Origin of the sequence: Citrobacter sp. Cb031, from assembly GCF_030336725.1 — a bacterium.
In the GTDB taxonomy this organism is placed as follows: Bacteria; Pseudomonadota; Gammaproteobacteria; order Enterobacterales; family Enterobacteriaceae; genus Citrobacter; species Citrobacter braakii.
Map to the genome: position 1 here is coordinate 1 of NZ_JAOWDA010000021.1, position 54,773 is coordinate 54,773.

Consider the following 54,773-nt stretch of genomic DNA (forward strand, 5'->3'; position numbering starts at 1 on the left):
GGCTGGTCCGGCTGAAAATTGCCGACGTGTTTCCGTAAGGCCGGGAGAACCCGCAGGGATGCGGGTTCAGGGCGCGTTTTACAGGGAAGTTTCCTCGCGCCCGGCCCGGTAGCCTGGAGGAATAAACGGAGGGGACCACGAAGTGGCAATTTTCCCGCCGGGAGCCGGGATTGTTAAAGGTACGGCGATAGTACCCTTAACACGTTCACAGGGAGGATCGTTTCAGAGAAGTGACAAACATAAGGTGAACGTAGCAATATACCGGAGGCAACAGATTCATTACCTCCGTATGTGCCACTCATCCTCGTTAACTGACAAGCATGACTCCGGTAACGGGGCCTTTTTTATGGAGCCAGAGGGAAGCATGAAACGAATCGTACTGACATGTGCAGCGCTGCTGTTGAGCGGCCAGGCGCTGGCGGATGACTGCGCCAACGCGAACACTCAGATTGAGATGAACACCTGTGCGGCAGAGCAGTTTAAGGCGGCCGACACCAAACTTAATGACACTTATCAGAATGCGCTTAAGCGCGCCGCCCCGACCCAGCGCGATTTACTGAAAAAAGCGCAAATCTCATGGATAACCCTGCGCGATGCGGACTGCGCGTTAATCAGTTCCGGCACCGAAGGCGGTAGCGTCCAGGCGATGATTTCCAGCCAGTGTCTGACGGATAAAACCAACGAGCGTGAAGCGTTTCTCGCCTCACTCTTACAGTGCGAAGAGGGCGATTTAAGCTGTCCGTTACCGCCAGCCAGTTAACGCACGCGGATCCCTTCAATAATCATCCGCTGCACGCTCTCCACCGTTTGGTTAAAAAAGGCTTCATCACGCAGCGTTGCGCCCGTTACCGCCTCTACCTGTGGGGCAAAGTCGGCGTAGTGCTGGGTTGAAGCCCAAATCATAAAAATCAGATGATGCGGATCGACCGGAGCCAGTTTCCCACTTTTGATCCAACCGGCAATCAGCGCCGATTTCTCATCAATTAGCGTTTTGAGATCGCCCGTTAATTCAGCCATCAATAAAGGCGCACCTGCCAGCATCTCCATACAAAACAGTCGTGAAGCCTGAGGGTAATCGCGCGACACTTCCAGCTTAAGGCGAATGTATTCTTTAATGGCCACCAGCGGCGCAAAGTCTTCGCGAAAAGCCTTCAACGGAGCCAGCCAGACGTCGAGGATTTGCCGCAAAACGGCAATATAGAGCACCTCTTTTGACGGGTAGTAATAAAGCAGATTCGTTTTTGACACACCCGCCTGCTCAGCGACCTGTTCGAGACGCGTGCCGTGGATCCCATATTGGGAGAAGATATTTAATGCCGCGGTTAATATGGCCTGGCGTTTTGCACTGACGGCCTGCGAGCGCTTACCTGTTTTTTTCTCTGCGCGTTGGACCATGCGCCCTCTCCTTCTTGTGAGGGCGTCAGCATACCAAATCACGCGGTGAATGGTTAAATTAAAGCGACTCCGGCGGTGCCTCTTGCACTACCCCTTTTTTCTTTTTGAACTTCAGTTCGCTGACCAGCACGCCAACAATAATGAATGCTGCGCCGAGCAAAGCCAGTAGCGGTAAGCGTTCCCCCGCCAGGCGACCAAAGATCCCCGCCCACACCGGCTCACCGGTATAAATGACCGTCGCGCGCGTCGGCGAAACGCTGCGCTGTGCCCAGTTCATGGTAACCTGAATAATCGCACTGAAAATCCCCAACCCCAGCGCCACCACCAGCAATCCCGTAGACATCGGTGGTACGGTCTCTCCGGCCGGTCCCATCGCAATAAACGCCACTATCGAAGCGGTTGCCAGTTGTACCACCGTTACCCGCCGCACATCCACTTTTCCCGCCCACGCGCTAATCAGGATAATTTCTGCCGCAATCGCCACCGCGCCGGCGAGTGTGATCCACTCTCCTTCACCTAAAGCCAGCAAATTGCCTCCTGGTCCGGCGAGAAAAATCAACCCGATAAAGGCCAGCACAATGCCGACACACGGCATCAGGCCGGGCATACGCCCCAGACACAGCCATTGTAAAAGCGGGACCAACGGCACATACATCGCGGTAATAAACGCCGATTTACTGCTGGGAATAAACTGTAGCCCCCAGGTTTGCAGACTATAGCCCAACGCAATTCCGATACCGATCGCAACGCCTGCTTTGACTTCCAGCCACGTCAGTTTATGCAATGTGCGTAGTGACAAAAGCGCGACCGCCAGCGCAGCGGTGGCAAAACGCACGCCGACAAAGAAAAAAGGTCCGCTCAGGGTAACGGCATATTGCACTGCCAAAAACGTGCCACCCCAGAACATAGTGATCACAATGAGGATCGCTTCCTGAGGTTTAACAGAGAAGGAATAACGAGAAAGTAATGACATGAGACACCCGATTAACTGAATGTCGTTAGTCTGCGTTGCGTTTTGTTACAGTTCAACCTTGCAGACAAAAAAAACCGCCGGAAGAAACCGGCGGCGGTGGGTGGCTACGTAACGTCTGACTCTGATCCTCAGCCGTCACGGCATATCTGACAGCTAGCCTGGCAATTACGATTTGTTGTTGCCGTGGCTATTTTTGCCCCCTTTTTTGCCTGCCTCTGAAGCGCGTTGCGGGTCATTCTTAAAATTGCCCCCGCTGTGCTGGCCACCTTTTCGACCTGCTTCTGATGCTCTTTCGCGATCTTCCGCAAAGTTGCCGGAACCGCCTCGATGGTTTGCCATTACTGACCTCCGTCATTGATTAGACATCATATTGCATAGGTACTGAGGAGTGATACCTCACGCAGCGTTACGGGCGATACCCTGAAAATAACTGCGTGGGATTAAGCATAGTGAAGCGTGGCCTGAGCAGCCGCTAACTGTAATATCCTGCAACAGGATTGGTGGTGATAGAGAAATAATCACAGCGAGAAATCAATAAGTCTTTCTTATGACTACCAAATTCCACCCGGTTAAATATGTATCATTTTGCAACAAGAGAAGTTGTTATAAAAATTGTTATAAATCAAAGAAGTGATTGTGAAATTTGCACTCCTGACAGTACGTCATATCTTTAAAGGTAGGTAGCGAGTCGCTACGGACACGGTTAACTCGAGGAGTAGTGTAAAATGGCAAAAGTTCTGGTGCTTTATTATTCCATGTACGGACACATTGAAACTATGGCCCATGCAGTCGCAGAAGGCGCAAATAAGGTAGATGGCGCGGAAGTAATTATTAAGCGTGTACCAGAGACCATGCAGCCGGAGATTTTCCTCAAAGCTGGTGGCAAAACACAAAACGCACCAGTCGCAACCCCGCAAGAACTGGCAGATTACGATGCCATTATTTTTGGTACCCCCACACGCTTTGGCAATATGTCCGGTCAGATGCGCACCTTCCTCGACCAGACTGGCGGGCTGTGGGCTTCAGGCGGCCTGTACGGCAAACTCGCCAGCGTATTCAGCTCGACAGGAACCGGCGGCGGTCAGGAACAAACCATTACATCAACCTGGACTACGCTTGCCCACCATGGAATGGTGATTGTGCCTATCGGTTACGCGGCGCAAGAGCTGTTTGATGTTTCTCAAGTTCGCGGTGGTACCCCTTATGGCGCAACCACCATCGCCGGAGGCGACGGCTCTCGCCAGCCAAGTCAGGAAGAATTATCTATCGCCCGCTATCAGGGTGAATATGTCGCAGGTCTGGCAGTAAAACTCAACGGCTAATCTTCAACAGGAGGATTCGAATGCCAACTCAAGAAGCGAAAGCCCATCGCGTCGGCGAATGGGCAAGTCTGCGCAATACATCGCCGGAAATAGCCGAAGCCATTTTTGAAGTCGCGCATTATGACGAGAAACTGGCGGAAAAAATTTGGGAAGAAGGTAGCGACGAGGTGCTCATCAAAGCCTTTAAGAAAACAGACAAAGATTCGCTCTTTTGGGGTGAACAGACTATCGAACGCAAAAACGTCTAGCGCTCAGACTCCCCCGCGAACACGGGGGAGTTTTTCTTTTACTTAGCCGCCTCATTCAACACGCTGTCGAACTTATCTATCGGGCAAAAGCCATCCGCATCTATCGGACACCCTTTCAGCTCCAGCGTTACGCGCTGCGCCGGGGATTTCAGAGTCAAAACGTCTGCATTACGCAACTGCTGTGAGCTCTGATACACGTACTCGATTTTCATCAGATCACGATTCGCGTTGCTGTCATGCCAGCGCTGGAAGACAATCTTCCCGCCAATCGGCGTACGCTCGTTCTGATCGTGAAGCTGGTACGGTTTGAAATCCAGCGCGGTGAGCAGCGATGCGATGTTTGAGTCATGCCCCACCAGCACGGTTATTTTTGGCGCTTTTACGCGTTCAGTAACCAGCGCATTATCAATATACTTCACCAGCGGTTTGGCGACGTTCTGCGCCACTTCCGGGGAGGTGAACAGGCTGTCCTGATAGCCATTTTTCAGCTTCGACAGAACCTTCCACTGTTGATCGGATTTAATCTCGCCCCAGGCGACCTTATCCATCGGGAAGCCTTCGTAATATTGCAGCGTGAAGGCATCAACCAGCGAATTCCCGACCTTCAGCGGCCCCGAAACCCCAGGCTCCTGCTGGTATTTCGCGCTAAACGTATCTTTGGCATCGGTCAGGGAACACTGCTGTTTTTCTTTGCAGGACGGAGAGTCTTTGTAGTCGGTCATTTGCTCAAGCAACTGATAGCTGTCGTTGAGCTGCATTTGGCTACGCTCTTTCTCCATTGCCTGAACCGCCTGCTGGCTGAAGGCGGCGGAATCATCGGTGATCACCGGGTTAAAGGTGGGATCCATGGTGCCCATTTTTTCCTGATGATGGACCGGGACGTCGCAACCCGGGAAAGCACCGGTGACAAAGAACTGCGCCGTCGCGACCGTACGCTGCAGGCTGTTAGCATAGGTATAGACCGTACCCGGCGCCGGACATTCGCCCGATTTCACCATCCCCTGCTCTGCCAGCCACTCTCGCATATAGTGGCCCATATAGATTTCCAGCACGCCGCCTTTGGTGGTGAGTTGTCCGCCGGGGACATCCCATTCTGGCCATTGTTTGGGGGTGGACTGCTCAAGAACACTGCCATTATTGGCTAAAGGTGCACGTAAGTTATGCCGACTCATCATCAATACTTGCTGAAGCTGATAGCCTTCCGGCGCGGTCTGCGCCTGCGCGGCGGTTGACATTAATACAGCCCCTGCCACGGCTGCGGCGATTAACGATTTATTCATCCCTACGACCTCTTGTTGTTATCAATCACAACAGAGTGTGACAGAAATATGACATATTTCCCGGAACGCTTTCGCAAAACGCACCATCTACGGTGTCGTTTTAATACCGAACTCGGTTTCTAATTTGCGAATGCCAAGCGGGGTGAAGGTGACGCGGCGACCACTCAGCTCCGTTTTTATCCATCGTTTTTCAATCAGCCAGCGTAGCAGCGATGCGCCAAGCACGCCGCCGGGATGGTAACGTCGTTCACTCCAGTCCAGACAACCGCAGGTTAATTTCCGCCGCGATGCGCTCGCAGCCAGGACAATCCCCATTTGTGCCAGTTTTTCCTGCCCAAGAGAGGTCAGCGTTTCACCATCCGGCGTTAACCACTGACGGGAAACCAGCGTATCGAACAGCCTCACCGCCACCTCGCCAGCGAGATGATCGTAGCAGGTTCGGGCATGTCGTAAGCCTGGCGGCGTCGTGATTTTTCGTGGCGTAGATGTAGCCCACGCCACGCCCATCAGGCGCTCCAGCAGTTCAGCGATATCGGAGCCTGCAAGGCGAAAATAACGATGCCTGCCCTGCGCGAGCGCCACAACAAAACGTTGTTCGCACAGACGCGCCAGATGCGCACTGGCGGTCGACGCTGACACATCCGCCACTGCGCTGAGTTCGGTCGCGGTCCAGGCGCGGCCATCCATCAGGGCGCACAACATTCGCGAGCGCGATTTATCGGCCATCGCCGCCGCGGTGAGCGCCATTCGTGACTCCAGAGCGCCCTCTTCCTCACTTAACATCACTGATGCCATAGCGACCTCTTTGACACTGAATGTCTGAATTAACGATGCCATGAATGCGTTCTAAAGTCACCGCACAGGTCACACCGCACGCAGCATCATCTCAATACCCAACCCGACCAAACAAAACAGAAAACAGCGTTTAAACACGAGCGGAGAAATAACCCGTCGTACACGGGTTCCTAACCACTGACCAATCAGCGCAGGAACAATGGCCAAAGCCGATAAGCTCAACGACTGTACGGGCAGCGCGTTGTGCCACCACAGACCAAGCGCCAAAGCCAATGTCGAAAACGTAAAAGAGATCCCGAGCGCCTGAACCAGTTCATCTTTCTCAAAACCCAATGACTGGATCCAGGGCACGGCGGGCATCACAAATACACCGGTTCCGCCAGTCAATAAGCCAGTAACAAATCCTATGATGAGGGAGTACGGTTTTTCATGCTGCGGAGCCACTGCAATTTTCTTTCCGGCCAGCGTCCAGATAGCGTAAGCCACCAGCGCCACGCCGAGCGCAAACTGGGTACGGGTGGTATCGCCGCCGGTAATCCAGGCGCTGGCAAGCAGTGTCGCCACCACCACCGTCAATAACATTGGCCACAGTCGTTTGACTAATTGACGCGTATTTCCGCCACCGCCAAACTGAAACAGATTGCTAATCAGCGAAGGCAACAACAGCATGGCCGCCGCCGCAACCGGCGAAATAAGCGATCCGAGGATCCCCATAGCCACGGTGGGCAATCCCATACCAGTGACGCCTTTTACCATCCCGGCGAGGACAAACGTGGCGGCAATCATCATCACCAGAGCGGGCCCAAACGCTAACGAACTCGTCATGCTGCACTTTCCTGAAAAAGAGAAGATGACCCATTCTGGACGTTAATCGCAATGCTCGCTTCGCCAGGCAACGAAATATGTCTTCCCGCTTACGGGTCATAATATAAAAATGCCGGGTTTCCCCGGCACATTATCAGAACGTTTTTGCCCACCACAGCCGCAGCTTCATGCCCCAGTAGCTGGTCCAGCCGCTGGTTGTTGACACCACCCGACCTTGTGACACTACCACCAGCGTGGGCGTGACGCTAATCGCCCAACTGCGGGAGATTGCCCCGTTCGCATCATTGATGACCGGAAAGTCCACGCCTTTACGCGACAGCCAACGAGACACCTCAGCTTCACTGCCGGAGCGTAACGCAATGGTCATCACGTTTTCCCCTTCCGAACGCAGCCTGGCGACTTCCGGCGTTGTGAAGCGGCAAACGCCGCACCAGCTCGCCCAGAAATAAAGCAGCACCGGCTCGTCTTTGCTGAGCGCCGCCAGCGTGACGGTTTCACCATCCAGCGTTTGCAAAGGCGTGCTGTCAAAAGAGCCAGGGAGCTGCGGCGCGCGCCAGACATCCATCAGCAGCATCGCCCCTGCCAACAGCGCCAGTAAGATCAGCCCTTCGCGCAGCCAGCGGCGCAGTTTACTGAGCATTGGCCGCCGCCAGCTTTTCTTTGACCACTTCCTCAAGGGTTTCCCACGGCACCGCACCGGGAATAAGCTCATCACCAATAATCGTTGCGGGGGTGCCCTGCACGCCCACCAGTCGCGCCAATTGCAGGTTAGTGCTTAGCGTTTCAGCACTTTGGGCATCCAACGTCACCGGACTGGCTCCCGATTTTTCCTGCGCCTGTTTGATACTGACATCGGTATGGTAACCCTTTTTCTGCATCAGTTTTTCATGTAGCGCCAGAAACTGCTGCGGATGCTCAAGCCAGGTAGTCAGCACGGTCCGCGCCGCCAGTTCCGAACTTTCCCCTTTAAACGGCAGCGGTTTAATCACTACCGCCACGTCAGGATATTTCTGCACAATTTTTTCCAGCATGGGATCCAGTTGCTTGCAGTACGGGCAGTTGTAATCGGTGAAGTTTATCAGGGTCAGTTTCGCCTGCTTAGCGCCAATCCGCGGGCTGTTGGGATCGTTAAACAGAGCCTCCTGGATTAATGCTTCAATTTGCTTTTCCTGTTCCGGGGTAAACGGTGCAGGCTCTTTCGCTACGCTGACGGCAGAAAACAGGGTTAACAGCAGAACAATCATTATTTTCATGGGGTTACTCCTTTGGCATCGGTCAACGTTTGCAATACCGCATCGCGGGTCAACAACGTTGGTAACGCCTGGCCTTCCGGCAGACCGGGGCCATAAATTTGGTTATACGGCACAGCAACCTGGCCGCGTTTTTTCAGAAATTCGGTGATGGCTTCAGAAGGGAGCGTCCAGTCGCCGCGCAGCGCCACTACATCCGGCTGTTGCAACGCGGCCTGTACGTCATCTTTATGCAACACGTTGTATTTGTTCACCTTACAAGTGATGCACCAGTCGGCAGTGACGTCAATGAACACACGCTTATGTTGCGCCAGCGCATCCTCAATCGCCTGCTCGCTAAGCGGTTGCCAGTTCACGCTTTCTTTAGCGCTAGCGTGTCCGGCCAGCCCTAAATGCGGGAGCAGCAACGTCGCAAGCCAGATAGCCGAACCCAGCATCATGACACCGAGAAGACGCCGCAAAATATTCATCCAGCGTCCCGGACGCGGCAAACGCAGCGCCAGACCGGGACGCAGAGCCACCAGCAGCCACGGCAAGCTCATCCCCAGGCCGAGTGCGATAAACAGTCCCCACAACGTTGGCAGCGAAGCGGTCAATGCCACCGCTACCGCCGTTCCGAGAAACGGGGCGCTGCACGGCGTGGCGAGCAGGGTCGCAAATGCGCCTTGCCAGAAATGTCCCGACAAGCCGTTACCACCGCGAGTCGCCAGCGTGGTGGTCATCGCCGAAGGCAGGCGGAATTCAAACCACCCGAACAGGCTGGCGCTGAACGTCAGCATCACCACGACCATGACGCCAATGAACCACGGGTTCTGAAACTGGATCCCCCAGCCCAGCGCCTGATTGGTTAAACGTAGCACTGTCATCAATAGCGCCAGGGCCATAAAGGAGACCAGGATCCCGGCTACCGATGCGAGGAATTGACGGCGGATCTGGCGACGGCTTTTTTCCTCAACCAGCAAAATAGAGCCCAGTTTCATGCCGAGAACCGGTAACACACAGGGCATCAGGTTGAGGATCAAACCGCCCAGCAGCGCCATTAGCACCACCTGCCACAATGGGAGTGAGGCGTTCTCAATAACCGGGGCTTCGCCAATCGCAAGACGACTTTCCTGGGCAACACCGTTATCTGCCAGCACCAGCGTGACCGACTTACCGCGTAAATCCGGTGCGCCTTCCCCCCAACCGTCATGAACGGGTACCGTGGCGCGTAACGTCTCACCTGCGACGTGAATTTGCGGCATGCCAAAATCAGCATCATCAACGGCGTCCAGATACAGCCCAGGCGCAGTCCAGCCTCCCGCGCGGTGAGCCTCGACGACCAGCTCGCCGGCCCGTGCGCCAGCGCGCAAAGTATCGGTCAGGCCGCTGGCAAGCGGGATCTGCCCCATTGCCTGCGCATAGTCATGCGCAAAAGTCGGGTCCTGGGTCGTGGAGGTCACGGAAAAAGGAAAATCCGTCAACAGGCAAACGTTGCTACAGGTGGATAGCGTCAAAACACCGCTAAGCGTGGCGGGCGATCTGCCGCGCACAACCATCGGGAACGTCACATTATCGTGATAGCCCTGGGTCGTGATATTAGCGACCTCAAAGCGTGCAGGGGTTGGCCAGAACCAGTCGACCGCAGGTATTTCCCCTTGCCAGGCGATAGATGGCGCGACGCCTCCCTCGCCCGGCGAACGCCAGTAGGTTTTCCAGCCGTCCTCCAGTTTAACATCCAGCAACAGACGAGTTTCGCCGCCTGAGGACGTATCAGCGCGTAACCGTACGCTGGCGTGATCGTTATCGGGTGAACGCAGCCAGCCGGGTTCAGCCGCCCAGGATACGGGCAGCCATAGCAATAACAGACAGAACAGCGCCTGCCTGAAAACAGTCATCATATATTTTCTCCGTGAATAATTATCTAACAGTCAGCAACGGCTGTTCTGTCATTCACGGAAGACGCAAAATCGCAGATGTACCCTTAGCGTGGGCGGCGAGATGGCTCGCGGTGGGAAAAAAGGCAGACGAAACGCCCGCACTGGCGCCAGCAGCGACAGCAGCAGACACAGCACCAGAATAGCGCCTTCGAACAGTACCGGGGGCGCCGCCAGTAATGACTTCGCGCTCAGTTCACAAGGGGTAACGGACGAGGCCTCATCGGTCTGCGCTTGTGCGCTTACGACCACGCTTGTGGCAACGGTGTCCATCTGCAACGCGTGCAGACCCGCCATGCGTTGTGCGGTGCAAACCATCACCACAACACATGCCAGACAGAGGAACCACCATCCCATCCGTTGACGTTTCGCCATTATACCCTCACTGATTGATGCGAGTTATCTTAACCACTCACCAGGTTTTGGCAACCTTTGCGCTGTAAAGTTATGTCCTGTCATCAGCAGGATATACCGCGATTTCAATCAGATTGAGATCGGGATCTCTGACATAAACCGAGCGAATCGGTCCCATCGCACCGGTTCGTGCAACCGGTCCCTCAACAATATCTACCCCGTGCGTTTGAAACGTGGCTATCACCTCTTCCAGCGCACGCGTGGTGATAAAACACAAATCCAGCGCCCCCGGCGTTGGCGCGTAAGCTTTGGGTTCAAACTCTTTTCCCCGAATGTGGAGGTTAATTTTCTGATTGCCAAAGACGAAGGCTTTCCGCCCTTGCGCGAAGGTTTCCAGCCTCATCCCTAAAAGTTCGACATAAAAACGAACGCATGCCTCTTCATTATTGGAGGTCAATACCAGATGATCCAGGTGGTCAATCATAGCGATATCCATTTTGGTTGCTCATCTCAGACACTTACCCTATTCATTCACACGCTACAAGAAAAAGAGAATCTTACGGCTGCGTTGACAGAACATAGCGCAAGGCGTTGCGGCTCACGTTTTATAAATCAAATGATTATTAATCATATTTCCGTTTTTATTTATTACAATATAACATTGCCAAAGTAATTGCGAAAATATCACGGAAGTGATCATTCACTATTTACGAAGAGTACCAAAGGATATTCGCAGAACAGTACATAAATACAGTCCCGCTACGTATTGATGCGTAAATGAAAGTAAGGGTCAGCGCATTTTTAGGTGATTATCGTATTATAGCCCGACGCAATGAAGATCGTATTCATTCGCAGAAAATTTGTTTATTGAATGTTATTTAGAGTATATGGAAATGAAAAAATATTTATTACCCCTGATTGGGTTACTTTTTACCGTTAGCGCTCAGGCAGCACCATTTACCGACGGCAAAGAGTTTATCTCACTGGAAAAACCCGTCGCTTCAGCCCCGGCAGCGCTGAAGTTTTTCTCATTCTATTGTCCTTCCTGCTATCAGTACGATGAAGTTTTTGAAATCACTGATAACGTGAAAAAAGTTTTGCCTGCTGACGTCAAACTCACCGAATACCACGTCGACTTTTTAGGCCCTCTGGGGCAAGACATGACGCACGCCTGGTCCGTCGCCATGCTGTTGAACGTGCAAGATAAAGTCAAACCGTTGCTTTTTGATGCCGTGCAGAAAAAACAAACCATTAAATCGGCGGACGATATTCGTAACGTATTTATCAGCGCGGGCGTCAGTGCCAGTGATTATGATGCCGCATGGAATAGTTTTGCCGTAAAATCACTAACCGCCAAACAGCAAGAAATGGCTAAAGCCGTAGATTTAACCGGGGTGCCCGCCATTTTTATCAACGGTAAATATATGATCAATCCGAAAGGACTGAAATCTGATGACCTTAACGCGTTCGTACAAAACTATGCTGATACGGTCCGCTTCCTGATCACTAAATCCTGATGTTTAGCTAATCTCACTATTCGCACCACACAACAGACGCCATAACGTTAAAAAGCGCTGTTGGTGGTGCAATGCCCGCATCGTTTATAGCAATATCCTCCCTTCCCGGTTGGCATTCTCCGTTATCAGGATTACCCTAAACTTAGCGGTGATACCTGTTGTCAGGGTTCACCTTCTGCAAGTGTTGATTTACACGAGAGAACGCTATGGAATTAAAGGATTATTACGCCATTATGGGCGTGAAACCGACAGACGATCTCAAGACAATCAAGACCGCCTATCGTCGACTCGCCCGTAAATATCATCCTGATGTCAGCAAAGAGACTGACGCGGAGGCCCGGTTTAAAGAGGTTGCTGAAGCCTGGGAAGTCCTGAGTGATGAACAGCGACGCGCCGAGTACGACCAGTTGTGGCAGCACCGCAACGACCCACAGTTCAACCGTCAATTCCAACAAGGAGAGAATCAACGCTATAACGCCGAAGATTTCGACGATATCTTCTCCTCCATTTTTGGTCAGCATGCGCAACAGTCTCGCCAGCGTCATGCCAGCCGCGGGCACGATATTGAAATTGAAGTCGCCGTATTCCTCGAAGAAACGCTTACTGAGCATAGCCGCACGATCAGTTACACCCTGCCGGTTTACAATGCGTTCGGCATGGTCGAACGTGAAATTCCTAAAACGTTGAATGTGAAAATTCCGGCTGGCGTCGGTAACGGTCAGCGTATTCGTCTGAAAGGCCAGGGCACCCCCGGTGAAAACGGCGGGCCAAACGGTGATTTGTGGCTGGTGATTCATATCGCGCCACATCCGCTGTTCGATATCGTTAATCAGGATCTGGAAGTGGTCGTTCCCCTGGCGCCGTGGGAAGCCGCGCTGGGCGCGAAAGTAACCGTTCCGACGTTAAAAGAGAGCATCCTGCTGACCATTCCTGCGGGCAGCCAGGCCGGGCAGCGGTTACGCATTAAGGGCAAAGGTCTGGTAAGTAAAAAACATACCGGCGATTTGTATGCGGTGATCAAAATCGTCATGCCTCCGAAACCTGACGACGCCAGCGCCGCCCTGTGGCAGCAGCTGGCGGATGCACAAAAGACCTTTGATCCGCGCAAAGAGTGGGGGAAAGCATAATGGCTAACGTCACCGTCACCTTTACCATTACCGAGTTTTGTCTGTACACCGGTGTGTCAGAAGAAGAGCTACATGAGATTGTCGGCTTAGGGGTGATAGAACCTCATGAAGACGAGACTTTTGACGATCATGCGCTGAACGTCATGCGTCGCGCGATACGCCTGCGTCAGGAGCTGGAACTTGACTGGCCGGGAATTGCCGTTGCGCTGACATTGCTGGAAGAGAACGCTCAACTGCGGCAGGAAAACCGCCTGCTGCGCCAGCGATTGTCTCGCTTTATCAGCCATCCTTAGTGTGTCAAGGCCAGCATGGTGCTGGCCCTTTTATTATCCGCAACCCGCTCTTAATGACATTGCGCAGCAGATGGCATACAGTCAGCGATAAGAATTATCTCAAACAATAAGACGTTGAGCCATGCAGCTTAAGCCCCTCACAAAAGGTCGTTTTCACAATATCTGGCAGCAAGATGATGCCTTAATTGAGAAGATATTCCAGGAGTTGCTCTCTGAAACACAGATTATCCAGGAAGATGACTATCTTTACCGCCAGGGACAGGTAGTCGATCGACTTATCATGGTGCAGTCAGGAAGAATTTCTCTGCGTTATAGCGCGGAGAATGGTCGCCGTTTTCAACTGGGTGCAATGGAATGTGATGAGCAACTGTTTGGCGAAATGGAGTTTTTTACCGGGTATCGTTGCCAGCTTGATATCGTAGCCGAAGAACCGCTGACCGTGGCGGTATGCAACTGTGACCGTCTGGAGGAAGCGCTGAACCAGCACCCCAGACTGGCGATATTTTTCGCCAGCGCAATGGCCGTTGATTATCAGGATATGCTGGAAATCTTCCTGCACCGGATGCTCTACCCTATCGTACATAACGTAGCGTATGACCTGTATCGCCAGCATCAGGACAAGCAGCCAATGGATGGTTTTCATAAAAAATACCAGGAAGCTGAGCGATTCGGCACCACCGACCGGGTCTATCGGCGGGCGGTGAAAGCGCTGACGGATGCCGGACTGGTAACGCGCACGAAGCAAGGACTGGAAATTAAGGATCTGGATGGGCTGCGTAAATTTCTCGGCAATGACATCATTGACTGACACACCAACCCTGGCAAACGGAGCATTGGTGTGTCATTTCAGCGCAATCAGAACTTATAGGTGAGGTTGAAATAGTGACCCAGTCCGGTGGTACGCCCTGCTCCACCGTGGTTTTCCATCAATGCCATGTTGCGGAAATATTTTAAGCCATAACCTACTGCATAATGCTCTGAATGCCAGTAGATGCCGTTATACCATTCAATCGCGTTATTGCTATATAACGGCTGGTTAGCAATCTTGTTCGCGGCGAACTGGTAGTCAAAGTAACCCTGATAGTTCAAATAACTGCCGTTGGCGAATGTATAGAACGGCGTCGACCAGTTGGTCGAGAACATGTAACCATCCCACTTGCCTTCGTTATCCGCACCGTAATTTTCACGTACATAGTGCGCATAAATGTTCATTCCCACCAGACCAAACCACGGCACTTTAACATCCGTGCCGAGACCAACGTAATGCTCGAATAATTCCCGGTCGCCAATGTTATTTACCGTTGCGATATAGAATTCGTTAAATGGCCCAACGGATAAATCTTTATTAAAAATGGCGTCGAGGGAAAAACGTGGAGATATCTTGGCAAAGAAGTTATCCCCCCCGTGACGATCGTCCTGCTCGCGATCCAAAATATCAAAGAAATCCACATAACCATACAGATCGATAATCCCGGATCGTGCGCCAAACTCCAGCTCAAGATAGGTGTCATTACGAATACCATAAGGCACTTTCGCATCCACACTTTGCATTAAGTTCATCTGCATCCAGTTAAAATCATTTTTGCGGATGTTGCCATCGGCATAATCAGCCGCAAGCGCTTGCGTACAGCACATCGCAATTACCGCACCCAGAACTGTTTTTTTCATCATTGATTTATTTTTCTTCAACATTTTCAATTCCTTTGAGCAAAGTTGAGTGTCGCCCCACCAGTTAAATGGCGTGACGGCGGGCTATCTAATTAAAGAGGTAAGCGTTATTACTGTGTTTAATTACGTTTGAGTTTTAATGTACCCATCAACATAATAAAGATAATTAAATACAACACCGGTATTGCATACATAATTTTCTGCAATCCCATAGTTTTTTCCATTAGCGCACTGATCGCCGGACTAAACATGGCGCCAGCACTACCGCTAATTAAAATATAAGAAACGTTCTGGCTACTCGCGCGCTTCACGAAAGAAACCCCGTAGGCAATAAAGGAGTTATACAGCGCTGCGCAGACAAACCCGTAACTATAGGCCAGATAATCAAGCCCGGAGATATTTTCCTTCGTGACAATGATGGTAGTAATAACGCAAGCTAACAAAATAATGCTAAGCAGAAAATAATGTATCTTTACGCGGGAAACAATAACGGTTGAGACTAACGCGCCGACCAGCGCAGCACCCCAGTATTGCGTAATAATATTACCTGCTTCTTCGAAGGGAATACCAAATTTGTTCTTCACAAATAATGGTGCCCAGGTCAGGAAGGTATACAGCGCCAACATACCTAAGAACAGGCCAATGCCTCCGCTGATAATCCCTGGATTCCACTCGGATTTCACCGGGTCTGCGCTATCCGCTGCAGGGGCCGCTTCACAGGCGGTAAAGCGGGTGAGAGCCACAACGCCCAGCGTGAGTAAGGCCACTATGCCTACGCTCAGATAGCTGTAACTCCACGACATATTGTGCGTCAGGGCGAAGGTGGTAATCAGCGGGAAAACTACGCCCGCGACGTTAAAGGTGGCGTCCTGCACCACCAGCATCGTACTTTGAATGCGATCCTGCCAAACCGAAACCACGATCGTTCCCGCCACGCACAGACCAATCCCGCCGCAGAAACCCACCAGGGTCATGGCGACCATCACCGGCCATAAGCCAGAGCTTAAGTGCATTGCCAGAGCGCAGAGGAACACTATCGAATAGATAATGAGCGTCATACGCTTAACGCCGATTTTCTCAATCAGGAAAAAGGCGGCGATGGTCCCGGCTAACGCCCCACCGTTAAGCAGCGAAAATATCGAGGCGACGGTATTCACATCGGCACTGTAGCGTACTGCAATCGGTTCAATCAGCATGCCAAACTGACTGGCAAATCCTGCCATAATAAAATTTGCCAGAAAACTAATCAGCGTAAGTGCTATTTTATTCTTCATATAATGCCATCTCTGATTGGTTCATTTAAATGCTGATGCTAAGCCGTAACAGCTGTATTTAGCGCCAGCTCTATCATATTTTTAAAGGTTAACTGTCGTTCTTCCGCCGTTGTTTCTTCTCCTGTCAGGCAATGATCGGATACGGTTAATATAGCCAACGCTTCAATATTAAACTGATGCGCTAAAGCGTATAACCCTGCCACTTCCATATCCACACCCAGCACACCAAACTTTTCCAGTGCAGGTATTAAATTTTCGTCAGGATCGTAATAAAGATCGCCACTGAAGACATTGCCGACTTTAACGTCAATACCTGCCTTCTGCGCCAATGCCCACGCCTGCTGCAATAATGGGAAATGGGCAGATGTCGCCATCGCGTAGCCCGCGCTACGTTTTAAATTTGTGACGGAATCCGTTCCGGCGGCGATGGCAAGAATAATATCTCGCATTTTGACATGATGTTGTGTTGCCCCCAGACTGCCGACACGAATAATTCGCTGTGCACCGAAGTCATGTACCAGTTCATGAGCATAAAGCGTCATTGACGGAATACCCATGCCATGTCCCATCACCGAAACAGGTTGCCCAAAATAAAGACCGGTATAGCCCAGCATATTGCGTACATTGGTGACTTCGCGGTAATCCATTAGATAATTTTCGGCAATAAACTTAGCGCGAAGCGGATCGCCCGGCATAATAACGGTTGGCGCAAAATCACCCGCTTTGGCATTAATATGTGCAGTCATAACAATTCCTGAATTATGGGTATTGAAGATATGCAGGGATTGTAACCAGCGGATTGCAGAGGATTGAGGACAAAAGTCCTGCTCAGAGGATCGGCCTCTCATTTCTGAGAGTTAGTGTTGCGGGCAGATGGAAAAGCAGAAAACGGCGTCCCCGCCGCGCAGGCAGGGAAAACGCGCAGGACTATCAGGATTTATCGTTCTGTCTGAACAATAGAGCGGTGTAACGAGTATTCACTTTCCCGCTACGCTTACCATCTGGCCCGAAATAGCGATCGTTTCTACACAGACGCTCGGTGCCAGTCTGGTTAGTCCGGTCGTTGCTGCGTATGCTGACAATGGCAAAACGCTCATCGCTAGCAAGATGCTAACTTTTGTCATCGTGTTGTCCTTATCTCATTTTGCTTTCGCCGGATAACAGTCCCAACAATGACATATTAAACTAAAGAGTTGTAAATATTTCGGTAAGATTAAATTTTTTATATGCTTTTTCTTTTATAGTGCCATTCGATATCAACGTGCTCATTTCAGTGACAAAATTTATAATATCATCACACTTGCTGTTATCAGGTAAATCGGTGTAATTATAGTTCCACCATTTTATTTTTAACAACTGTTCAATAATATCTGACTCAAATCTGTATTTGATAATTTTCGCAGGAACCCCTGCGACAATAGCATATGGAGGCACATCTTTAGTAACAACGGAATTTGCTGCAACAACAGCACCATCATCAATTGAAATACCACCTTTTAAAACGACATCATTGCCAATCCAGACATCATTGCCAATCGTTGTATTTTTAGGCTTTGTAATAAATGGTTTCAACACCCAGTTTTGTCCGAACTCGTTGGCAGCATATTTATCAAACTCGCCATTATAAGTAAGCATATGAGTTGTAAAACGATTCATAGGATGGTTTCCTCCCATGATTTTTACGTTTGATGCAATACTACAAAATCTTCCGATATTTACATTACCCGGAAAATAACAGGTTGGAAATGAAAACGCACCAACGCTAGAAAAACTTTTTACTGGCATTGTGGAATATTGTTCAGCAATAACATCAGCTTCAATTCTAATTTTGTCACCTTTCGAGAACAGTAACAAATTTCTTTCTTTATAAACTTTCTTACCTCTATGATTCAAAAAGATATCGTTATCCATGCAAAATTCATAGTGCTTCCGAGTCCATCTAAAAACAAAAATTTCATTTGTGTCTTCTGAAAAATTATAGAGTCTGGTTTTCATACTGTTATTGTCTGCTTTTATTTGAAAATCTACGATTAGATTAAAGATACTCTAAACCCTAACCTTAATCAACTATTACAGTATGAAATAATACATATTGTAAATCACCTTGTTGTGACATTTCCTCTTACCACTCATAATTTAGTTTCTATAATATTCTGCTTAGAGAATGAATACAGATATGTTTTGAGACGTCGTTTTCAAAAACAAAATGTCAGATGCTTTTCTATAAGGGCACTTCAGGTAATGAAGAAAAAAATGCAGCCCCAGTTGCAAATGCCTGGCAGCCCAATAAGATGCAATTCTTTTTTCTATCCCAAGAAGACGCTGAAAACCTTAGTTCTCGCGACAGCCTGACCTTCTGCGCGAAGAATTTTGTTAAGTGTTTCTGCCTGATTTCACTCTGTGGTGGCCGCCCAAACACCCATTTATAACCCGTAATGAGAATAGCTCCGTATGCAATTGCGAGTCTGTCTCTTACTGCTCAATATTGTTTTTAAAGTGGTCTTATTGTTATTATCATTTTCCGTTCTAAATTTGAGTTATGCTGCCATGATCCCATTTAGGTTTAGTGAGATGACTCCCGCCGATATTCCTGCTGTTCAGTCGTTTCTTGTTGAGCATCTTAATTTATACTTCAATGCCGGTAGAGCCATGCCTTCTGCCGAAGAAGATCTCTTTGATCTCGCACAACAGTATATCTTGCAGGAAAGGAATTTATTACTTTGCGCGTGGAGTGAAAACCAGGAATTAATCGCTACACTGGGGGTATGTCAATATGATGATCGTATTACTGAACTACGTGGTCGCTATAACTTGTCTGAAACGGCGGAAATTTGTCGTTGCTACGTAGGTGAGCGCTACCGCAGACAGGGGATCGGAAGTCAGTTGTTTGCTTTAGCTGAGGTATTCTGTCAGCAACATCAATATAAGACTTTGTATCTTCACACACATCATTTTTTACCCGGAGGGTATTATTTCTGGTTGCGTAACAATTTTAACGTGATTATGGATATGCAGGATGAATGGCAATTGGTACATATGGAGAGTACACAAAAAAAGAGTCAAGCGCTGATATGCGGAACTTTTGATGGTGATCAATATGTTTCATACACAGAATTTTCAGCATGCGTGTAATTTGATCAATATCAACCAATTCTCATTTAGCTTCCTGTTGTTATTTTCATTTACAACATCGCAGTAACCAACAAAACCATAACTCACTGTATTAAATGAGTATTTTTTCTACACCACTACCTTTTATCTCTTGCCCTCTATGGTTGACCTTGTTAACAATTGCCGCTAGAGTCGCTTTCGACAGCATTTCATTACATTTTTGTATATGAATAGGAATATGGTGAGAATTATTCAATTCAATTCCATAACTGCCCCCGCAACTGTAGGCGGATGCAGAATATCCCTGTGTGGCTCATAAACCACAGGTCACTGTAAAGTTCATCTTTATGGGAAGGCCGATATTCTGATTACCGTGAGTCAGGAGACCTGCTGTCAAAGGTATATGCCATTGAGTGGACGGGATGGTCCATGGGATGAATTATTTGACGCAAGCGGTAGTGTATTTATGAATAAGATTTTGGCTGAGTAAAGCTTATTTGCATTTTTTGCATATCTTCATTCTTAAATTTCACGATTCAATGTCATCTATCTTCATGTCTCCTCCCGATATATGGAATGAAATAAGCCATGACCAGACCTTAAGATTCTGGCATCAACGGGACGATGATAATGCACGCTAATTCTACCTTTTACTTCTCTAAAAAAACGCTTCTGGCTATTTTTGGCACGACTGCTCTCCTGCTTACTTCCGGTTTTTCCGAGGCAGCAAAAACCGAATATCCTCTGACGATTAAAAACTGTGGCCGCGATATTACCTTCAATCAGGCACCAACGCGCGTGGCGACGGTGGGTCAGAACAGTACCGAGATTCTCTATTCACTGGGGCTGGCCGATCGCGTCGTGGGTACTTCGCTGTGGTTTGGCCCGGTACTGGAGGCTTATAAAACAGCAAATGAAAAAGTCGCCGTTATCGCGCAAAATATTCCAAGTTTTGAAGGGATCGTGGCGAAAAAACCGGATCTGATCGCCAGTCAGTTTGAGTGGCAAATCGGCCCTGCTGGCACGGTTGCCTCTTACGAACAGTTTAGTGAACTGAAAATTCCCGTTTACACCGCGCCAGCTGACTGTGCGAAAGATAACGAAGATGGTGGTGACGGTGTCCGTAAGGGCATGTTTGATATTGCCATGGTGTATCAGGAAGTCGCCGATCTGGCGAAAATCTTCGATGTTCAGGATAAAGGCGAGGCGCTGATTGCCAGCCTTAAAGCACGTGAAGCCGCAGCGAAAAACAAAATTACCGGAATGAATGAGAATGTTTCCGCCGTGTTCTGGTTCTCAAGCGCCGACCTCCAGCTTGACCCTTACGTTGCCGGGAAGTTTGGTCCGGCGGCATGGATCGCCCAAACGCTGGGAGTGAAGAATGTGATTGATTCTGCTGAAGAGTGGCCAACGGTGGGTTGGGAAACCATCGCAAAAGCGAATCCTTCACTCATTGTGCTCGGTGAAATGAGCCGTCGCCGCTTCCCGGCGGATGACTGGAAGGTCAAGATGGAATACCTCAAGTCCGATCCTGTCGCCAAACTGGTTCCTGCCGTCAAGGAAAACCATCTACCGGTCATTGACGTACAGACCATGAATGCCGGGATCAGAACTATTGATGGTGTGGAAAAACTGGCTGATGCCCTTGTTGAATATGGCTTAGCACATCCGCAGGCTGCTCATTAATCTACGTTTTGCGCTATATCCTCACACGGTATAGCGCATCTCCGTTACTCAGGAACGCAGATAATCATGAGTGATTCACGCAGGATGCGTCGCGCTGTTGGTCAGCTTGCGGTGAGAGTCAGTGGACATGCCGTTTGGGTCAGTGCGCTAATGTGTGGCGTACTGCTGGCGGGGATTTCCATCGGCGAAACGCTTATCCCCTGGCAGCATGTTCTCAGCACGCTGGCAAATCATCTTTTTGATACACACTATCCTGTCGATGCGCTGGATGCAGGGATCGTCTGGAACTACCGCCTGACCCGAGCGCTGGTCTCGGCCAGTTGCGGCGCGTGCCTGGCTGTTTCCGGCGTAGTGTTACAGTCGCTGCTACGCAATGCGCTCGCCGAACCCTATCTACTGGGGATTTCTGCCGGAGCGTCCACCGGAGCGGTGCTGATTGCTCTCACTGGACTTGGGGCTGGCATCATCAGTATGTCATTGGGCGCTTTCATTGGTGCGCTGACGGCATTTCTGTTCGTTGCGCTATTGGCGATGGCCGCTGGCGGTAGACAAGGTGGGGGGGTGACAACCCAAATCATCCTTGCCGGGATCGCCAGCTCCCAGCTTTTCAATGCGATTACATCGCTTATCATCACCCGCTCAGCAAACGCCGAGCAAGCACGCGGTATTATGTTCTGGCTGTTGGGCAATTTGAGCGGTGTACGCTGGCCCGATGTAGTCTTAGCCATTCCTACCGCTCTGGTCGGTATCGCGCTGTGCTTCTGTTATGCCCGCCATCTTGATGCTTTCTCCTTTGGTGCGGAGTCTGCGGCATCGCTGGGCATTCCGGTAAAACGTACCCGTGCAGTACTGATTGCCGCCGTCACCGGCATGACGGCGATTATGGTCTCCATTGTGGGTGCGATCGGCTTTGTCGGTCTGGTGATCCCTCATGCTGCTCGTCTGCTGGTCGGCAACCAGCATCATCGACTGCTGCCGGTTAGTGCGCTTACCGGAGCTATTTTCCTCATTATCGCTGATGTTATTTCCCGCACGTTACTACCCGGTCAGGTACTCCCAATAGGCGTGATCACGGCTCTGGTTGGCGCTCCTGCGTTTTCAATCATTTTGATTAGAGGAAACCAGAACAAATGACGGTGAATCTTGTACAGCCACTCGTTGCCTCTGCGCAAGTCGTTATTGAAGCCTGTAATTTGTACTGGAAGGTAAAAGGTAAGACGATTGTTGAAGATATTTCACTCAGCGTAACGCCCGGCGAGTTTGTCGGCATCATCGGTCCCAACGGCTCGGGCAAAACGTCACTGATTTCACTGCTGGCCGGTTTGCTGAAGCCAACTTCCGGGCGTATCGCCCTGCAGCAAAAGGCGCTCCAGCATTATTCGCGGCGTCACCTTGCGCAGCGGGTGGCGTTGGTCGAACAACAGGCAGAAACCAGCGAGCGTCTTACCGCTTTACAAGCCGTTTCTCTGGGGCGCACGCCCTGGCTTAGCCTGCTCTCGCCCTGGTCCGCCAAAGATGACGATATCGTGCAAACTATGCTGGAGAAGGTCGATCTCCGTGAATTACAGCACCGATGCTGGCATACCTTTTCCGGGGGAGAAAAACAGCGCCTGCATATCGCCCGGGCGCTGGCGCAGCAGCCGCAGTTGTTACTGATGGATGAACCCACCAACCATCTCGACATTCAACATCAGATTGGCCTGCTTAGTCTGGTTAAACGTGAAAAGCTCACGGTCATTGCCGCTCTGCACGACCTCAATCATGCCGCGATGTTCTGCGATCGCATCATCGTCATGACATCCGGGCATATGGAGATGCAGGGGACTCCTTGCGCCGTGTTTACCCGTGAAAACCTCCATGCCTGGTTTGGTATCGACGCCATTGTTGAACATGAAACAGGCGCTGAAAACTGTTTTATCCGTTATCAAAGACCTGATGAATTTTAAGGAAGAATCGATGAAATATCTCAAACAGAGTCTGAAAGTTTTATGTTTACTCGCCCTCGCCTCTTCAACCTTCGCACAAACTCACGACGTTTTGATGAAAAATCGTGGGTCTGCGGGACCAATGGTCTATGAGCCGGATTATCTGGAGATCCAGCCCGGGGATACGGTGAAGTTTATCCGTAAACATAAGAGCCACAACGCGGCTTCAATCGCTGAATTGTCTCCGGCTAACTATCCCGGTTTTATGGGAAAAATAGATGAAGAGATCGAAGTAACTTATGACAATGCCGGATTTTACGGCATCAAATGTACACCACATTACGCTCAGGGCATGGTGATGCTGATAAAGGTTGGAGATGCCAAGTTACCAGCAAGCTATCGGGCATTCAAAGCGCCGGGTATTGCTGATAAGCGCTTTCAGGAAATTTACGCGCGTATCGACAAACGTTAATCCGCGATACTCAGGGAGAAATACGAGGTGACAGAGAATAAACTTGCAGATGGCGAAATCCAGGAACAGCGCCGGGAATGCCTGTGTAAACTGACAAAATTCGTCGGTGCGGCAGGCGTCGCTGCTGCCGTCTGGCCGCTGGTTTCGGCCCTGGGCCCGGATGAGAAGACTCTTGCGGAAAATGAACCGATTGATGTCTCTCTTGCGGGGGTTGCTGCTGGACAAACCGTCAGACGCGTATGGCAGGGAAAGCTGATTCTTATTCACCATCGCACCCAGGATGAGATTATTACTGCCAGAAGTGCCGACTGGCATACGCTTATCGACCCACAACCGGACAGCGAGAGGGTCTCAGCAGCTCATCCTCAATGGCTGGTGGTTCAAGGGTATTGTCCACATGCCGGGTGCGTACCCAACGCCCGACCTGGAGGCGTGGGTTGGATCTGTCCGTGCCACGGCTCAGAGTTTGATACCTCCGGGCGCGTGACGCGCGGCCCCGCGACGACCAACCTGGCAATCCCGGACTACGTTATTCATTCGGATGGTCAGGCCGTGCGTATCGGCACGAAGGAAGCCTGAAATGAGGAGTGAGCGCGTCTATTCGCTTCGCTGGCGTATCCCGTTTCCTCGCTCGATTGCCGGACTCTGGGTATTCGCAATCGGCGCCATCCTGCTGGTTATACTCGGTGTGCAGATCCTTACGGGTATCGTGCTGGCAATGTTTTACGTGCCGACGGCCGAGCTGGCATTTGACTCCATTATTCATATTATGCGTGCGGTTCGCCATGGAGAACTGTTACGCAACATGCATGCTATTGGCGCGTCGCTCTTTTTCTTTGCCTGTTATCTGCATATTTTTCGTGGCATGTACTACAGCGTTTACCGCAAGCCCTGGACGACAATGTGGATGATTAGCGTTACGCTGTATATCCTGCTGATGATGACCGCATTTCTTGGTTATAGCCTTATCTGGGGGCAAAAAAGCTACTGGGCGGCCACGGTAATTACCCGCTTTGCCCAGGCCATTCCGCTGGTGGGTGATACCCTTTACGCATATTTAGTCGGCAGCCATACTCCGGGAACGCCGATGCTTGGCCGCTTTTTTGTTCTCCACTTTATTCTTCCCTTTGTGATTGTCGGAGCAACGGTTTTTCATATTCGCACCGTACAGTCGGCGTTTGCGCAGGCGATGAAAAAGAGGTTTAGCGAGAAAGAGTCCAGGAGCCTGCTGTTCGATTACAAAATTACCGATCTTGATGTCATCAAAATCATCCTTTTTTTGATGATCTTCGCCTGGTTCTTATTCTTCGCGCCGCACTATCTGAGCAGCGCCGATAATTTTATTCCTGCGGATCCAACAGTTACACCCGCGATTGTTGCGCCGGAATGGTATTTTCTTCCCTTCTTCTCCATTTTGCGTTGCTTCCCAAATGAATTCGTTGGCTTAGCCGCAATGTGCAGCTCGGTACTGATTTTCTATTTCCTTCCCTGGCTTGATACTTCCCGGGCTCGTTTTCGCCATTACAGCAAACTGGTTAAATGCGGATTCTGGCTGTGGGTCATTAATGCCTGCTTTTTAGGCTGGTTAGGATCGAAAGCGCTGGTTGGCCCCGATCTTATTGACGGTTTCCGTAACGAAGAGGGCTGGATCCGTGCCGCATCGCAGCTTTCGACTCTGATTTGGTTTGCCTGGTTTTTAATCGTATTACCTTGCCGTCGTTTTCTGGAAAAACAGGACTGATGATGAAACAACTATTGAAAATCAGCATTCTGTCCTTTTCTCTGTTGGGACTGGGTTCCTCCTATGCGCAGGAAGCCACGCCTGAACGGCAGGAATGGAGCTTCAGCGGCATCAATGGCCAGTATGATAAAGCGCAGCTTCGGCGTGGCCTGCAGGTTTATGAAGAGAAGTGTCGCGCTTGTCACGGCATAAAGCACCTTAGCTTTCGGTCGTTGACCAGGCCCGGCGGTCCGGAACTCACGGCTGAAGAAGCAAGAAGTATCGCCAGCGGCTATCAGTTTCCTGAGCTTCAGGATGACGGCCAGATTGGCGAGCGAGACGGGACGCTAAATGACAGCTTCATCTCGCCGTATCTAAACGAGCAGGAAGCACGATACCTTAACAATGGCGCTTCTCCCGTTGACCTGAGCTATATCGTGCGTGCCCGCTCATACGATCGCGGATTCCCGCAATTTCTGTTGGATGCTTTTCTGCCCTACACGGACCAGGGAGCAGATTACGTCTACGCACTGCTAACCGGTTATCAACCTGCCGATCCCGAACTGAAGGCTAATCGCTATTTTCCCGGTGGCGTGATTAACATGCCGAAACCGCTGACCAGCGGAGAGATTCAATGGCGCCCAGCGTCGCTACAAGCTGAAACGGAGGAGCAATATGCCAGGGATGTTACCGCCTTTCTGGCATGGGCGGCCGACCCAACGCTCGCAGAACGAAGACAGCATGGATATTACGTTATGGGCTACCTGGCCTTTATGCTGGGGCTGCTATGGATATTACGACGAATGAAAAGACGTTCGCTCATGTAGGCATTGCCAGATATGAAGATGATTCAGTTCGTCAGCTTTCCGCCGGGCAGCAGCGCTGAGTTGCACTTGCGCGACTAAGGCTGGAGAAAGATGGCATGACATAAACTGCACAAAACGAAAAAACCCCGAGCTATTAAATAGCTCGGGGTTTATGTTTGGCGGAAGCGTAGAGATTCGAACTCTAGAACCCTTTCGGGTCGCCGGTTTTCAAGACCGATGACAATTTCAATAAAATCAATGATATGATATTTGTTCTTAGTAAATTGTACGAACTTTGCACCCAGAAAAAACAACATGTTAGGCACAACCTTGAAGATAGTATACCAACACTTTCAAAGAAATCTGCCTTCCATGGCTATCAATTCCGGTTCATCATAATCACCATCATCAGGTGGTGTTCCCGGCATTGGCGGCCGGGGATGTATTAGTGCCACTGCCCCCCCCTTTTTCTTAATCCCCTCACCAGCATTCCCAGTAAATCTTTTCCATCCTGACTGCGTAATAAATCCGGCTGCACAGTAATATTTTCAGCCACAAATTTTAAATCATCGCCGGGCAGAGATTCTTCAAGAACGGCAATAATTGCCTGCATGGGTTGCGGCGCCTCTGGTTGGCGCTCCTGAATGTACCTGTCGACTTCAGTTCGGATACTCTGCACAAAATGATCGTTTTTCTGAGACTGCATGGCTTTTCGCCCCATATCCTGTGAGGCCTTAAAAACACGGTTGGTTACTTCATCCAGCGTTTCATTTGCTTTGACGGCGTTAACCAGTTTGTTGCTTAATTCAGTCCATGCGTTTCGTATTCAACAACTACGTTTGCTGATAAGGTAGTTGCTACCTCTGATGCAGCGGTGCTTAATTTGCCAAATGAGGCACTGACTTTTTTTACGGAATTATCTGTTTTGCCAAAACCCGACTGCTTTTTTTTGTTCGCGCTATCAACCTCTTTTTGTGCGATCAATAAAGGGGCTGTCTGGGCATTTACTGTGTAATAAATGCCTCCCAGGTCTTCTGACATGATTTCCTCCGGGCAATAAAAAACCCCGCCGGAGCGAGGTTTTAGTTATTTAAAATTATTATCTATTTAGCGTTAAAACACCCTGGCAGGGTTTTATCCAGTATCAGGTTGCCTTCAACCGTAAACCCCTGAACACCAAATAAAAATGCGTACATATAGTGTTCGACAACAACATTAGTTAATCCCACAGCGCAACGATCTTTCTCAATAGCCTTGTCCGCTGCTTCCTTAACATTTGGCATACCGAGAGGGAAAATAACTATCGCGGAACTATCCTCCCCGGTAACACGATTACCGGTGACAAATTGTCCTCCGTTCATATTGTAATTTTTAGTGCTTGCCACCGTCAGATCAGCAACGCGCTGACTGCACCCCGATAAAAATAACACTCCCAAAATACACATCGCCACTCGTTTCATTTTACAACTCCATGCCTGGAAAAATCGCACCGTATCACTACGCGCGAACAGTGCCAGAGCGAATCCGTGATTTTAACAACTTTAGGAATTTATAAAAATTAACTGAAATTATTCATTAGAAGTAAACATTCACTGCAATAGATGATCTTAATAACAGTGATTTTTATCACGATGAGTTATTTACGGATACTAATCTATTAGTCTCTTCGTTTAAAAGTGCTGTTGGCGCGGAATACATTCGGTACCGGCGGTGAGTTTGTTGTGACGACAAACAAAGGCAGTCGTGTGATCCCGAAAACGTTAAATAACTGGTGGACGATGCGAAACGAACTGCAGAGCAGAAAGCCAGCGTTCCGTTCGACCGCAAAGTGAAGGTGACGCCGACGTTGGACGCTCCATTCATTGAAAAACAACACCGTTGCATTTAGATCAAATTTAGACTAAATTAAGACTCCCATAACTGATAAAGGACAGTGCGATGCGAATTGAGACTATTAGCTTCGTTAAGAAAAACGCAGCTTCTCTCAATTTATCTGAGCCGATCCTAGTAACACAAAATGGCACTCCCGCGTACGTTATCGAGTCTTATGAACAAGTGCAGGAGCGGGAAAATGCTATTGCTCTTCTGAAGCTACTCACACTGTCTGAGAAAGATAAATCTGACGGTAAGGTACTTTCGAAGGAGCAGTTACTGGATGGGCTTATATGAGAGAATACTGATATAAGGATCCTGTAATGGAAAGCGTCAAAATCGAATACACGCATACAGTCAAAACCTGCATTGATGACATTGCCAACTATCTGCATCACGTTGACGTGGAAGTGAAGCCCGTGATTACCGACATTCTTGAGCAGTTTGAGAAACAGGTCAGCCAGTTTCCCCTCGGTTGCCAAGTTTGCCCGGAGTTGATCAAGATTGGGGTTGCAAAGTATCGTGAGTGTAACACTGCAGGTGGTTATAGAGTTTTGTATTCGGTAGATGGTTCAACGATTACGGCACATGCAATTTTATCACACCGCCAAGACGTCAAACAGTTGCTGTTTAAACGACTAATCCAAGCCTAAAAATCTCCCGCTTCGGCGGGATTTTTTTCGTCTAAGTTCTGACAGATGAGGAAAATATTCCAGTAGCCAAAACAACAAGGGGCTACCTTTCGGTAACCCCTTGTTTAATTTGGCGGAAGCGTAGAGATTCGAACTCTAGAACCCTTTCGGGTCGCCGGTTTTCAAGACCGGTGCCTTCAACCGCTCGGCCACGCTTCCAATGAGGCGCACTATAAACATCCCGAACGGACCTGTAAAGCACCAATGCGTTCGTTTGCCTGAAAAACAGCCAAAATATTGTTAATCGACTGAAATAACAACAGATTGACCGTTTATTCAGCACAAATACTGGCTACAGCGCTTAATGTTTTTTGATGAACATATCTTTGGTGTAGTAATTTCCCCGGTTATCTGGCGCAAATCCTCCCACCCACGGCTTCACAAGATGCGTGCGGACATAGTGGTAAACCGGAATCGCTGGCACATCCTCTTCTAAAAGGTCTTCAGCCTGCTGGTAGTATTTGCCTCGCTCCTCCAGCGAAGATGCTTTCGCCGCCTTGCGCATCGCGTCATCAAAAGCGGGATTGCTGTACCTGGTGGTATTCTCGCTATCGCCGGTACGGAAAATATTGAGGAAACTTGAGGCATCATCATAATCGGCGATCCATGCGTAACGCACGACGTCAAAATTACCGGTGTGCATGGTATCCAGCATGGTTTTCCATTCCTGATTTTGCAGCTTCGCCTCTACGCCGAGGTTTTTCTTCCACATTGACGATGCGGCAATGGCAATACGCTGGTGCGTTTCGAAAGTGTTATAGAGCAGATTTAGGCTAAGCGGATGCTCAGGGCCATAACCGGCTTCAGCCAGCAGTTTCTTAGCTTCGGCAATGCGTTTTTCGAGCGGCCACGCCGCATATTCCGGCGCATGCAATTGCACTCCCCCTATTTCCGGCTGGCTGATAACCCACGCCGCGCGTTGCCCCTGCCCCATCACCTTTTGTGCGATGATGTCTTTATCTAACGCCATATTCAGCGCCCGGCGCACGCGCGGGTCATTAAACGGTGCTCGAGTCGTATTGAACTGATAGTAATAGGTTGAAAGCTGAGGTGAGACATGGAGTTCATCGCCCATCGTCTTTTTCAACTGCGCGAACTGATTGACCGGGACGCTATACACAATGTCGATTTCGCCGGCCTTATAGCGGTTAACGTCTGCGGACTCTGAACTGATGGGCAAATAAGTGACCTTATCAATGACGGTGTGCCGATCGTCCCAATAATGCGGGTTACGCACGGCAACGATGCGCTCATTGACTACCCACTGCGATAACTTGTACGCCCCGCTGCAGACAAAATGTTCTGGCCGGGTCCACTTATCACCAAAACGGCCGATCAGCACTTTATCCAGCGGAACCAGTGACGGGTGCGCCAGCATCGCCAGAAACGCCGCCGTTGGCTGCGTCAGGGTAATTTCCAGCGTGCTATCATCCAGGGCTTTGACCCCGATATCGGCAGGATCTTTTTTCCCTTGGGCAATATCGAGGGCGTTTGCTACGTGCATATTGCCCAGATACGAGGAATAAGGTGAAGCTGTTTGCGGTGAGACCAGACGCTGCCAGCTCCAGACGACATCCTGTGCGGTAATGGCAGACCCATCTGACCAGGTTATGCCCGGACGTAAATGAAAGGTCCAGACGGTGTTGTCTTTGTTCTCCCAGGACGCGGCAAGCCGGGGTTCGATAGACCCATCCGGCTTAACCGCCACCAGTCCGTCGAACATATCGCTGATTAAATTAAATTCAACGTTGCTTTCGACTTTATGCGGATCCAGCGACGCTGGCTCACTGCCATTGTTTCTGACCAGTTCCTGTTTTTCTGCAAGAATTGTTCCTGCGGGAACATTTGCCGCCATCGCCGCGCCGTTGATAGACATCAAACAGACAGTCAACAGCGTAAACGTCAATATCTTCGATTTATGTTGAATCATTCCCTTTACCTTATTGCTCTGTTTTATGTAGACACCGCTGTCACTGTCAGAGAGAAACAGGAATAACGCAATATTTTTCAGTTACCTGGCAGATATCTAACAGGCATTTTTACACATATAGTGCTAACATCTGATTCGGGAGCTTTTGTTGAAATAATATGCTTAAGCCTGGCGGGTTAAAATGCGTAAAGATGGGTAAAACCGCTGTGTCATTCCCCTTGATTTCATTATCCTCCATCATTAATTACATCTGTCATAAGAGAGTGACTCATGGATCGTATTATTAGTTCTTCACGCGATCGTACATCGCTACTCAGCACGCATAAGGTGCTGCGCAATACCTATTTCCTGCTCAGCCTGACGCTGGCGTTTTCGGCGCTCACTGCGACTGCCAGTACCGTACTGATGTTGCCCTCTCCGGGGCTTATCCTGACGCTGGTGGGTATGTATGGTCTGATGTTCCTGACCTATAAAACGGCGGATAAACCGGTTGGTATTCTGTCAGCTTTCGCTTTCACCGGCTTCCTGGGCTACATTCTGGGACCGATCCTGAACACATACCTGTCTGCGGGCATGGGTGATGTTATCGCCATGGCTTTGGGCGGTACGGCGCTGGTCTTCTTCAGCTGCTCAGCCTACGTGCTGACCACGCGGAAAGACATGTCCTTCCTCGGCGGTATGCTGATGGCAGGGATCGTGGTGGTGCTGATTGGTATGGTTGCGAATATCTTCCTGCAGTTGCCGGCTTTACATCTGGCGATCAGCGCGGTGTTTATTCTGATTTCTTCAGGCGCAATCCTGTTTGAAACCAGTAATATCATCCGTGGCGGTGAAACCAACTATATCCGTGCCACCGTCAGCCTGTACGTTTCGCTGTACAACATCTTCGTCAGCCTGCTGAGCATTCTGGGCTTCGCCAGCCGCGATTAATCAGCATCACTGATACGAAAAAAGAGAATGCCATTGGCATTCTCTTTTTTTATACCTTATTGACCCCGGCAGATATAGGTAGGATAGCGCCGGTCCTGAATAAGCCACACAGCAGGTGAAAGTTCAGAGATCGTCAGGTAGTAGCGTGAGGTCGGATAGGCGAAACTCCCCCATTGGGCATTCGGCGTATTGTCATTGTGGCGAAGCCAGGTTTTGGTGTAGGTCAATACAATGACGTTGTCATCGTCCCGCTGCTCCCACGTAAAGTCTACATCCCTGTCAACGATAAAATTTTGCCCGCCAGCTCTTGCCGCACCTTTATAGGTGGTCAACCCTGTACCGTCCCGATGAAAATAGAACTGAGCAAGGGCATTTACCTTCACCTCACTTGCTTTCCCTTCATTGCGCGTAAAGTTAAATTCAGTGCTGCAGGCCAGCACATCGCTTTTTCCCGTCGCGCCGCAATAGTAAAACAGCGCCAGCGCGCCGCCGACCAGGGCTCCGCCCAGTCCAAAAAGAAGCCTTATTTTCATTTTCCAGCCCCGTTTTTATAGCGAATGGTCTTGCACAGACGGCTTTTATTGACCGGGCAGGCCCCGATAAACAGTTCATCAGCAGTTGCAAGCGAAAAACGGGCGCTGAAAAAATAAATAGCATACTCCTCGCGCTCGCAAGCCACGTCATTGGCCTCCAGTCGCTCAGCTAATTTTGATAGCACTAACGGCCGTCCATGATCTTCGATGACCCAGATACTACAACGCGCGATTTTTTCCTGGACCGGCTTTAATTTCGCCGGAACAGTTATCTCCTGCGGGCGGCTAACGTAAAAGATCGCTCCCAACGGCACGGCAATCAATGCCCCTATTCTGAACCACTTTTTCAGGGATACTCGCCGGGGCAGAACGTCTTGTTGCGCTGAGGGGGGGTGCGGATCAACGGCTTGAATTTTCTCTCCAGGCTGAAAAATCACATCAGCATCAAAACGGAAACCATAGCGCGGGACAGTGACGATCAATTCGTGCCCCTCTCCCAGAGACTGGAAGCTTTTACGCAGTTCGCTTACCGCTTTATTGAGATTATTTCCTGATGGCGTAAAGCCAAATTCTTCCCACACGCGAGCGATCAATTCCTCCCGGCTTAAGTCGCGTCCTCGGTGTTTAATGAATTCCTGTAAAAGACGAACGGCTGGCGCCGAAAGTGTTAATACAGACTCGGGTTGTCCAACAAGACTTATTGCATGTGCTTCAGGATCAAATAACAACGAATTATTGCATATAAAAAACATCTTTTATTCTCGGCTGTTACCGCATGCTTTTTATTCCCTGGTACGTCGATATGAAAACCGCCCCCTGATCTGCTTATTTTTTCATCAGAAGGAATTTTCCTCCCATCCTTGGCCGCGGTATTTTCGCTTAACTATACAACCTTAAAGCCAGAAAAGCAGGATAAAAAACTGTATATAACGAGTTAACTAATACAAATTTTCACAAATCGCTGTTCTGGTTAAAGTTTCCCTGCCCTGAAGCGATACGAAAGCAGACGGTGTCCTGGTGTTAACGCGCCGCCTTTAAACTCAGAGCAGGCAGACTGATTGTGAAACAGAAAAAAAGAGTGAGCATGACAACCGCCTTTTATGTCGCCGCGCTGTCATTGCCATTTTTCTCAGAAATGACAATGGCCAATATGAGCGTGTATCCCATGGAGCTGAATGTAGACAGATCCGGTGCGGCGCAAATTAAGGTGGCTTCAAAAACGGATGATATTCAGTTCATTCGGGTGAGGCAAAAGAAAATTCTTAATCCCGGAACAGCCCAGGAAAAAGAAATTGACGTCGCTTCGTGGAAAGAAGGTGGCGTGGTGGTTACGCCCGAGAAATTTGCTCTGGCTGCAGGCGCGATGCGCGTTGTTCGTCTGGTATCGCTTATACCGCCGAAAAAAGAGACCACCTGGCGTGTCTATTTTGAAGGGGTAAAACAACCTGACAGCATTATTCCGGGCAAGGCAGAAACCTCTGCAGCAATGGCGACATTAGGTGTCAATGTGATCTGGGGCGCACTGGTCCACATTGCTCCAGAAGAAAACGTAATTTCACTGTCGATTGACCCTCGCCGGGGAACGTTAAAAAACAACGGCACATTGCGTGTGCCGCTCAGAGAGATTGGTATTTGTGATGCTGTTTCATCGTGTAAATGGATAAAAGAAGACGCGACGATTTATCCGGACACTGAACGGAAATTAAAAACGCTCACTATGAAACAGGGTCAGAAATATAAGTTCCGCTACTTCAACTGGGTGAATAAAACCGCTGAAGAAGCTGATTTACCCGTCGTGCAATAACACGACGGCACAGTAAAAACCCACGTAGTTTGTTTAAAGAGCCAAGGTGCTCATTTGTAAATATGGAGATATCAATGCGTAACTATATTAAACCTCTGATGATTGTTGCCGCGATGGCCTCGTCCTTTAGCGCGCTGGCGATTCAAAAAGATATTACCGTCAACGCCAGCGTTGACTCACAGTTGGATATGACTCAAGCCGATAACACGCCACTGCCGGCCAGCATCGACATGCAGTACCTGCCAGGTCGTGGGCTGGAAAGCTACCGCCTGAACACCAAGGTGTGGTCGAACTCCGCCACCAGCAATGTCAAAGTGCGCCTCGTTAGCGCAGCTAAGCTCACCAATATGGATGGCGACGAGACTGTACCGATGACGGTGATTCTGGGTGATAAAACACTGTCTACCACCGATGCCGAATTTACCGGAACTGAACTGTTCCCAGGCAGCATTGAAAACGGTTCAGCGGTACTGCCACTGACCATTTCTCAGACCACCAAAGGCATTCTGAAAACCGGTCAGTACAGCGGCGTTGTCAGCCTGATGCTGACGCAGGCGACGACCACGGAAGGCGGTGCGTAACACCACAGTACATAAGGGATAACGTCAGAGGGTGCCCACCCTCTGACGTCAGGATGATGTCGAGGCTTGGTCATGGCGTTTCACAGAAATACTCTCCTCTTAGTTGCTTTATTACCCGCATCCATCCAACTCGCCTGCGCCGAGATGGCCGTCCCGGCAGGTTTCGAAGATCTGGCGAAAACGCAGCGTCTGTGGATAGAGGTTAACCTCTATGGCGAATCGCTTGGCCTTTTTGAAACGGATATCACACTTGAATCGGTCAGTTTTGTCGCACCCGAAACCGTGGTCGCGGCTATCAAACGTCAGTTTAATGACGCTCCTACCCTCGTCGCCACTGTGTCTGCAGCTCTCGCCGTTCCACTTGCCCGTAACGGCAACCTGGCGTGCAGCAGCAATGGCTCCGCAACGGGATGTGATCACATTGATACCCATCGTGCGGCCATTATCTATGATGAGAATAACGCGCGCATTAGCCTGTTTTTGGACAAGAAATTTCTGCCTAAACAGACCACAGAAAACCAGTGGTATCAGCCTACGCAGGGCACTGAGAATGCGTTGATCCATCAACAGAATATCAATTTTGTTGCCGACAGGGATTACCAGTCAGCCACCGTTCAGGGCAATGGCGCGCTGGCCATGACGCAGGACGGCTACTTTAATCTCGACTGGACCTGGCTGGGGCAGCGTTCAAGGCACCAGCAGCAACAAGAAATAACCGTCAACAATGCCTGGTTTCGCCAGGATATCTGGCGTCAGTACTATATTCAGTTAGGCGAGATGGATACCCGCGATCTGTTCAGTAATGCTGGTGGGAATATCAACCTCAGCCAACTGCCGCTGGGCAAAATTCGCGGCCTGCGCACAGGCTCGACAAGGGCATGGATCAATCCGGTTCAGCATTCAAAGGGTACCCCCATCACCGTGCTGCTTTCCCATGATGCGCGTATTGACGCCCGCCGGGGCAATCAGCTGCTGGCCAGTTTTTATCTCAATGCCGGGGCTCAGACCCTGGACACGCGATCGTTCCCCGATGGGAGCTATACCGTGACGCTGTCCGTCTATGAAAATAACCGGCTGACACGTACCGAGCAGATACCGTTTACCCGCACCGGTATTACGCCGTTTGACCGCGTCGAGTGGTTCCTGCAGGCGGGCGAAACCGACAATAACAATCAAAACGATGAACGTAGCGCGGTCGCGCAGGCGGGTGTCCGCCTGCCTGTCACTCCAACGCTGGCACTCACCAGTGGCGCAGCGATAAAGAAAAACCAACGTTTTCTGGAAAATGCACTCGACTGGAGTCGTGGTTTCAATGCGGGTCCGATCGATGGCGTACTCTCGACCCGGTTTAGCTACCTTTACGGCAGCGAAGGACAACGCGGCAATATTCAGCAAATCAGCTATAACGACGGCTTTTCACTGAGTTTCTATCGCAACGCGTTATCAGCGGAAAACTGCAATACCCGAAGCGCGGGATATGACGCCGTAAATGGCTGTTATCGAAGCCTGTCGGTGATGTTCTCCGTCCCTGTCGGCACCTGGTACGCGAGCCTGGGATATTCGGATAACCGCAACGAAGGACGATACGTTTCTCGTCGGGAACTCCCGGACAGTGACGATCGCCACGATGCAGGCTTGCCCTGGGAGTCGGTTTATATGACCCGCTCACGCACGCGGGCCTGGCAGGGTGGCTTAAGTACGGCTTTCAGCACGCGCGGTCTGAACATCAACAGCAGTATTAACCTTTTCATGCGTAACGATGACTCGCGCGAAGGCAGGGATAAAGGCGGCTACCTGAGCGTGAGTCTGTCAATGGCGCATAACCGTCAGGGCAATGCGACAAGCTATACCTCTCTGGGCGCGACATGGCAGCACCAGCAGCATGATAAAAACCAGCTGAGCTATAACGTGGCGCACAACTGGTATGCCGACGCACGTGGTGAAAATGAGTATGGACTGAGCGCATCAGGTATTAACAGCGATTCACTCAATACCTCTGCCTACACGCGCCAGGGCGGACGATATGGCAACGGGAGCCTGACAGTCAGCGATGTCTGGGATCGTCAGGATCGGCGCCATACCCTGAGCAGCAGCGGCAATTACAACTCCACGCTTGCGCTGTCGCGCTCTGGTCTGTGGCTGGGCCGCTGGAGCGACGGACGTCCTGCTTCAGCCATCGCGGTTAACGTTGCCACACCGGAAGATTCCCAGGATCCGAGCATTGCCGTGTCGCTGGATAACGGCGGCAGTGCAGACATTCCAGGCAATAGCCGCGCCCTCTTCGCCGTGCCGGGCTATCAGCAGACTACGTTGACGATTAACGAATCGCTGGATGTCTCGCGGGGTGCCAGCAGTGAAATCACACAAGGTTCAGGCAGCAGAACGCTGTTTATGGTGCCAGGCAAACTGCTCCGCCGGGACGTGCAAACCACGGCAAGCTACACCTGGCTCGGCCAGTTAACTGACGAGCAACATTTGCCGTTTATCGGCGGCGTGCCACTGAACGTTAACGGCTGGAGCGACCTTGGCAACGGCGGGTTTAGCGCTCAAAGCGACGCTCTGCTGCATAACCTCTACCTGGTGCGTCAGCAGCAGTTTTATCAGTGCGAGCTGAATGTAAAGACTATGCGCGACGTCGTGCGTTACGTCGGGTCGATCCCTTGCCGGGAATTAACCTTCTCTGCCCTGCCGAATACTGTCCAGCAACAGGCACAGCTGATGCTCGCCGGACGATCGGTACCAACGGGTCCAACTGCCATGAATGCAGACAACGTCACAAAAGGGAAATGATGTGAACAAGCACTTAATTATTTTACTTTTTTTAAGCCTGTGGGCGGGCCAGACCCAGGCAGCGGCCCCTGCCGGAAGAAACACCAGCGTCGGTATCAGCTTCGATCGCATGGCCCCCCCCGCGCGCTTTGATATCTGGGTTCATGAACCGAGCGGCTATGATACCGCTAATCCGCAAAAGTGGGGACGTAATACTCTGACGTGTCTGTCCCGTACCGACTCCGCAGTGGGCGCCTGCATGACCGCCCCGGTCTGGTTCACGGCGAACCCGGGGACACCTTATGCCATCAATTTACGTTTTACGCATGCCCTTACCAGCAAAACGGTGGATCTTAAGGTTTATGGCGACCACTACATGTTTATCAATAATAAAGTTTTTACCTATGCCAGTTTTGTCACGGGAGGGACAGAGATTGTTGCAAACTGGAACAGAGAACCTTACTTCGATTTCTATATCGTGAAAAGCGAGCTGGAAAAGCTCGCTCTGCCGGGTATCTGGACCGCAACGCTGAAGCAGAACCTGCGTGAATGGGATACTGCCAACTGCGGCGGGAACTTCAACGACGTCAATACCGGATGTCCAGGCTATCGCGCCATTGCTAGCTGGCAGGCCACGATGCGCATTGAGGTTGTCGATCCGGGTAATCAGCAGATTTATCTGCCGGCATTTCCGCACTCAACGCCTGTCGTTAACCTCAACCTGACCAACTTCCCGGGGCGGCCGGGTGGCAGTGAAATCCAGGGTGAAAACACGCTGGATATGTGCCTGTACGACGGCAAAAACAGTACCAGCACCCGCACTTATCTTCGGTTTGAGGACGACGGACTCCCCTCAACGGACCGTGCTGAAGAGGCATTTTCAATCCGGCGACGCGGCGGAAGTCAGACCGATGCGCGGGATCGTCTCGACTATCAGGTTTTCGTCACTAATCCCGTCACGGGCGCAACCGAAACCGTCGCCAACGGTAAAACCCTGGTCTGGCAAGGCACCAACGATCCGCAGCATCTGCGTCAGGTCGTCCTGCCCGGCGGACGTGAGAGCGTACTGTGCGTACCAGCCCCTATTGTTTTGAAAACCCCTGCGTTTGCAGCCAGCAGTAAAAACGCCGGGGATTACACCGGCACGCTACGCATCATCTACACACCCAGTACGTTATAAAGAGGCCGCCGTGAATTACGTCATTCTTGATAATAATCGTTTTTATGCCGAAGGGTTGCGCTACGCCCTTCTGCGCCGTAACGCTCACACTCAAGTTGAGAGCGGCGCGTTACAGTGGCACCGTTCGCTGTTGGCCTGCGACACTCTCGTTGTGCGTTGCCGCTTTTCCGTCGCGAGGACGCATCTGGCGCTGGTCGACATTCTGCTTCAACTGGAGGCCAGGCGCTGGGCGGGAACGGTTTATCTGGTGTGCAATGAAAAAGGCTGGGCACTGGCCACGCATTTACGAAAGCGTTTTGCCACGCTGACCTTACATATCATTGATGACAGAATTGCCGTCGTGGATGCGGCGTATCTGCTTGCTAAAGAGCCCCGTCGGGTACGCAGTCTGAATTGCTGCCTGACTGGCATGGAGTTCAATGTTCTCGACAGGCTGGTTAACGGTCAATCGGTAAAACATGTTGCGCATATGACGCAGATTAGCGAAAAACAGGTTTCGACGTATAAATGCAACGCACTGAAGAAGCTTAATGCCAACAATCTGCTACAGCTTCTTCTGTAGGTCGAGGTTTCTCACGCCGCCCCTTATTTGCTAGACTAAGGACGGTTTTTACTTTATCGACAGAGCACTATGTTCATTTTTGCAGGCCATGAAATTGAGACCGATAGCGAAGGTTATCTGAAAGACACCACGCTATGGAGCGAGCCGCTGGCGGAGAAAATCGCCGAAAACGAAGGTATCGTTCTCTCCCCCGAACACTGGGAAGTGGTGCGTTTCGTTCGCGAGTTTTATCTGGAGTTTAATACCTCCCCCGCTATCCGCATGCTGGTAAAAGCGATGGCCAACAAGTTTGGCGAAGAAAAAGGCAACAGCCGTTATCTCTATCGCCTGTTTCCGAAAGGCCCAGCTAAGCAGGCAACTAAAATTGCCGGCCTGCCGAAACCGGTGAAATGTATTTAATAGCGGATACTAAATCCCTTTAGCTCGTCGCCAGGGCGGTGCGGTTCGCTGAGAACCCGATCAACCCTGGCGCTGCGCGGTCCCCCGGCTTTCAACCACTTCATCAGTTGTTCCACCCGCTCGCTTTCACCACAGGCGACAACTTCTACGCTGCCGTCATCCATATTCTTCGCATAGCCGGTCAACCCCAGCCGTTGCGCTTCATGCTGGGTGGTGTAGCGAAATCCTACCCCCTGAACCCGGCCATAGACCCAGGCGATGATGCAGACTTTCGACATTGCGGTTCTCCTTATCAACATAAATGAAAGAACAGGTACCGATGGACAGATGACCGGCAATCTCCTGAGCTGTCCATAGATTAGCAGGGGATAACTGAATAAGTTGTCGCACCTGTTCAGTGAGATTAAACTGTCGCTCGATAAGCAGAGGTCCCGCCATACCATCATGCAGTAGCGCCAGACGCTGATGATTGACCTCATCATCTGTGCTACTCTACGCGCCATTTTATTTTAATGGTTTCAGGTTGGTACTTTCATCCAACCCGCGTCACTGTTTGTGAGAGGTTGCTCCGCATGACTGAATCTACAATTCCACATTATCCTCGTTTAGTGTTAGCCAAGGGGCGCGAAAAATCATTACTTCGCCGCCATCCGTGGGTATTTTCCGGTGCTGTCGCACGTATGGAAGGTAAAGCCAACCTCGGTGAAACCGTTGATATCGTTGACCACCAGGGGAAATGGATAGCGCGCGGTGCGTTCTCTCCGGCGTCGCAGATCCGTGCGCGCGTCTGGACCTTCGATAAGTCTGAATCCATCGACATTGATTTCTTTACCCGTCGTCTGCAGAAGGCGCTGACATGGCGTGACTGGCTGGCGAAAAAGGACGGTCTGGACAGCTACCGTCTGATCGCCGGAGAATCCGACGGCCTGCCGGGTGTCACTATTGACCGCTTCGGCAACTTCCTGGTATTGCAGTTGCTCAGCGCGGGTGCTGAATACCAACGCGCCGCGCTGATTAGTGCTCTGCAAATTGTTTTCCCGGACTGCGCTATTTATGACCGTAGCGATGTGGCCGTGCGTAAAAAAGAAGGTATGGCGCTGACCCAAGGGCCCGTCACGGGCGAACTGCCGCCTGCTCTGCTGCCTATCGAAGAACACGGGATGAAGCTGCTGGTTGATATTCAGCACGGTCACAAAACCGGCTATTACCTCGATCAACGCGATAGCCGCCTGGCAACGCGTCGTTATGTGGAAAACCAGCGTGTCCTGAACTGTTTCTCCTATACCGGCGGCTTTGCGGTCTCCGCATTAATGGGCGGATGCAGTCAGGTGGTCAGCGTCGACACCTCTCAGGAAGCACTCGATATTGCCCGCCAGAACGTGGAACTGAACAAGCTGGATCTGAGTAAAGCCGAGTTCGTACGTGATGATGTGTTCAAACTGCTGCGCGCCTATCGCGATCGCGGTGAGAAATTTGATGTCATCGTGATGGATCCGCCGAAATTTGTCGAAAACAAAAGCCAGTTGATGGGCGCCTGCCGCGGTTATAAGGACATCAATATGCTGGCTATTCAGTTGCTGAACCCAGGCGGCGTACTGCTGACATTTTCCTGCTCCGGGCTGATGACGACCGATTTATTTCAGAAAATCATCGCTGATGCCGCAATAGATGCTGGTCGTGATGTACAATTTATAGAGCAGTTCCGTCAGGCCGCCGATCATCCGGTGATCGCTACCTACCCGGAAGGGCTGTATCTGAAAGGGTTTGCCTGTCGCATCATGTAACTTGAAAAGTGGAATATTACCCTTACATAGAGGGTATCTATTTCCCGGGAGGTGACTATGATTGCCAGCAAATTCGGTATCGGCCAGCAGGTCCGCCATTCCCTGTTAGGTTACCTCGGAGTGGTCGTGGATATCGACCCGGAATATTCGCTTGATGAGCCGTCAGCCGATGAGTTGGCGGTTAACAGCGAACTTCGCGCCGCTCCCTGGTATCACGTGGTGATGGAAGACGATAATGGTCTGCCAGTGCATACGTATCTGGCCGAAGCACAACTGAGTAGCGAGCTACAGGAAGAACATCCGGAGCAACCGTCAATGGATGAACTGGCGCGCACAATCCGTAAACAGCTTCAGGCTCCGCGCCTGCGTAATTGATACTAACACAGGCCCGATGGCGCTTCGCTTATCGGGCCTGTGCGTTTCATCCGGCGACAGTCAAACTTTACTTCGCCAGTCCCAGTCGCGGGATCTCAATGGCCGGGCAACGATCCATCACCACCGTCAGCCCCGCATCACGCGCCAGCACGGCCGCCTGCTCGTTAATTACGCCAAGCTGCATCCATAGCGTCTTCGCGCCAATGGCGATAGCCTCCTGAGCGACGCCCCACGCCGCTTCAGAATTACGGAAGACATCGACCATATCCACTTTCTCTGGCACATCCGCCAGCGTTGCATAGCCCTGCTGACCCAGCAGCATTTTCCCGGCAACCTTCGGTGAAACGGGAATAACGTGATAGCCCTGATCGAGTAAATACTTCATCACGCGATAGCTTGGGCGATCGGGTTTATCGCTTGCGCCAACCAGTGCAATCGTACGAGTAGATGTCAAAATGCCAGCAATATCGGTCTCTTTCATCGTTTTCCTCCAGGCTGTTTAACAAAGTGTACGACAAACCTGCCCCCGCAACCATTCATCCCATACTGGCGTATGAGAGCTAAACTCAAAAATATGTCTATATGTTAGTAAACGTGATTATCGAAAAATTTAGATACATGTTTGCAGCTATTTTCTGGACAGGAGAAACCTATGAAAGCCGGCATTGTGACAGCCTTAATTGCCCTGTGTTTGCCGGTAACCGTTTTTGCTACCTCATTACGCCTGTCTAATGATATTGACCTTTTGGTGCTGGACGGAAAAAAAGTCTCCAGCTCATTACTGCGTGGCGCCGACAGTATCGAGCTGGAAAATGGTCGCCACCAGCTCGTATTTCGCGTAGAAAAAACCATTCGCTTGTCCAGCCACGAAGAACGTCTGTATATTTCGCCTCCGCTGGTCATCAGCTTTGATACGCAACTCGTCAGCCAGGTTAATTTCCACCTCCCGCGTCTGAACAATGAGCGGGATACAGCGCATTTTGATGACGCTCCACGCGTGGAATTGCTGGATGGGGACTCCATGCCTATCCCCGTCAAGCTGGATATTCTGTCAATCACATCCACAGCAAAAATCGTGAATTATGAAATGGAAACTGAACGCTATAACAAAGCGGCTAAACATGCGTCATTACCGCAGTTTGCTACGATGATGGCCGATGACAGCTCGCTGCTTTCCGGGGTATCTGAACTGGATCGCGTGCCGCCTCAGTCGCAAACGCTGACCGAACAGCGCTTAAAATATTGGTACCAGCAGGCCGACGCACAAACGCGAAGTAACTTTTTGCAATGGGCTCAGAAACAGCCTCCTTCATGACATTTATGTTCGCATACGCATTTTTTTTGTCTTTCTCTTGCAGCGTCAAGAGCTTCCAGTACTCTGTAACCAGGTTAACTTGGGAGCTGTACTATGGAATTAACAACTCGCACATTGCCAGCGCGTAAACATATTGCGCTGGTTGCACACGATCACTGTAAAAAGATGTTGATGAGCTGGGTGGAACGCCACCAGCCGTTGCTGGAAAAGCACGTTCTGTACGCCACAGGAACAACGGGAAACTTAATCCAACGCGCAACGGGAATGGACGTCAACGCCATGCTGAGCGGTCCGATGGGGGGCGACCAGCAGGTGGGCGCGCTGATTTCAGAAGGGAAAATTGATGTGCTGATTTTCTTCTGGGACCCGCTTAACGCCGTACCTCACGATCCTGATGTCAAAGCCCTGCTGCGTCTGGCGACGGTATGGAACATTCCGGTTGCCACCAACGTGTCGACCGCCGATTTTATTATCCAGTCGCCAAACTTCAACGATGCAACGGACATCTTGATCCCAGATTACGCCCGCTATCTGGCAGAGCGCCTCAAATAAACACCGGGCAGGCGGCAATTGCCGCCTGCTATTCAGGGTTTTCTTGCTACCGGAACATCCAGTTGTTTAAGCTCATCAACAAAGCACGACGGTGTTTCTTTATTAAACAGCAGCCATACCCGATGCCGTGCACGCGTTAGCGCCACATACAGCAAGCGTCTCTCTTCAGCATCCGGGAAATCCTCCACCGCCGGAAGCAACGCCTCTTCCATAATCGACTCGCGGGCCGGGGCGGGAAAACCGTCATTCCCATCATGAAGCCCCACAACAATAACGTAATCTGCCTGCTGTCCTTTACTGGCATGGATAGTCATGAAATCCAGCTGTAGCTTAGGCCAGCGGGTAGCTGCTTTCTCCAGACTGGCAGGTTTCAGATGATGGTATCGCGCCAGCACCAGAATTCTCTCTTCTGCCTTCACAAATCCCGACAGCTTATCCAGTAGCAGATCCAGCTGGCTTTCATCGAGCAACGTGACGGCTTTTTTATCGCCTGCCATCAGACTGTTGAGCGGTTTCGTAAGCTGATGAGGGTTTTGCTGGATAAACTGGTTTGCGACTTCACCGATGCGGCTATTAAAACGGTAAGTCGTATCCAGATTACAACGGTCGCCCTCGCCGAAGTTTTGCTGGAATGCGGTGGTCAACGAAAGCTGTGCTCCGCTGAACCGGTAAATTGCCTGCCAGTCATCCCCTACGGCGAACAGCGTAGTGTGTGAGTTTTGCTTGCGCAGTGCGGCTAACAGGGCGGCACGCTGAGGAGAAATGTCCTGAAATTCGTCGACCAGAATGTGTTTCCACGGACTGATAAACCGGCCTTTTTCCAGAATGACAATGGCCTGATGAATCAGCCCGGAAAAATCGACGGCATTCTCATCCTTCAGGGCGCCCTTCCAGGCCTTGAGCAGGGGAGACATCAGCTTAATGCGTTTACTGAACAGATCGCGAATCTCCTCCGGAGCATTGGCGATCATCTCCGCCTGCGCTCCGCCATGCATACGCATCAGGCTAACCCAACGATCCAGCCGGGAAGCCAGCCGGCGCTGTAATTTTTCGTCATCCCAGAAGTTACCTTCGGGTACAGACCACTGCATCTCTTCTTCTAACCATTGCCGCCAGCCTTTGGCTTGTGCTTTTTTCTCACTGCACTGCTGACGCCAGGTCGTGATAAAAAGTTTGCTACGCGCGGCAACATCATTTTCCAGCTTGCTAACCGTCGGGACTTTTTTGCTCCCCTGCGAAATAATGTGCAACGCCAGTGAATGAAACGTCCTCGCGGTGATCTCTTCCGTATGCAGACGTTCACGGATGCGATCGTCCATCTCCTGGGCCGCTTTGCGTCCAAACGCCAGCAGCAGGATTTGTTCGGCCGCCGCTTCCCCTCGCGCAAGTAGCCAGCCCGCACGGGCGACCAATACGGATGTTTTGCCGCTTCCGGCCCCCGCAAGAACCAGTAATGATTGTTCGCCGTTCACCACCGCCCGCGCCTGGGCCGGATTCAGCGGCGAGGACTCAATTTGCTGGAAAAAATCGGCATGTTCTTCCAGCATGGCATCGGTATACGCCTGGTTGTGCTGCAAGCGACAAGCTTCAATGTCCTTCAACCATGCCTGGCATTGACGTAACGCCTCACGGCAATTTTCAAATTCTTCCAGCCGGTTGATCGGGAGCGGCAATGCGGCAAAGGCGCGGCGGATCTGCTGCTGTAGCCCTGACGTCTGTTCGCGCGTCAGCCATTTATTCTCACTGGTGCGGGTGGCGATCGCCTCCAACTGCTGCTGTAAAACTCCCGCAGCGACGTCGCTCATTTCCTGACTCCACTGCTGCCAGAGCGAATTCAAATGGTGATGGAAGCGCTGGGTTTCTGCCCATTCAGTACCGTGAAGACGTACCACCTTATCATCCGGGAGCACAAACTCCAGCTCACCCCATACCAGGCCGCGTTTACAATGAATAGCCAGTAACTGATTGAAGGGAATAAGATACTCGTGACGATCGCCGGAAACCTTAATCCCGGCATTGAGAATAACGGCCCGATCGTAAGGGTGTTGTGCCAGACGTTTTCCAAGAGAAGTTGCTTTCAGTTCCATAAGACTCAAGCGGATCCACACGAAGAGGTTTGCTTATCAGTGTAACCGCCAGAGAAAACGTGCTCCAGCCCAAAAAAACGTTACAATTGCCGAATTCACAGAAAACCAGAGTTAACCGAGGGTTTATGCGTACTGTTCTGAATATTTTAAATTTTGTGCTCGGGGGATTCGCCACCACCTTAGCCTGGTTACTGGCTACGCTGGTCAGTATTGTGCTGATTTTTACTCTCCCCCTGACCCGCTCATGCTGGGAAATAACCCGACTCTCGCTGTTTCCCTACGGTAACGAAGCGATTCATGTCGATGAGCTTAATCCAGCGGGCAAAAACGTCCTGTTGAATACCGGAGGCACCGTGCTCAATATTTTCTGGCTGATTTTCTTCGGCTGGTGGTTGTGCCTGATGCACATTGTCTCCGGTATTGCCCAGTGCATTACGATTATTGGTATCCCGGTTGGCATTGCGAATTTCAAAATCGCGGCGATTGCACTGTGGCCGGTGGGTCGCCGGGTAGTGTCAGTTGAAGTTGCTCGCGCAGCGCGTGAAGCCAACGCGCGTCGTCGCTTCGAATAATCAGGACCGATGGCCTTTATGTTAAGTCCTCTGCTCAAACGCTATACCTGGAACAGCACCTGGCTGTACTACGTGCGGATTTTTATCGCGCTTTGCGGCACAACAGCGCTGCCCTGGTGGCTGGGTGACGTTAAGCTGACCATCCCGCTCACGCTGGGTATGGTCGCAGCCGCGCTTACTGACCTGGACGATCGTCTTGCAGGTCGCCTGCGCAATTTGATCATCACGCTGGTGTGCTTTTTCATTGCCTCGGCCTCGGTCGAACTGCTCTTCCCATGGCCATGGCTGTTTGCCCTTGGGTTAACGCTTTCCACCAGCGGCTTTATACTGCTGGGGGGATTAGGGCAGCGCTATGCAACCATCGCCTTTGGCGCGTTGCTGATCGCCATTTACACGATGCTCGGCACCTCGCTTTACGATCAGTGGTATCAGCAGCCAATCCTGCTGCTCGCGGGCGCCATTTGGTACAACCTGTTAACCCTGACCGGACATCTTCTGTTCCCTATTCGCCCGTTGCAGGACAATCTGGCGCGTAGCTATGAACAGTTAGCGCACTATCTGGAACTGAAATCGCGTCTTTTTGATCCCGACATAGAAGATGAAAGCCAGGCGCCGTTGTATGATTTGGCTCTTGCGAATGGGCAACTGATGGCGACCCTAAACCAGACAAAGGTGTCGCTGCTGACCCGCCTGCGCGGCGACCGCGGACAGCGAGGAACACGTCGCACGCTACATTACTATTTTGTGGCGCAGGATATTCACGAACGCGCAAGCTCCTCGCATATTCAGTACCAAACGCTTCGCGACCATTTCCGCCACAGCGATGTGATGTTCCGCTTCCAGCGCCTGATGTCGATGCAGGGGCAAGCTTGTTCGCAACTGTCTCGCTGTATTTTATTACGCACGCCTTATCAGCACGATCCGCACTTTGAGCGCGTCTTCACCCATATTGATGCTGCACTTGAGCGCATGCGCGCGAGTGGTGAGCCTGCCGACCTGCTCAACACGTTGGGATTTTTGCTGTCAAACCTGCGGGCCATTGATGCCCAGTTGGCTACCATTGAGTCCGAACAGGCTCAGGTACTTTCGCGCAATGAGTCTGAAAATCAGCTTGCCGATGACAGCCCGCATGGGTTCAGTGATATCTGGTTGCGTCTGAGCCGTAATTTCACGCCTGAGTCCGCCCTGTTTCGTCATGCTGTTCGCATGTCGCTGGTGCTCTGCGTCGGCTATGCCATTATCCAGATAACCGGAATGAACCACGGGTACTGGATCCTGTTGACCAGTCTGTTTGTCTGCCAGCCAAACTACAACGCCACCCGACATCGTCTGGCACTAAGGATTATCGGCACATTAGTCGGGATCGCCATTGGGTTACCGATCCTGTGGTTTGTACCTTCTCTCGAAGGGCAATTGATCCTTCTGGTGATCACCGGCGTGTTGTTTTTTGCCTTTCGTAACGTCCAGTACGCGCATGCCACCATGTTTATCACGCTGCTGGTGCTGCTGTGCTTTAACCTGCTCGGTGAAGGTTTTGAGGTTGCACTTCCGCGCGTCATCGATACGTTGATCGGCTGTGCCATCGCCTGGGCTGCTGTCAGTTTTGTCTGGCCAGACTGGCGTTTTCGGAATCTGCCGCGAGTGATTGAACGGGCCACTGACGCTAACTGTCGTTATCTTGATGCTATTCTCGAACAATATCATCAGGGGCGTGATAATCGTCTGGCATACCGTATCGCCCGCCGTGACGCGCACAATCGTGATGCGGAACTTGCTTCGGTGGTGTCGAACATGTCGAGTGAACCGGATGTCACGGCCCAAACACGCGAAACGGCGTTCCGCTTGCTGTGTCTTAACCATACGTTTACCAGCTATATTTCCGCCCTCGGCGCACATCGCGAGCAGTTAACCAATCCTGACGTCCTGGCATTGCTGGATGATGCCGTCTGCTATGTAGATGATGCGCTTCACCATCAACCTGCTGATGAGCAGCGCGTATACCAGGCGCTGGAAGATCTGAAGCAGCGAATTCAGCATCTCGAGCCACGTCCGGACAGTAAAGAGCCGCTGGTCGTACAGCAAGTTGGGTTACTGATTGCCCTGCTCCCGGAGATTCGGCGATTACAGCAACAAATTGCTGTGCTGCCATCTAATACCCCGGTTCCGGCGTAAGAGAACTCACCCACTCCACCAGCTCCTGGCGACGCGTCGCCGGGAGCGCGGCTTCATGCACCCCGTCAACCGCTCCTTCAAGGGCATAGAGTATTTTTACCGTTAAGGCAGGGTTATTTTGCCGAAGTTTCAACCAGCACATCTGAGCTCCCAGCGATCGCAATGTCCCCTCATCCTTAATTCCTGCTTCATTTAGCAAGGTCTCCAAATGAAACGTCATATTCGGTAATTCCCGCAGGCGATGTTGTGCAAAGCGACTCTGTTTTTCCTTAACGGCTGCATCGAGTGAAAATTGTGATAGCGATACTAACTGCTGCTGGTTCTGCCACAGGGTATCGTTCACCTGGTAATAATTGAGTACAACCGGACGCCCGCGCTTGATAAATGTTAGCCAGACAGGAGAATTTTTTACACAGTACTGGGCGCTCTGCTCACAGGCGCGAAGATATAACTCACCGCTGGCAACCATGGCAAAGACCGTATCACCAACCGTCAGACTATAGCCGCCAAACAGTGAGCGGTAGTGAATTGTTCCCAGAGAAGCCAGATATTCTTGTGATTTATAGATTCTTGCATAAGACTTTTCTTTCATAAAAATCCTTTTAAATCATAACATAAGCAAATAATTTGCAGTAGCAGATCCGTTAATGACGAAAATAGGCAACTTATGCGTATGGGGCAAGATGAATTTTATTTTTCCCGTGATGATGACTAAAAATTGCGAACCTGTTTCCGAAAATTAGGTTGATCTTTATTGATGGCGGGGTTACTGTATATTCATACAGTAACTCACAGGGCTGGATTGATTATGTACACTTCAGGTTATGCAAATCGTTCTTCGTCGTTCTCTTCCGCATCGAGCAGCATTGCGCGCGTTTCAGCAGAGAACGCTACCGCTGGGCTTATCAGTGAAGTGGTCTATCGCGAGGACCAGCCCATGATGACGCAGCTCCTGCTGCTTCCCCTGCTGCAACAGTTAGGGCAACAATCACGCTGGCAGCTGTGGCTGACGCCTCAGCAAAAATTAAGCCGTGAGTGGGTGCAGTCGGCCGGGCTTCCATTGACCAAAGTCATGCAAATCAGCCAGCTCTCCCCCTGCAATACGCTAGAATCGATGGTTCGTGCGCTGCGCACGGGTAACTACAGCGTCGTCATCGGCTGGTTGACAGAAGAATTAACCGAAGATGAACATGCCGAGCTGGTAAAAGCGGCAGATGAAGGTAATGCGATGGGATTTATCATGCGTCCTGTTCGCGCTCAGACACTTGCGGGGAGACAGCATTCCGGGCTAAAAATTCACTCGAATTTGTATCATTGAGTAAAATTAGGAATTATCCTGGAATTTTTTTTCATGTTTTAATTTGCCATTGAGCTGTAACGCGTTTTCCGGCTGAAGGCCTGTCTGAAGCGGTTTTCAGGAAATCCTCAGTACATTTATTCATCTATAAATGTTAAATAATGTGTACACAAGCCTTTTTTTTTCATATGCCTGACGGACTTCACACTTGTAAGTTTTCAACTACGTTGTAGACTTTACATCGCCAGGGGTGCTCGGCATAAGCCGCAGATATCGGTAGAGTAACTATTGAACTGGTCCCCGGGTGAAGGATTTAACCGTGTTATCTCTCTTCGGAGATATTCATGGCGAATTTTGGATGATAACGAGGCGCAAAAAATGAAAAAGACAGCTATCGCAATTGCAGTGGCACTGGCTGGTTTCGCTACCGTGGCGCAGGCCGCTCCGAAAGATAACACCTGGTACACTGGTGCTAAACTGGGCTGGTCTCAGTACCATGATATTGGCAACAACCAGATCAACAACTCCGGTCCTACCCACGAAAGCCAACTGGGTGCTGGTGCATTCGGTGGTTACCAGGTTAACCCGTACGTTGGTTTCGAAATGGGTTACGACTGGTTAGGTCGTATGCCGTACAAAGGCGCCACCGATGCTACTCACAATAATGGCGCTTTCAAAGCTCAGGGCGTTCAGCTGACCGCTAAACTGGGTTACCCAATCACTGACGATCTGGACGTTTATACCCGTCTGGGTGGTATGGTTTGGCGTGCAGACGCTAAAAACAACCAAGGCTTCAAAGACCACGACACTGGTGTTTCCCCAGTATTCGCAGGTGGCGTAGAGTATGCAATTACTCCTGAAATCGCTACCCGTCTGGAATACCAGTGGACCAACAACATCGGTGACGCGAACACCGTTGGCGGTCGTCCGGATAACGGTCTGTTGAGCGTTGGTGTTTCCTACCGTTTCGGTCAGCAGGAAGAAGCAGCTCCAGTAGTTGTTGCTCCGGCTCCGGCTCCAGAAGTACAGACCAAACACTTCACTCTGAAGTCTGACGTTCTGTTCAACTTCAACAAAGCAACTCTGAAACCAGAAGGCCAGCAGGCTCTGGATCAGATGTACAGCCAGCTGAGCAACCTGGATCCGAAAGACGGTTCCGTAGTGGTTCTGGGCTTCACTGACCGCATCGGTTCTGACGCTTACAACCAGGGTCTGTCCGAGAAACGTGCTCAGTCCGTTGTTGATTACCTGATCTCTAAAGGTATTCCTTCTGACAAAATCTCTGCACGTGGCATGGGCGAATCCAACCCAGTTACTGGCAACACTTGTGACAACGTGAAAGCTCGCGCTGCACTGATCGACTGCCTGGCTCCGGATCGTCGTGTTGAGATCGAAGTTAAAGGTATCAAAGACGTTGTAACTCAGCCTCAGGCTTAAGTTTTCGTCTTATGAAAAAACCCCGCTTTGCGGGGTTTTTTTTTCACTTTTTATCAATCAAAGCACGCCTGTACACAACACATTTAGCCATTCTGTGGTTATTCTTTTCCCAGCAGCGCCTGTAAATCCTGCTTCAATGTCGACATTTTATTCGCGTACTTCTCTTTATGCTCTGCGTCTTCAATCAGTTGCACAATGGTTTCAGAAAGCGTTTTGCCGCGCCGCTGCGCAAGCCCCGCTAAGCGCTGCCAGACCATAAATTCCAGATCGATAGATTTCTTTCGCGTATGCTGATGCTCCGCGTTAAAGTGCCGCTTACGCCTCGCCCGTATGGTTTGTTTCATACGATTTAGCAGCGCAGAGTTCATGTGTTCTTCAATCCAGGTATTGACCCGAACCGGTTCATTTTCGAGGGTTAGCAACAAATCAACGGCTTCTTCGGCAGCGCTGGCCTCTACGTAACGGGTGATTAATTCCCCCTCACGATGCTTCTTCACCAGATACTTCCATTTCCAGCCGCTTTCAAGGTTTTCAAGTTGTTGATATTTCATTGCGATCTCAATGTTACCGTGTAACTCTTATCAGAATATCAGCTTTTTCGGCATCTGAAGAAAAGAATATCCAGCCTGTGAACTGTCGCGCGTCATCGCATTCGTTTCACAGCGCTTTCCACGTGTGCAGTGATGATGGTTACGGTATAATCTCGTTTTTTACAACAGACTAAAAAACATCAACTTTGACCATTACGAAACTTGCATGGCGTGATCTGGTTCCTGACACCGATAGTTATCAGGAAGTATTTGCACAGCCGCACGTCACTGACGACACCGATACCTTACTTAGTGATACTCAGCCACGTTTACAATTTGCGCTGGAGCAGCTTCTTCAGCACTGGACGACGTCTTCGTTCATGCTGGTAAAAGCACCGGAAGAGCTTGAGTACATCAACCTTATTGCACAGGCCGCGCGGCCTCTGCACTCGGATGCCGGAAGTCTCACCGGAGGTCATTATGATATCTCCGGTCACACTATCCGCTATCGTACAGCTGAGACAGCAGAAGACAATTTTGCGACATTAACCCAGGTAGTCTGCGCTGACTGGGTTGAAGCCGAACAACTGTTTGGCTGTCTGCGTCAGTTCAACGGCGAAATTACCCTACAGCCAGGCCTTGTGCATCAGGCCAACGGTGGTGTGCTGGTTATTTCGTTGCGCACGCTACTGGCCCAACCGCTGCTGTGGATGCGCCTGAAAGCCATTGTCAGCCACGAGCGTTTTGACTGGGTAGCTTTTGATGAGTCTCGCCCGCTGCCCGTCTCCGTTCCACCTATGCCGCTTAAACTCAAAGTGGTATTAGTCGGTGAACGTGAATCACTGGCAGACTTCCAGGACATGGAGCCGGAGCTGGCTGAGCAGGCTATTTATAGCGAGTTTGAAGATAATCTGCAGATAGTGGATGCCGAAACCATGACGCAGTGGTGTCAGTGGGTAACACATACCGCTACGCGCAACAATTTGCCCTACCCGGCCCCTGATGCCTGGCAAGTGCTGATCCGTGAAGCCGTTCGTTATACCGGCGAACAGGATACATTGCCGCTTAACCCGCTGTGGATCACCCGACAGTTCAAAGAAGTGGCCCCGTTATGCGAGGGCGAAACCTGCAACGCTGAGCAGTTCAGCCTGATGCTAACCCAGCGTGAATGGCGGGAAGGTTTCCTCGCCGAACGAATGCAGGATGAGATCCTGCAGGAACAGATCCTGATCGAGACGGAAGGCGAGCGTATTGGCCAAATCAACGCCCTGTCGGTGATTGAATTTCCTGGTCACCCCCGCGCGTTTGGTGAGCCTTCTCGTATCAGCTGTGTGGTTCATATTGGCGACGGCGAATTTACGGATATTGAGCGCAAAGCCGAGCTTGGCGGAAATATTCATGCGAAGGGTATGATGATTATGCAGGCGTTCCTGATGTCGGAACTCCAGCTTGAACAGCAAATCCCCTTCTCTGCCTCGCTGACCTTTGAGCAATCCTACAGTGAAGTGGACGGCGACAGCGCGTCCATGGCAGAACTTTGCGCATTGATTAGCGCCCTCGCCGACGTTCCTGTTAATCAAAGCATCGCCATTACCGGTTCTGTCGATCAGTTTGGTCGGGCACAACCTGTTGGTGGTCTGAACGAGAAAATTGAAGGCTTCTTCGCCATCTGTCAGCAGCGTGAGCTGACAGGCACACAGGGCGTTATCATTCCTTCAGCGAATGTCAGACACCTGAGCCTGCAGCCTGCTCTGCTACAAGCCGTAGAAGAAGAAAAATTCACTATCTGGGCGGTGGACGACGTGACCGATGCGCTGCCACTGTTATTAAATCTGGTGTGGGATGGTGAAGGCCAGACAACGCTGATGCAAACTATCCAGGAGCGTATTGCTACGGCAACGCAGCAGGAAGGTCGTCACCGTTTTCCCTGGCCGCTACGTTGGCTGAACTGGATTATTCCGAACTGATCGGACTTGTTCAGCGTACACGTGTTAGCTATCCTGCGTGCTTCAATAAAATAAGGCTTACAGAGAACATGGTAGATAAACGCGAATCCTATACAAAAGAAGACCTTCTTGCCTCTGGTCGCGGTGAGCTGTTTGGCGCAAAAGGGCCACAACTGCCTGCACCAAGCATGCTGATGATGGACCGTGTCATCAAGATGACCGAAACCGGCGGCAACTTTGACAAAGGTTATGTTGAAGCTGAACTGGATATCAACCCGGACCTGTGGTTCTTCGGATGCCACTTTATCGGCGATCCGGTGATGCCGGGCTGCCTGGGTCTGGATGCCATGTGGCAGCTGGTTGGATTCTATCTCGGCTGGCTGGGCGGCGAAGGTAAAGGCCGCGCGCTGGGCGTAGGCGAAGTTAAATTCACCGGCCAGGTTCTGCCGACTGCGAAGAAAGTGACTTACCGCATTCACTTCAAACGCATCGTTAATCGTCGCCTGATCATGGGCCTGGCTGATGGTGAAGTGCTGGTTGATGGTCGTCTGATCTATACCGCAAACGATCTGAAAGTGGGTCTGTTCCAGGACACTTCTGCGTTCTAATCCAGGTCAGCGTAGCAGCCAGACATTAACGTTTATTCGTCTTGTCTGGTGGGCAAAAAGGCGAAACCTCCGCTCTGCGGAGGTTTCTTTTATCTAAAGAGACAGAATCAGGCCATTAAAACCCTATCCCCCATGGCTTCTCGCCAGCCTCCCAGCCAGTATGACCTCTGATTCAGCGTCTGATAGGGACACATTTCTTTTGAGCGTCCGGCAATGCCGGCCTGATATCCACGTTGATGTGCCCGTTCCAGGCGATCTCGTTTTTGTCTCTTCATGCCTCGTTTCCCTCATCTTTGGGTCTGGTGGAAAAGAAAACAGTGATTACTAAGTGTGCAATCACAATAAAACGAATACCCCTAAACATCAGGCTCGTCAATGCGCAAAATTCACGCCAGTGTCATATTTGTGAGCTACCCGCAAAATCATTTGTACAAAAATAGTCTGTCAGAACAGCTATCTCCACGGCTAAAAAAATAAAAAAAACCGCCCCGGGCAATGAACCAGGGGCGGCATAATTTACAATTATTTAAGCTTAAGGGATGCGTTTCAGCTCCTGAGCAATTGCCGTCGCTTCCTGGCTCCAGGCGTTGGCCAGAACCTTCACCATCTCATCGTAGCCGTCTTTAGTCTGTACAGCTTCGATGTGGAATGGACGCTTGATCAACTGCCCCTGGTGATTCAGCAGCCATTCACCGCTCACGATGACCTTACCATCGTACCGACCGTGGAAGCCGGTCACGGTAACGTTCAACGTGTCCTGAGTGCTTCCCAGCGGCTGCGAAGCGACAACCCAGCCAGGCAACTGCATACTGAGGTTCGTAACCAGGGTATTGCGCAATTGCTGATCTAATGGGCTGGCCCAGAGATTATTATTCGCTATCACATATTG

62 protein-coding genes, 1 tRNA gene, 2 pseudogenes and 1 riboswitch (1 of these 66 running past the window's edge) are annotated in these 54,773 nt (G+C 50.8%); of the genes and pseudogenes, 34 read left to right on the forward strand and 31 right to left on the reverse strand.

What is annotated here, in order from left to right; all coding sequences use genetic code 11:
- Positions 1 to 364 precede the first annotated feature (364 nt).
- Positions 365 to 760 carry a lysozyme inhibitor LprI family protein gene (locus OGV93_RS04460; RefSeq protein WP_016152584.1) on the forward strand — a complete coding sequence of 132 codons (396 nt, stop codon included), beginning with the start codon at positions 365 to 367 and terminating at the stop codon, positions 758 to 760.
- On the opposite strand, the gene rutR is transcribed toward OGV93_RS04460, so the two are convergent.
- The 3 genes from rutR to OGV93_RS04475 all read right to left on the reverse strand — a co-directional run bounded on the left by rutR (position 757) and on the right by OGV93_RS04475 (position 2,707).
- Positions 757 to 1,395, reverse strand: a complete 639-nt coding sequence (rutR, locus tag OGV93_RS04465) for an HTH-type transcriptional regulator RutR (protein ID WP_016152583.1) — start codon at positions 1,393 to 1,395, stop codon at positions 757 to 759. The two genes, OGV93_RS04460 and rutR, sit on opposite strands and share 4 nt — an antisense overlap.
- Positions 1,396 to 1,453: 58 nt before the next feature.
- The gene (locus OGV93_RS04470) at positions 1,454 to 2,368 is read right to left on the reverse strand and encodes a DMT family transporter (RefSeq protein WP_287109407.1); all 915 of its coding nucleotides are present in this window, start codon (positions 2,366 to 2,368) and stop codon (positions 1,454 to 1,456) included.
- Between the two features lie 165 nt (positions 2,369 to 2,533).
- Positions 2,534 to 2,707: a con-10 family general stress protein gene (locus tag OGV93_RS04475; protein ID WP_003036022.1), complete on the reverse strand. Its 174-nt coding sequence runs from the start codon at positions 2,705 to 2,707 to the stop codon at positions 2,534 to 2,536.
- Between the two features lie 386 nt (positions 2,708 to 3,093).
- Between OGV93_RS04475 and wrbA the strand changes: the two genes are divergently transcribed.
- Positions 3,094 to 3,690 carry an NAD(P)H:quinone oxidoreductase gene (gene wrbA, locus OGV93_RS04480; protein WP_003832057.1) on the forward strand — a complete coding sequence of 199 codons (597 nt, stop codon included), beginning with the start codon at positions 3,094 to 3,096 and terminating at the stop codon, positions 3,688 to 3,690.
- Positions 3,691 to 3,710: 20 nt separating this feature from the next.
- Positions 3,711 to 3,938 carry a YccJ family protein gene (locus OGV93_RS04485; RefSeq protein ID WP_016152581.1) on the forward strand — a complete coding sequence of 76 codons (228 nt, stop codon included), beginning with the start codon at positions 3,711 to 3,713 and terminating at the stop codon, positions 3,936 to 3,938.
- A gap of 38 nt (positions 3,939 to 3,976) precedes the next feature.
- Here the strand turns inward: OGV93_RS04485 and agp are convergent, their stop codons facing one another.
- The 8 genes from agp to OGV93_RS04525 all read right to left on the reverse strand — a co-directional run bounded on the left by agp (position 3,977) and on the right by OGV93_RS04525 (position 10,854).
- Complete coding sequence (agp, locus tag OGV93_RS04490) at positions 3,977 to 5,218, reverse strand: bifunctional glucose-1-phosphatase/inositol phosphatase (RefSeq protein WP_016156163.1); 1,242 nt, start codon at positions 5,216 to 5,218, stop codon at positions 3,977 to 3,979.
- A gap of 87 nt (positions 5,219 to 5,305) precedes the next feature.
- Entirely contained in the window at positions 5,306 to 6,013 is a 708-nt protein-coding gene (locus OGV93_RS04495) for an ArsR/SmtB family transcription factor (RefSeq protein ID WP_016152579.1), read from the reverse strand.
- A 69-nt stretch (positions 6,014 to 6,082) separates the two neighbouring features.
- Entirely contained in the window at positions 6,083 to 6,838 is a 756-nt protein-coding gene (locus OGV93_RS04500) for a sulfite exporter TauE/SafE family protein (RefSeq protein ID WP_019076436.1), read from the reverse strand.
- A 133-nt stretch (positions 6,839 to 6,971) separates the two neighbouring features.
- Positions 6,972 to 7,478: a protein disulfide oxidoreductase gene (locus OGV93_RS04505; RefSeq protein ID WP_016152577.1), complete on the reverse strand. Its 507-nt coding sequence runs from the start codon at positions 7,476 to 7,478 to the stop codon at positions 6,972 to 6,974.
- Positions 7,468 to 8,091, reverse strand: coding sequence for a DsbA family protein (locus tag OGV93_RS04510; RefSeq protein ID WP_046274457.1), 624 nt, complete (start codon positions 8,089 to 8,091; stop codon positions 7,468 to 7,470). The genes OGV93_RS04505 and OGV93_RS04510 overlap by 11 nt, the downstream gene beginning before the upstream one ends.
- Positions 8,088 to 9,968: a protein-disulfide reductase DsbD family protein gene (locus OGV93_RS04515; protein ID WP_103929109.1), complete on the reverse strand. Its 1,881-nt coding sequence runs from the start codon at positions 9,966 to 9,968 to the stop codon at positions 8,088 to 8,090. The genes OGV93_RS04510 and OGV93_RS04515 overlap by 4 nt, the downstream gene beginning before the upstream one ends.
- A 48-nt stretch (positions 9,969 to 10,016) precedes the next feature.
- The gene (locus OGV93_RS04520) at positions 10,017 to 10,379 is read right to left on the reverse strand and encodes a hypothetical protein (RefSeq protein WP_016152574.1); all 363 of its coding nucleotides are present in this window, start codon (positions 10,377 to 10,379) and stop codon (positions 10,017 to 10,019) included.
- 70 nt (positions 10,380 to 10,449) lie between these two features.
- Positions 10,450 to 10,854 (reverse strand): VOC family protein, encoded by a 405-nt coding sequence (locus OGV93_RS04525; RefSeq protein ID WP_016156158.1) that lies wholly within the window; start codon positions 10,852 to 10,854, stop codon positions 10,450 to 10,452.
- A 397-nt stretch (positions 10,855 to 11,251) separates the two neighbouring features.
- Between OGV93_RS04525 and dsbA the strand changes: the two genes are divergently transcribed.
- From dsbA to OGV93_RS04545, 4 genes are all read left to right on the forward strand, one after another.
- Positions 11,252 to 11,875, forward strand: a complete 624-nt coding sequence (dsbA, locus tag OGV93_RS04530) for a thiol:disulfide interchange protein DsbA (RefSeq protein WP_016156157.1) — start codon at positions 11,252 to 11,254, stop codon at positions 11,873 to 11,875.
- A 206-nt stretch (positions 11,876 to 12,081) separates the two neighbouring features.
- On the forward strand, positions 12,082 to 13,002 hold the full coding sequence (cbpA, locus tag OGV93_RS04535) for a curved DNA-binding protein (RefSeq protein WP_016152571.1): 921 nt from the start codon (positions 12,082 to 12,084) through the stop codon (positions 13,000 to 13,002).
- Entirely contained in the window at positions 13,002 to 13,295 is a 294-nt protein-coding gene (gene cbpM, locus OGV93_RS04540) for a chaperone modulator CbpM (protein ID WP_016156156.1), read from the forward strand. The genes cbpA and cbpM overlap by 1 nt, the downstream gene beginning before the upstream one ends.
- A 121-nt stretch (positions 13,296 to 13,416) precedes the next feature.
- Positions 13,417 to 14,103: a Crp/Fnr family transcriptional regulator gene (locus OGV93_RS04545; protein WP_016152569.1), complete on the forward strand. Its 687-nt coding sequence runs from the start codon at positions 13,417 to 13,419 to the stop codon at positions 14,101 to 14,103.
- Positions 14,104 to 14,150: 47 nt separating this feature from the next.
- Here the strand turns inward: OGV93_RS04545 and OGV93_RS04550 are convergent, their stop codons facing one another.
- The 5 genes and pseudogenes from OGV93_RS04550 to OGV93_RS04570 all read right to left on the reverse strand — a co-directional run bounded on the left by OGV93_RS04550 (position 14,151) and on the right by OGV93_RS04570 (position 18,232).
- On the reverse strand, positions 14,151 to 14,987 hold the full coding sequence (locus OGV93_RS04550) for an outer membrane protein OmpK (protein ID WP_016152568.1): 837 nt from the start codon (positions 14,985 to 14,987) through the stop codon (positions 14,151 to 14,153).
- A gap of 95 nt (positions 14,988 to 15,082) precedes the next feature.
- Entirely contained in the window at positions 15,083 to 16,237 is a 1,155-nt protein-coding gene (tsgA, locus tag OGV93_RS04555; RefSeq protein WP_220221524.1) for an MFS transporter TsgA, read from the reverse strand.
- A gap of 38 nt (positions 16,238 to 16,275) precedes the next feature.
- Entirely contained in the window at positions 16,276 to 16,983 is a 708-nt protein-coding gene (gene deoD, locus OGV93_RS04560; protein ID WP_287109408.1) for a purine-nucleoside phosphorylase, read from the reverse strand.
- Between the two features lie 184 nt (positions 16,984 to 17,167).
- Positions 17,168 to 17,275 (reverse strand): annotated as a pseudogene (locus OGV93_RS04565) (YcgJ family protein); the annotation flags it as partial.
- Positions 17,276 to 17,422: 147 nt separating this feature from the next.
- Positions 17,423 to 18,232 carry a CatB-related O-acetyltransferase gene (locus OGV93_RS04570; protein ID WP_287109409.1) on the reverse strand — a complete coding sequence of 270 codons (810 nt, stop codon included), beginning with the start codon at positions 18,230 to 18,232 and terminating at the stop codon, positions 17,423 to 17,425.
- A gap of 552 nt (positions 18,233 to 18,784) precedes the next feature.
- Here OGV93_RS04570 and OGV93_RS04575 point away from each other — a divergent pair.
- The 8 genes from OGV93_RS04575 to OGV93_RS04610 all read left to right on the forward strand — a co-directional run bounded on the left by OGV93_RS04575 (position 18,785) and on the right by OGV93_RS04610 (position 25,978).
- Positions 18,785 to 19,369, forward strand: coding sequence for a GNAT family N-acetyltransferase (locus OGV93_RS04575; RefSeq protein ID WP_353057864.1), 585 nt, complete (start codon positions 18,785 to 18,787; stop codon positions 19,367 to 19,369).
- Between the two features lie 164 nt (positions 19,370 to 19,533).
- A riboswitch (cobalamin riboswitch) is annotated at positions 19,534 to 19,757 on the forward strand.
- 221 nt (positions 19,758 to 19,978) lie between these two features.
- Complete coding sequence (locus tag OGV93_RS04580; RefSeq protein ID WP_149381045.1) at positions 19,979 to 21,034, forward strand: ABC transporter substrate-binding protein; 1,056 nt, start codon at positions 19,979 to 19,981, stop codon at positions 21,032 to 21,034.
- 66 nt (positions 21,035 to 21,100) lie between these two features.
- On the forward strand, positions 21,101 to 22,168 hold the full coding sequence (locus OGV93_RS04585; RefSeq protein WP_016156150.1) for a FecCD family ABC transporter permease: 1,068 nt from the start codon (positions 21,101 to 21,103) through the stop codon (positions 22,166 to 22,168).
- Positions 22,165 to 22,980, forward strand: a complete 816-nt coding sequence (locus OGV93_RS04590) for an ABC transporter ATP-binding protein (RefSeq protein WP_103929106.1) — start codon at positions 22,165 to 22,167, stop codon at positions 22,978 to 22,980. The genes OGV93_RS04585 and OGV93_RS04590 overlap by 4 nt, the downstream gene beginning before the upstream one ends.
- Positions 22,981 to 22,990: 10 nt before the next feature.
- Entirely contained in the window at positions 22,991 to 23,431 is a 441-nt protein-coding gene (locus OGV93_RS04595) for a pseudoazurin (RefSeq protein WP_049271402.1), read from the forward strand.
- A gap of 27 nt (positions 23,432 to 23,458) precedes the next feature.
- Complete coding sequence (gene petA / locus OGV93_RS04600; protein WP_101700007.1) at positions 23,459 to 24,010, forward strand: ubiquinol-cytochrome c reductase iron-sulfur subunit; 552 nt, start codon at positions 23,459 to 23,461, stop codon at positions 24,008 to 24,010.
- Position 24,011: 1 nt separating this feature from the next.
- On the forward strand, positions 24,012 to 25,172 hold the full coding sequence (locus OGV93_RS04605; protein ID WP_016156146.1) for a cytochrome b: 1,161 nt from the start codon (positions 24,012 to 24,014) through the stop codon (positions 25,170 to 25,172).
- Between the two features lie 2 nt (positions 25,173 to 25,174).
- A complete protein-coding gene (locus OGV93_RS04610; protein ID WP_353057865.1) occupies positions 25,175 to 25,978 on the forward strand; it encodes a cytochrome c1 in 804 nt (267 codons plus the stop codon).
- 424 nt (positions 25,979 to 26,402) lie between these two features.
- On the opposite strand, the gene OGV93_RS04615 is transcribed toward OGV93_RS04610, so the two are convergent.
- The 3 genes from OGV93_RS04615 to OGV93_RS04625 form a co-directional block, all read right to left on the reverse strand.
- Entirely contained in the window at positions 26,403 to 26,663 is a 261-nt protein-coding gene (locus tag OGV93_RS04615) for a hypothetical protein (RefSeq protein WP_287109412.1), read from the reverse strand.
- A 95-nt stretch (positions 26,664 to 26,758) separates the two neighbouring features.
- Positions 26,759 to 26,998, reverse strand: a complete 240-nt coding sequence (locus tag OGV93_RS04620) for a hypothetical protein (protein WP_287109413.1) — start codon at positions 26,996 to 26,998, stop codon at positions 26,759 to 26,761.
- A gap of 62 nt (positions 26,999 to 27,060) precedes the next feature.
- Positions 27,061 to 27,417, reverse strand: coding sequence for a hypothetical protein (locus OGV93_RS04625; RefSeq protein ID WP_101699898.1), 357 nt, complete (start codon positions 27,415 to 27,417; stop codon positions 27,061 to 27,063).
- A 478-nt stretch (positions 27,418 to 27,895) separates the two neighbouring features.
- Between OGV93_RS04625 and OGV93_RS04630 the strand changes: the two genes are divergently transcribed.
- Positions 27,896 to 28,126, forward strand: a complete 231-nt coding sequence (locus OGV93_RS04630; protein ID WP_049040815.1) for a type II toxin-antitoxin system Phd/YefM family antitoxin — start codon at positions 27,896 to 27,898, stop codon at positions 28,124 to 28,126.
- 26 nt (positions 28,127 to 28,152) lie between these two features.
- On the forward strand, positions 28,153 to 28,482 hold the full coding sequence (locus OGV93_RS04635) for a type II toxin-antitoxin system RelE/ParE family toxin (RefSeq protein WP_049040818.1): 330 nt from the start codon (positions 28,153 to 28,155) through the stop codon (positions 28,480 to 28,482).
- Positions 28,483 to 28,592: 110 nt separating this feature from the next.
- On the opposite strand, the gene OGV93_RS04640 is transcribed toward OGV93_RS04635, so the two are convergent.
- A tRNA-Ser gene (locus OGV93_RS04640) sits at positions 28,593 to 28,680 on the reverse strand.
- A 142-nt stretch (positions 28,681 to 28,822) separates the two neighbouring features.
- Positions 28,823 to 30,451 (reverse strand): ABC transporter substrate-binding protein, encoded by a 1,629-nt coding sequence (locus OGV93_RS04645; RefSeq protein ID WP_287109414.1) that lies wholly within the window; start codon positions 30,449 to 30,451, stop codon positions 28,823 to 28,825.
- A gap of 270 nt (positions 30,452 to 30,721) precedes the next feature.
- Between OGV93_RS04645 and yccA the strand changes: the two genes are divergently transcribed.
- Entirely contained in the window at positions 30,722 to 31,381 is a 660-nt protein-coding gene (yccA, locus tag OGV93_RS04650) for an FtsH protease modulator YccA (RefSeq protein WP_016152501.1), read from the forward strand.
- Between the two features lie 56 nt (positions 31,382 to 31,437).
- On the opposite strand, the gene OGV93_RS04655 is transcribed toward yccA, so the two are convergent.
- Positions 31,438 to 31,914, reverse strand: coding sequence for a hypothetical protein (locus OGV93_RS04655; protein ID WP_019076424.1), 477 nt, complete (start codon positions 31,912 to 31,914; stop codon positions 31,438 to 31,440).
- Positions 31,911 to 32,666: a winged helix-turn-helix domain-containing protein gene (locus OGV93_RS04660; protein ID WP_103929080.1), complete on the reverse strand. Its 756-nt coding sequence runs from the start codon at positions 32,664 to 32,666 to the stop codon at positions 31,911 to 31,913. The genes OGV93_RS04655 and OGV93_RS04660 overlap by 4 nt, the downstream gene beginning before the upstream one ends.
- 308 nt (positions 32,667 to 32,974) lie before the next feature.
- Here OGV93_RS04660 and OGV93_RS04665 point away from each other — a divergent pair, with 308 nt between their 5' ends.
- The 6 genes from OGV93_RS04665 to tusE all read left to right on the forward strand — a co-directional run bounded on the left by OGV93_RS04665 (position 32,975) and on the right by tusE (position 39,209).
- Positions 32,975 to 33,718 carry a fimbrial protein gene (locus OGV93_RS04665; protein WP_165500000.1) on the forward strand — a complete coding sequence of 248 codons (744 nt, stop codon included), beginning with the start codon at positions 32,975 to 32,977 and terminating at the stop codon, positions 33,716 to 33,718.
- Between the two features lie 74 nt (positions 33,719 to 33,792).
- Positions 33,793 to 34,299 (forward strand): CS1 type fimbrial major subunit, encoded by a 507-nt coding sequence (locus tag OGV93_RS04670; protein WP_016152497.1) that lies wholly within the window; start codon positions 33,793 to 33,795, stop codon positions 34,297 to 34,299.
- Between the two features lie 72 nt (positions 34,300 to 34,371).
- Entirely contained in the window at positions 34,372 to 37,089 is a 2,718-nt protein-coding gene (locus tag OGV93_RS04675; protein ID WP_287109415.1) for a TcfC E-set like domain-containing protein, read from the forward strand.
- A 1-nt stretch (position 37,090) separates the two neighbouring features.
- A complete protein-coding gene (locus OGV93_RS04680; protein WP_103929078.1) occupies positions 37,091 to 38,248 on the forward strand; it encodes a CblD like pilus biogenesis initiator family protein in 1,158 nt (385 codons plus the stop codon).
- A 10-nt stretch (positions 38,249 to 38,258) separates the two neighbouring features.
- Positions 38,259 to 38,810 (forward strand): LuxR C-terminal-related transcriptional regulator, encoded by a 552-nt coding sequence (locus OGV93_RS04685; protein WP_103929077.1) that lies wholly within the window; start codon positions 38,259 to 38,261, stop codon positions 38,808 to 38,810.
- A 69-nt stretch (positions 38,811 to 38,879) separates the two neighbouring features.
- Positions 38,880 to 39,209 (forward strand): sulfurtransferase TusE, encoded by a 330-nt coding sequence (tusE, locus tag OGV93_RS04690; RefSeq protein WP_046275726.1) that lies wholly within the window; start codon positions 38,880 to 38,882, stop codon positions 39,207 to 39,209.
- Here the strand turns inward: tusE and yccX are convergent.
- Positions 39,206 to 39,487 carry an acylphosphatase gene (yccX, locus tag OGV93_RS04695; protein ID WP_016152492.1) on the reverse strand — a complete coding sequence of 94 codons (282 nt, stop codon included), beginning with the start codon at positions 39,485 to 39,487 and terminating at the stop codon, positions 39,206 to 39,208. The genes tusE and yccX overlap by 4 nt on opposite strands.
- Positions 39,488 to 39,521: 34 nt before the next feature.
- Positions 39,522 to 39,668, reverse strand: a pseudogene (locus OGV93_RS04700) (AraC family transcriptional regulator); the annotation flags it as partial.
- 113 nt (positions 39,669 to 39,781) lie between these two features.
- Here OGV93_RS04700 and rlmI point away from each other — a divergent pair.
- Together rlmI and hspQ are read left to right on the forward strand one after the other, a co-directional pair.
- Positions 39,782 to 40,993 (forward strand): 23S rRNA (cytosine(1962)-C(5))-methyltransferase RlmI, encoded by a 1,212-nt coding sequence (rlmI, locus tag OGV93_RS04705; RefSeq protein WP_103929076.1) that lies wholly within the window; start codon positions 39,782 to 39,784, stop codon positions 40,991 to 40,993.
- Positions 40,994 to 41,050: 57 nt separating this feature from the next.
- Positions 41,051 to 41,368, forward strand: coding sequence for a heat shock protein HspQ (hspQ, locus tag OGV93_RS04710; RefSeq protein WP_016152490.1), 318 nt, complete (start codon positions 41,051 to 41,053; stop codon positions 41,366 to 41,368).
- A gap of 67 nt (positions 41,369 to 41,435) precedes the next feature.
- Here the strand turns inward: hspQ and OGV93_RS04715 are convergent, their stop codons facing one another.
- Positions 41,436 to 41,849 (reverse strand): CoA-binding protein, encoded by a 414-nt coding sequence (locus tag OGV93_RS04715; RefSeq protein WP_016152489.1) that lies wholly within the window; start codon positions 41,847 to 41,849, stop codon positions 41,436 to 41,438.
- 171 nt (positions 41,850 to 42,020) lie between these two features.
- On the opposite strand from OGV93_RS04715, the gene csgI reads away from it, so the two are divergent.
- Positions 42,021 to 42,683, forward strand: coding sequence for a curli synthesis inhibitor (csgI, locus tag OGV93_RS04720; RefSeq protein ID WP_016152488.1), 663 nt, complete (start codon positions 42,021 to 42,023; stop codon positions 42,681 to 42,683).
- 93 nt (positions 42,684 to 42,776) lie between these two features.
- The gene (mgsA, locus tag OGV93_RS04725) at positions 42,777 to 43,235 is read left to right on the forward strand and encodes a methylglyoxal synthase (RefSeq protein ID WP_016152487.1); all 459 of its coding nucleotides are present in this window, start codon (positions 42,777 to 42,779) and stop codon (positions 43,233 to 43,235) included.
- A gap of 32 nt (positions 43,236 to 43,267) precedes the next feature.
- Here mgsA and helD read toward each other — a convergent pair whose 3' ends face one another.
- Positions 43,268 to 45,322, reverse strand: a complete 2,055-nt coding sequence (gene helD, locus OGV93_RS04730) for a DNA helicase IV (RefSeq protein ID WP_019076416.1) — start codon at positions 45,320 to 45,322, stop codon at positions 43,268 to 43,270.
- Positions 45,323 to 45,447: 125 nt separating this feature from the next.
- On the opposite strand from helD, the gene OGV93_RS04735 reads away from it, so the two are divergent.
- On the forward strand, positions 45,448 to 45,894 hold the full coding sequence (locus OGV93_RS04735) for a YccF domain-containing protein (protein WP_016152485.1): 447 nt from the start codon (positions 45,448 to 45,450) through the stop codon (positions 45,892 to 45,894).
- An 18-nt stretch (positions 45,895 to 45,912) separates the two neighbouring features.
- On the forward strand, positions 45,913 to 48,066 hold the full coding sequence (gene yccS, locus OGV93_RS04740; protein ID WP_049283246.1) for a YccS family putative transporter: 2,154 nt from the start codon (positions 45,913 to 45,915) through the stop codon (positions 48,064 to 48,066).
- On the opposite strand, the gene OGV93_RS04745 is transcribed toward yccS, so the two are convergent.
- Positions 48,044 to 48,658 carry a TfoX/Sxy family DNA transformation protein gene (locus OGV93_RS04745; protein WP_016152483.1) on the reverse strand — a complete coding sequence of 205 codons (615 nt, stop codon included), beginning with the start codon at positions 48,656 to 48,658 and terminating at the stop codon, positions 48,044 to 48,046. The two genes, yccS and OGV93_RS04745, sit on opposite strands and share 23 nt — an antisense overlap.
- Before the next feature lie 216 nt (positions 48,659 to 48,874).
- Here OGV93_RS04745 and sulA point away from each other — a divergent pair, with 216 nt between their 5' ends.
- Together sulA and ompA are read left to right on the forward strand one after the other, a co-directional pair.
- Complete coding sequence (gene sulA, locus OGV93_RS04750) at positions 48,875 to 49,384, forward strand: SOS-induced cell division inhibitor SulA (RefSeq protein ID WP_032931135.1); 510 nt, start codon at positions 48,875 to 48,877, stop codon at positions 49,382 to 49,384.
- A 357-nt stretch (positions 49,385 to 49,741) separates the two neighbouring features.
- The gene (gene ompA / locus OGV93_RS04755; RefSeq protein WP_047414154.1) at positions 49,742 to 50,800 is read left to right on the forward strand and encodes a porin OmpA; all 1,059 of its coding nucleotides are present in this window, start codon (positions 49,742 to 49,744) and stop codon (positions 50,798 to 50,800) included.
- A gap of 98 nt (positions 50,801 to 50,898) precedes the next feature.
- On the opposite strand, the gene matP is transcribed toward ompA, so the two are convergent.
- The gene (gene matP / locus OGV93_RS04760; RefSeq protein WP_016152480.1) at positions 50,899 to 51,351 is read right to left on the reverse strand and encodes a macrodomain Ter protein MatP; all 453 of its coding nucleotides are present in this window, start codon (positions 51,349 to 51,351) and stop codon (positions 50,899 to 50,901) included.
- A gap of 185 nt (positions 51,352 to 51,536) precedes the next feature.
- Here matP and OGV93_RS04765 point away from each other — a divergent pair, with 185 nt between their 5' ends.
- Positions 51,537 to 53,297, forward strand: a complete 1,761-nt coding sequence (locus tag OGV93_RS04765) for an AAA family ATPase (RefSeq protein WP_016156136.1) — start codon at positions 51,537 to 51,539, stop codon at positions 53,295 to 53,297.
- A 68-nt stretch (positions 53,298 to 53,365) separates the two neighbouring features.
- Positions 53,366 to 53,884: a bifunctional 3-hydroxydecanoyl-ACP dehydratase/trans-2-decenoyl-ACP isomerase gene (fabA, locus tag OGV93_RS04770; protein WP_003035875.1), complete on the forward strand. Its 519-nt coding sequence runs from the start codon at positions 53,366 to 53,368 to the stop codon at positions 53,882 to 53,884.
- Between the two features lie 107 nt (positions 53,885 to 53,991).
- On the opposite strand, the gene rmf is transcribed toward fabA, so the two are convergent.
- The gene (gene rmf / locus OGV93_RS04775; RefSeq protein ID WP_003035871.1) at positions 53,992 to 54,159 is read right to left on the reverse strand and encodes a ribosome modulation factor; all 168 of its coding nucleotides are present in this window, start codon (positions 54,157 to 54,159) and stop codon (positions 53,992 to 53,994) included.
- 257 nt (positions 54,160 to 54,416) lie between these two features.
- Positions 54,417 to 54,773, reverse strand: the 3' portion of a protein-coding gene (gene pqiC, locus OGV93_RS04780; RefSeq protein ID WP_075847055.1) for a membrane integrity-associated transporter subunit PqiC. 207 nt of this gene lie beyond the right edge of the window; 357 of the gene's 564 nt are visible here — the last part of the coding sequence; its start codon lies off the right edge, out of view; the stop codon is at positions 54,417 to 54,419.

What these genes read in the sequence shown, in the direction of transcription:
- OGV93_RS04460 (WP_016152584.1), top strand. Translation starts at nt 365, where the DNA reads ATGAAACGAATCGTACTGACATGTGCAGCGCTGCTGTTGAGCGGCCAG.
- rutR (WP_016152583.1), bottom strand. Translation starts at nt 1,395, where the DNA reads ATGGTCCAACGCGCAGAGAAAAAAACAGGTAAGCGCTCGCAGGCCGTC.
- OGV93_RS04470 (WP_287109407.1), bottom strand. Translation starts at nt 2,368, where the DNA reads ATGTCATTACTTTCTCGTTATTCCTTCTCTGTTAAACCTCAGGAAGCG.
- OGV93_RS04475 (WP_003036022.1), bottom strand. Translation starts at nt 2,707, where the DNA reads ATGGCAAACCATCGAGGCGGTTCCGGCAACTTTGCGGAAGATCGCGAA.
- wrbA (WP_003832057.1), top strand. Translation starts at nt 3,094, where the DNA reads ATGGCAAAAGTTCTGGTGCTTTATTATTCCATGTACGGACACATTGAA.
- OGV93_RS04485 (WP_016152581.1), top strand. Translation starts at nt 3,711, where the DNA reads ATGCCAACTCAAGAAGCGAAAGCCCATCGCGTCGGCGAATGGGCAAGT.
- agp (WP_016156163.1), bottom strand. Translation starts at nt 5,218, where the DNA reads ATGAATAAATCGTTAATCGCCGCAGCCGTGGCAGGGGCTGTATTAATG.
- OGV93_RS04495 (WP_016152579.1), bottom strand. Translation starts at nt 6,013, where the DNA reads ATGGCATCAGTGATGTTAAGTGAGGAAGAGGGCGCTCTGGAGTCACGA.
- OGV93_RS04500 (WP_019076436.1), bottom strand. Translation starts at nt 6,838, where the DNA reads ATGACGAGTTCGTTAGCGTTTGGGCCCGCTCTGGTGATGATGATTGCC.
- OGV93_RS04505 (WP_016152577.1), bottom strand. Translation starts at nt 7,478, where the DNA reads ATGCTCAGTAAACTGCGCCGCTGGCTGCGCGAAGGGCTGATCTTACTG.
- OGV93_RS04510 (WP_046274457.1), bottom strand. Translation starts at nt 8,091, where the DNA reads ATGAAAATAATGATTGTTCTGCTGTTAACCCTGTTTTCTGCCGTCAGC.
- OGV93_RS04515 (WP_103929109.1), bottom strand. Translation starts at nt 9,968, where the DNA reads ATGATGACTGTTTTCAGGCAGGCGCTGTTCTGTCTGTTATTGCTATGG.
- OGV93_RS04520 (WP_016152574.1), bottom strand. Translation starts at nt 10,379, where the DNA reads ATGGCGAAACGTCAACGGATGGGATGGTGGTTCCTCTGTCTGGCATGT.
- OGV93_RS04525 (WP_016156158.1), bottom strand. Translation starts at nt 10,854, where the DNA reads ATGGATATCGCTATGATTGACCACCTGGATCATCTGGTATTGACCTCC.
- dsbA (WP_016156157.1), top strand. Translation starts at nt 11,252, where the DNA reads ATGAAAAAATATTTATTACCCCTGATTGGGTTACTTTTTACCGTTAGC.
- cbpA (WP_016152571.1), top strand. Translation starts at nt 12,082, where the DNA reads ATGGAATTAAAGGATTATTACGCCATTATGGGCGTGAAACCGACAGAC.
- cbpM (WP_016156156.1), top strand. Translation starts at nt 13,002, where the DNA reads ATGGCTAACGTCACCGTCACCTTTACCATTACCGAGTTTTGTCTGTAC.
- OGV93_RS04545 (WP_016152569.1), top strand. Translation starts at nt 13,417, where the DNA reads ATGCAGCTTAAGCCCCTCACAAAAGGTCGTTTTCACAATATCTGGCAG.
- OGV93_RS04550 (WP_016152568.1), bottom strand. Translation starts at nt 14,987, where the DNA reads ATGTTGAAGAAAAATAAATCAATGATGAAAAAAACAGTTCTGGGTGCG.
- tsgA (WP_220221524.1), bottom strand. Translation starts at nt 16,237, where the DNA reads ATGAAGAATAAAATAGCACTTACGCTGATTAGTTTTCTGGCAAATTTT.
- deoD (WP_287109408.1), bottom strand. Translation starts at nt 16,983, where the DNA reads ATGACTGCACATATTAATGCCAAAGCGGGTGATTTTGCGCCAACCGTT.
- OGV93_RS04570 (WP_287109409.1), bottom strand. Translation starts at nt 18,232, where the DNA reads ATGAAAACCAGACTCTATAATTTTTCAGAAGACACAAATGAAATTTTT.
- OGV93_RS04575 (WP_353057864.1), top strand. Translation starts at nt 18,785, where the DNA reads ATGATCCCATTTAGGTTTAGTGAGATGACTCCCGCCGATATTCCTGCT.
- OGV93_RS04580 (WP_149381045.1), top strand. Translation starts at nt 19,979, where the DNA reads ATGCACGCTAATTCTACCTTTTACTTCTCTAAAAAAACGCTTCTGGCT.
- OGV93_RS04585 (WP_016156150.1), top strand. Translation starts at nt 21,101, where the DNA reads ATGAGTGATTCACGCAGGATGCGTCGCGCTGTTGGTCAGCTTGCGGTG.
- OGV93_RS04590 (WP_103929106.1), top strand. Translation starts at nt 22,165, where the DNA reads ATGACGGTGAATCTTGTACAGCCACTCGTTGCCTCTGCGCAAGTCGTT.
- OGV93_RS04595 (WP_049271402.1), top strand. Translation starts at nt 22,991, where the DNA reads ATGAAATATCTCAAACAGAGTCTGAAAGTTTTATGTTTACTCGCCCTC.
- OGV93_RS04605 (WP_016156146.1), top strand. Translation starts at nt 24,012, where the DNA reads ATGAGGAGTGAGCGCGTCTATTCGCTTCGCTGGCGTATCCCGTTTCCT.
- OGV93_RS04610 (WP_353057865.1), top strand. Translation starts at nt 25,175, where the DNA reads ATGAAACAACTATTGAAAATCAGCATTCTGTCCTTTTCTCTGTTGGGA.
- OGV93_RS04615 (WP_287109412.1), bottom strand. Translation starts at nt 26,663, where the DNA reads ATGCAGTCTCAGAAAAACGATCATTTTGTGCAGAGTATCCGAACTGAA.
- OGV93_RS04620 (WP_287109413.1), bottom strand. Translation starts at nt 26,998, where the DNA reads ATGTCAGAAGACCTGGGAGGCATTTATTACACAGTAAATGCCCAGACA.
- OGV93_RS04625 (WP_101699898.1), bottom strand. Translation starts at nt 27,417, where the DNA reads ATGAAACGAGTGGCGATGTGTATTTTGGGAGTGTTATTTTTATCGGGG.
- OGV93_RS04630 (WP_049040815.1), top strand. Translation starts at nt 27,896, where the DNA reads ATGCGAATTGAGACTATTAGCTTCGTTAAGAAAAACGCAGCTTCTCTC.
- OGV93_RS04635 (WP_049040818.1), top strand. Translation starts at nt 28,153, where the DNA reads ATGGAAAGCGTCAAAATCGAATACACGCATACAGTCAAAACCTGCATT.
- OGV93_RS04645 (WP_287109414.1), bottom strand. Translation starts at nt 30,451, where the DNA reads ATGATTCAACATAAATCGAAGATATTGACGTTTACGCTGTTGACTGTC.
- yccA (WP_016152501.1), top strand. Translation starts at nt 30,722, where the DNA reads ATGGATCGTATTATTAGTTCTTCACGCGATCGTACATCGCTACTCAGC.
- OGV93_RS04655 (WP_019076424.1), bottom strand. Translation starts at nt 31,914, where the DNA reads ATGAAAATAAGGCTTCTTTTTGGACTGGGCGGAGCCCTGGTCGGCGGC.
- OGV93_RS04660 (WP_103929080.1), bottom strand. Translation starts at nt 32,666, where the DNA reads ATGTTTTTTATATGCAATAATTCGTTGTTATTTGATCCTGAAGCACAT.
- OGV93_RS04670 (WP_016152497.1), top strand. Translation starts at nt 33,793, where the DNA reads ATGCGTAACTATATTAAACCTCTGATGATTGTTGCCGCGATGGCCTCG.
- OGV93_RS04675 (WP_287109415.1), top strand. Translation starts at nt 34,372, where the DNA reads ATGGCGTTTCACAGAAATACTCTCCTCTTAGTTGCTTTATTACCCGCA.
- tusE (WP_046275726.1), top strand. Translation starts at nt 38,880, where the DNA reads ATGTTCATTTTTGCAGGCCATGAAATTGAGACCGATAGCGAAGGTTAT.
- yccX (WP_016152492.1), bottom strand. Translation starts at nt 39,487, where the DNA reads ATGTCGAAAGTCTGCATCATCGCCTGGGTCTATGGCCGGGTTCAGGGG.
- rlmI (WP_103929076.1), top strand. Translation starts at nt 39,782, where the DNA reads ATGACTGAATCTACAATTCCACATTATCCTCGTTTAGTGTTAGCCAAG.
- hspQ (WP_016152490.1), top strand. Translation starts at nt 41,051, where the DNA reads ATGATTGCCAGCAAATTCGGTATCGGCCAGCAGGTCCGCCATTCCCTG.
- OGV93_RS04715 (WP_016152489.1), bottom strand. Translation starts at nt 41,849, where the DNA reads ATGAAAGAGACCGATATTGCTGGCATTTTGACATCTACTCGTACGATT.
- csgI (WP_016152488.1), top strand. Translation starts at nt 42,021, where the DNA reads ATGAAAGCCGGCATTGTGACAGCCTTAATTGCCCTGTGTTTGCCGGTA.
- mgsA (WP_016152487.1), top strand. Translation starts at nt 42,777, where the DNA reads ATGGAATTAACAACTCGCACATTGCCAGCGCGTAAACATATTGCGCTG.
- helD (WP_019076416.1), bottom strand. Translation starts at nt 45,322, where the DNA reads ATGGAACTGAAAGCAACTTCTCTTGGAAAACGTCTGGCACAACACCCT.
- OGV93_RS04735 (WP_016152485.1), top strand. Translation starts at nt 45,448, where the DNA reads ATGCGTACTGTTCTGAATATTTTAAATTTTGTGCTCGGGGGATTCGCC.
- yccS (WP_049283246.1), top strand. Translation starts at nt 45,913, where the DNA reads ATGTTAAGTCCTCTGCTCAAACGCTATACCTGGAACAGCACCTGGCTG.
- OGV93_RS04745 (WP_016152483.1), bottom strand. Translation starts at nt 48,658, where the DNA reads ATGAAAGAAAAGTCTTATGCAAGAATCTATAAATCACAAGAATATCTG.
- sulA (WP_032931135.1), top strand. Translation starts at nt 48,875, where the DNA reads ATGTACACTTCAGGTTATGCAAATCGTTCTTCGTCGTTCTCTTCCGCA.
- ompA (WP_047414154.1), top strand. Translation starts at nt 49,742, where the DNA reads ATGAAAAAGACAGCTATCGCAATTGCAGTGGCACTGGCTGGTTTCGCT.
- matP (WP_016152480.1), bottom strand. Translation starts at nt 51,351, where the DNA reads ATGAAATATCAACAACTTGAAAACCTTGAAAGCGGCTGGAAATGGAAG.
- fabA (WP_003035875.1), top strand. Translation starts at nt 53,366, where the DNA reads ATGGTAGATAAACGCGAATCCTATACAAAAGAAGACCTTCTTGCCTCT.
- rmf (WP_003035871.1), bottom strand. Translation starts at nt 54,159, where the DNA reads ATGAAGAGACAAAAACGAGATCGCCTGGAACGGGCACATCAACGTGGA.